General features: G+C 64.8%; 49 protein-coding genes (2 of these 49 cut by a window edge). 21 read left to right on the forward strand and 28 right to left on the reverse strand.

From position 1 onward, the window contains the following. From gdhA to CCOS865_RS24930, 3 genes are all read right to left on the reverse strand, one after another. Positions 1-44 carry the 5' portion of an NADP-specific glutamate dehydrogenase gene (gene gdhA / locus CCOS865_RS24920; protein ID WP_119145878.1) on the reverse strand. The gene continues 1297 nt to the left of window position 1, outside the view, so the window shows 44 of its 1341 coding nt (coding positions 1-44); its start codon is at positions 42-44; the stop codon falls past the left edge of the window. Between the two features lie 221 nt (positions 45-265). Next, positions 266-1933, reverse strand: coding sequence for an energy-dependent translational throttle protein EttA (gene ettA, locus CCOS865_RS24925; RefSeq protein ID WP_119145880.1), 1668 nt, complete (start codon positions 1931-1933; stop codon positions 266-268). A 173-nt stretch (positions 1934-2106) separates the two neighbouring features. Beyond that, entirely contained in the window at positions 2107-2517 is a 411-nt protein-coding gene (locus CCOS865_RS24930) for a hypothetical protein (protein WP_119145981.1), read from the reverse strand. A gap of 247 nt (positions 2518-2764) precedes the next feature. On the opposite strand from CCOS865_RS24930, the gene CCOS865_RS24935 reads away from it, so the two are divergent. Both CCOS865_RS24935 and glyA read left to right on the forward strand, forming a co-directional pair. Beyond that, positions 2765-6595, forward strand: coding sequence for a sensor domain-containing protein (locus CCOS865_RS24935; RefSeq protein WP_119145882.1), 3831 nt, complete (start codon positions 2765-2767; stop codon positions 6593-6595). A 196-nt stretch (positions 6596-6791) separates the two neighbouring features. After that, positions 6792-8045: a serine hydroxymethyltransferase gene (gene glyA / locus CCOS865_RS24940; RefSeq protein ID WP_119145884.1), complete on the forward strand. Its 1254-nt coding sequence runs from the start codon at positions 6792-6794 to the stop codon at positions 8043-8045. A gap of 66 nt (positions 8046-8111) precedes the next feature. Here the strand turns inward: glyA and yjiA are convergent, their stop codons facing one another. From yjiA to CCOS865_RS24955, 3 genes are all read right to left on the reverse strand, one after another. Next, positions 8112-9089 (reverse strand): GTPase, encoded by a 978-nt coding sequence (gene yjiA, locus CCOS865_RS24945; protein WP_119145886.1) that lies wholly within the window; start codon positions 9087-9089, stop codon positions 8112-8114. Positions 9090-9167: 78 nt separating this feature from the next. Next, on the reverse strand, positions 9168-9365 hold the full coding sequence (locus tag CCOS865_RS24950) for a YbdD/YjiX family protein (RefSeq protein ID WP_119145888.1): 198 nt from the start codon (positions 9363-9365) through the stop codon (positions 9168-9170). Positions 9366-9382: 17 nt separating this feature from the next. Further along, positions 9383-11449 carry a carbon starvation CstA family protein gene (locus tag CCOS865_RS24955; protein WP_119145890.1) on the reverse strand — a complete coding sequence of 689 codons (2067 nt, stop codon included), beginning with the start codon at positions 11447-11449 and terminating at the stop codon, positions 9383-9385. A 165-nt stretch (positions 11450-11614) separates the two neighbouring features. Here CCOS865_RS24955 and CCOS865_RS24960 point away from each other — a divergent pair, with 165 nt between their 5' ends. Both CCOS865_RS24960 and CCOS865_RS24965 read left to right on the forward strand, forming a co-directional pair. Further along, entirely contained in the window at positions 11615-11983 is a 369-nt protein-coding gene (locus tag CCOS865_RS24960; RefSeq protein WP_119145892.1) for a PilZ domain-containing protein, read from the forward strand. 261 nt (positions 11984-12244) lie between these two features. Further along, positions 12245-13762 carry a nucleobase:cation symporter-2 family protein gene (locus tag CCOS865_RS24965; RefSeq protein ID WP_119145894.1) on the forward strand — a complete coding sequence of 506 codons (1518 nt, stop codon included), beginning with the start codon at positions 12245-12247 and terminating at the stop codon, positions 13760-13762. A gap of 75 nt (positions 13763-13837) precedes the next feature. Here CCOS865_RS24965 and radA read toward each other — a convergent pair whose 3' ends face one another. Continuing rightward, positions 13838-15205, reverse strand: a complete 1368-nt coding sequence (radA, locus tag CCOS865_RS24970; protein ID WP_119145896.1) for a DNA repair protein RadA — start codon at positions 15203-15205, stop codon at positions 13838-13840. Between the two features lie 177 nt (positions 15206-15382). Between radA and mscL the strand changes: the two genes are divergently transcribed. After that, entirely contained in the window at positions 15383-15802 is a 420-nt protein-coding gene (gene mscL, locus CCOS865_RS24975; RefSeq protein WP_119145898.1) for a large-conductance mechanosensitive channel protein MscL, read from the forward strand. Positions 15803-15901: 99 nt separating this feature from the next. Here the strand turns inward: mscL and CCOS865_RS24980 are convergent, their stop codons facing one another. Beyond that, positions 15902-16678, reverse strand: a complete 777-nt coding sequence (locus CCOS865_RS24980; protein WP_119145900.1) for a ferredoxin--NADP reductase — start codon at positions 16676-16678, stop codon at positions 15902-15904. A gap of 198 nt (positions 16679-16876) precedes the next feature. On the opposite strand from CCOS865_RS24980, the gene CCOS865_RS24985 reads away from it, so the two are divergent. Continuing rightward, on the forward strand, positions 16877-17581 hold the full coding sequence (locus tag CCOS865_RS24985; RefSeq protein ID WP_119145902.1) for an autoinducer binding domain-containing protein: 705 nt from the start codon (positions 16877-16879) through the stop codon (positions 17579-17581). 96 nt (positions 17582-17677) lie between these two features. After that, positions 17678-18802 carry a methyltransferase gene (locus tag CCOS865_RS24990; protein WP_119145903.1) on the forward strand — a complete coding sequence of 375 codons (1125 nt, stop codon included), beginning with the start codon at positions 17678-17680 and terminating at the stop codon, positions 18800-18802. A gap of 124 nt (positions 18803-18926) precedes the next feature. Here CCOS865_RS24990 and CCOS865_RS24995 read toward each other — a convergent pair whose 3' ends face one another. The 3 genes from CCOS865_RS24995 to CCOS865_RS25005 are packed head-to-tail and all read right to left on the reverse strand — an operon-like array spanning position 18927 to position 21546. Further along, positions 18927-19079, reverse strand: a complete 153-nt coding sequence (locus CCOS865_RS24995) for a DUF2474 domain-containing protein (protein WP_119145906.1) — start codon at positions 19077-19079, stop codon at positions 18927-18929. Positions 19080-19092: 13 nt separating this feature from the next. Continuing rightward, on the reverse strand, positions 19093-20100 hold the full coding sequence (cydB, locus tag CCOS865_RS25000) for a cytochrome d ubiquinol oxidase subunit II (protein ID WP_119145908.1): 1008 nt from the start codon (positions 20098-20100) through the stop codon (positions 19093-19095). A gap of 3 nt (positions 20101-20103) precedes the next feature. Beyond that, on the reverse strand, positions 20104-21546 hold the full coding sequence (locus CCOS865_RS25005) for a cytochrome ubiquinol oxidase subunit I (RefSeq protein WP_119145910.1): 1443 nt from the start codon (positions 21544-21546) through the stop codon (positions 20104-20106). 345 nt (positions 21547-21891) lie between these two features. On the opposite strand from CCOS865_RS25005, the gene CCOS865_RS25010 reads away from it, so the two are divergent. After that, positions 21892-23121, forward strand: a complete 1230-nt coding sequence (locus CCOS865_RS25010) for an MFS transporter (RefSeq protein ID WP_119145912.1) — start codon at positions 21892-21894, stop codon at positions 23119-23121. Between the two features lie 15 nt (positions 23122-23136). Here the strand turns inward: CCOS865_RS25010 and CCOS865_RS25015 are convergent, their stop codons facing one another. Next, positions 23137-23628: a GNAT family N-acetyltransferase gene (locus tag CCOS865_RS25015; RefSeq protein ID WP_244216176.1), complete on the reverse strand. Its 492-nt coding sequence runs from the start codon at positions 23626-23628 to the stop codon at positions 23137-23139. Positions 23629-23815: 187 nt separating this feature from the next. Here CCOS865_RS25015 and CCOS865_RS25020 point away from each other — a divergent pair, with 187 nt between their 5' ends. Beyond that, positions 23816-25111, forward strand: coding sequence for an NCS2 family permease (locus CCOS865_RS25020; protein ID WP_119145914.1), 1296 nt, complete (start codon positions 23816-23818; stop codon positions 25109-25111). Continuing rightward, on the forward strand, positions 25108-26193 hold the full coding sequence (trmA, locus tag CCOS865_RS25025; RefSeq protein WP_119145916.1) for a tRNA (uridine(54)-C5)-methyltransferase TrmA: 1086 nt from the start codon (positions 25108-25110) through the stop codon (positions 26191-26193). The genes CCOS865_RS25020 and trmA overlap by 4 nt, the downstream gene beginning before the upstream one ends. Positions 26194-26341: 148 nt before the next feature. On the opposite strand, the gene pcaG is transcribed toward trmA, so the two are convergent. Then, positions 26342-26947 (reverse strand): protocatechuate 3,4-dioxygenase subunit alpha, encoded by a 606-nt coding sequence (pcaG, locus tag CCOS865_RS25030; RefSeq protein ID WP_119145918.1) that lies wholly within the window; start codon positions 26945-26947, stop codon positions 26342-26344. 11 nt (positions 26948-26958) lie between these two features. Beyond that, positions 26959-27678 (reverse strand): protocatechuate 3,4-dioxygenase subunit beta, encoded by a 720-nt coding sequence (gene pcaH / locus CCOS865_RS25035; RefSeq protein WP_119145920.1) that lies wholly within the window; start codon positions 27676-27678, stop codon positions 26959-26961. Positions 27679-27878: 200 nt separating this feature from the next. Between pcaH and ypfJ the strand changes: the two genes are divergently transcribed. Beyond that, positions 27879-28766, forward strand: coding sequence for a KPN_02809 family neutral zinc metallopeptidase (gene ypfJ / locus CCOS865_RS25040; protein WP_119145922.1), 888 nt, complete (start codon positions 27879-27881; stop codon positions 28764-28766). Between the two features lie 196 nt (positions 28767-28962). Further along, positions 28963-30882 carry a methyl-accepting chemotaxis protein gene (locus CCOS865_RS25045; RefSeq protein ID WP_119145924.1) on the forward strand — a complete coding sequence of 640 codons (1920 nt, stop codon included), beginning with the start codon at positions 28963-28965 and terminating at the stop codon, positions 30880-30882. Between the two features lie 129 nt (positions 30883-31011). On the opposite strand, the gene ggt is transcribed toward CCOS865_RS25045, so the two are convergent. The 3 genes from ggt to mdaB form a co-directional block, all read right to left on the reverse strand. Further along, on the reverse strand, positions 31012-32679 hold the full coding sequence (gene ggt, locus CCOS865_RS25050) for a gamma-glutamyltransferase (RefSeq protein ID WP_119145926.1): 1668 nt from the start codon (positions 32677-32679) through the stop codon (positions 31012-31014). 118 nt (positions 32680-32797) lie between these two features. Further along, entirely contained in the window at positions 32798-33694 is an 897-nt protein-coding gene (locus CCOS865_RS25055) for a LysR family transcriptional regulator (protein WP_119145929.1), read from the reverse strand. Between the two features lie 76 nt (positions 33695-33770). Continuing rightward, on the reverse strand, positions 33771-34361 hold the full coding sequence (gene mdaB / locus CCOS865_RS25060) for an NADPH:quinone oxidoreductase MdaB (protein ID WP_119145931.1): 591 nt from the start codon (positions 34359-34361) through the stop codon (positions 33771-33773). 181 nt (positions 34362-34542) lie between these two features. On the opposite strand from mdaB, the gene CCOS865_RS25065 reads away from it, so the two are divergent. Next, positions 34543-34857 carry a putative quinol monooxygenase gene (locus tag CCOS865_RS25065; protein ID WP_119145933.1) on the forward strand — a complete coding sequence of 105 codons (315 nt, stop codon included), beginning with the start codon at positions 34543-34545 and terminating at the stop codon, positions 34855-34857. On the opposite strand, the gene CCOS865_RS25070 is transcribed toward CCOS865_RS25065, so the two are convergent. Genes CCOS865_RS25070 through CCOS865_RS25080 form a run of 3 tightly spaced genes read right to left on the reverse strand, consistent with a single transcriptional unit; the run spans position 34847 to position 36303 of the window. Further along, positions 34847-35611 carry a sulfite exporter TauE/SafE family protein gene (locus CCOS865_RS25070; protein ID WP_119145935.1) on the reverse strand — a complete coding sequence of 255 codons (765 nt, stop codon included), beginning with the start codon at positions 35609-35611 and terminating at the stop codon, positions 34847-34849. The genes CCOS865_RS25065 and CCOS865_RS25070 overlap by 11 nt on opposite strands. Positions 35612-35661: 50 nt before the next feature. Next, positions 35662-36069 carry a type II toxin-antitoxin system HicB family antitoxin gene (locus CCOS865_RS25075; protein WP_119145937.1) on the reverse strand — a complete coding sequence of 136 codons (408 nt, stop codon included), beginning with the start codon at positions 36067-36069 and terminating at the stop codon, positions 35662-35664. A gap of 54 nt (positions 36070-36123) precedes the next feature. Beyond that, complete coding sequence (locus CCOS865_RS25080; protein WP_119145939.1) at positions 36124-36303, reverse strand: type II toxin-antitoxin system HicA family toxin; 180 nt, start codon at positions 36301-36303, stop codon at positions 36124-36126. A gap of 223 nt (positions 36304-36526) precedes the next feature. On the opposite strand from CCOS865_RS25080, the gene CCOS865_RS25085 reads away from it, so the two are divergent. The 7 genes from CCOS865_RS25085 to CCOS865_RS25115 all read left to right on the forward strand — a co-directional run bounded on the left by CCOS865_RS25085 (position 36527) and on the right by CCOS865_RS25115 (position 42691). Continuing rightward, a complete protein-coding gene (locus CCOS865_RS25085; protein WP_119145941.1) occupies positions 36527-37132 on the forward strand; it encodes a CDP-alcohol phosphatidyltransferase family protein in 606 nt (201 codons plus the stop codon). A gap of 30 nt (positions 37133-37162) precedes the next feature. After that, the gene (locus tag CCOS865_RS25090; protein WP_119145943.1) at positions 37163-38917 is read left to right on the forward strand and encodes a bifunctional alpha/beta hydrolase/class I SAM-dependent methyltransferase; all 1755 of its coding nucleotides are present in this window, start codon (positions 37163-37165) and stop codon (positions 38915-38917) included. Next, the gene (locus CCOS865_RS25095; RefSeq protein ID WP_119145945.1) at positions 38917-40242 is read left to right on the forward strand and encodes a phosphatase PAP2/dual specificity phosphatase family protein; all 1326 of its coding nucleotides are present in this window, start codon (positions 38917-38919) and stop codon (positions 40240-40242) included. The genes CCOS865_RS25090 and CCOS865_RS25095 overlap by 1 nt, the downstream gene beginning before the upstream one ends. Next, positions 40239-40670, forward strand: coding sequence for a hypothetical protein (locus CCOS865_RS25100; RefSeq protein ID WP_119145947.1), 432 nt, complete (start codon positions 40239-40241; stop codon positions 40668-40670). The genes CCOS865_RS25095 and CCOS865_RS25100 overlap by 4 nt, the downstream gene beginning before the upstream one ends. 10 nt (positions 40671-40680) lie before the next feature. Then, the gene (locus CCOS865_RS25105; protein WP_119145949.1) at positions 40681-41304 is read left to right on the forward strand and encodes a lysophospholipid acyltransferase family protein; all 624 of its coding nucleotides are present in this window, start codon (positions 40681-40683) and stop codon (positions 41302-41304) included. Between the two features lies 1 nt (position 41305). After that, on the forward strand, positions 41306-42238 hold the full coding sequence (locus CCOS865_RS25110) for a phosphatidate cytidylyltransferase (protein WP_119145951.1): 933 nt from the start codon (positions 41306-41308) through the stop codon (positions 42236-42238). A 108-nt stretch (positions 42239-42346) separates the two neighbouring features. Beyond that, entirely contained in the window at positions 42347-42691 is a 345-nt protein-coding gene (locus CCOS865_RS25115) for a cupin domain-containing protein (protein ID WP_119145953.1), read from the forward strand. A 112-nt stretch (positions 42692-42803) separates the two neighbouring features. On the opposite strand, the gene mmsB is transcribed toward CCOS865_RS25115, so the two are convergent. Both mmsB and CCOS865_RS25125 read right to left on the reverse strand, forming a co-directional pair. Then, the gene (gene mmsB / locus CCOS865_RS25120) at positions 42804-43691 is read right to left on the reverse strand and encodes a 3-hydroxyisobutyrate dehydrogenase (protein WP_119145955.1); all 888 of its coding nucleotides are present in this window, start codon (positions 43689-43691) and stop codon (positions 42804-42806) included. A gap of 11 nt (positions 43692-43702) precedes the next feature. Continuing rightward, complete coding sequence (locus CCOS865_RS25125; protein ID WP_119145957.1) at positions 43703-45229, reverse strand: CoA-acylating methylmalonate-semialdehyde dehydrogenase; 1527 nt, start codon at positions 45227-45229, stop codon at positions 43703-43705. A 121-nt stretch (positions 45230-45350) separates the two neighbouring features. Here CCOS865_RS25125 and CCOS865_RS25130 point away from each other — a divergent pair, with 121 nt between their 5' ends. Beyond that, positions 45351-46301, forward strand: a complete 951-nt coding sequence (locus CCOS865_RS25130; RefSeq protein WP_119145959.1) for a LysR family transcriptional regulator — start codon at positions 45351-45353, stop codon at positions 46299-46301. Between the two features lie 11 nt (positions 46302-46312). On the opposite strand, the gene yfiB is transcribed toward CCOS865_RS25130, so the two are convergent. The 6 genes from yfiB to recC form a co-directional block, all read right to left on the reverse strand. Beyond that, a complete protein-coding gene (gene yfiB, locus CCOS865_RS25135) occupies positions 46313-46792 on the reverse strand; it encodes an outer membrane lipoprotein YfiB (protein ID WP_119145986.1) in 480 nt (159 codons plus the stop codon). A 32-nt stretch (positions 46793-46824) separates the two neighbouring features. Next, on the reverse strand, positions 46825-48087 hold the full coding sequence (gene dgcN, locus CCOS865_RS25140; protein WP_119145961.1) for a diguanylate cyclase DgcN/YfiN: 1263 nt from the start codon (positions 48085-48087) through the stop codon (positions 46825-46827). After that, the gene (yfiR, locus tag CCOS865_RS25145) at positions 48084-48656 is read right to left on the reverse strand and encodes a regulatory sequestration protein YfiR (RefSeq protein ID WP_119145963.1); all 573 of its coding nucleotides are present in this window, start codon (positions 48654-48656) and stop codon (positions 48084-48086) included. Before yfiR ends, dgcN begins: the two co-directional genes overlap by 4 nt. Positions 48657-48749: 93 nt before the next feature. After that, on the reverse strand, positions 48750-50825 hold the full coding sequence (gene recD, locus CCOS865_RS25150) for an exodeoxyribonuclease V subunit alpha (protein WP_119145965.1): 2076 nt from the start codon (positions 50823-50825) through the stop codon (positions 48750-48752). Beyond that, on the reverse strand, positions 50822-54499 hold the full coding sequence (gene recB / locus CCOS865_RS25155) for an exodeoxyribonuclease V subunit beta (RefSeq protein WP_119145967.1): 3678 nt from the start codon (positions 54497-54499) through the stop codon (positions 50822-50824). Before recB ends, recD begins: the two co-directional genes overlap by 4 nt. Beyond that, positions 54496-57177, reverse strand: the 3' portion of a protein-coding gene (gene recC / locus CCOS865_RS25160; RefSeq protein WP_119145969.1) for an exodeoxyribonuclease V subunit gamma. Its footprint extends 798 nt past the window's final position; the window shows 2682 of its 3480 coding nt (coding positions 799-3480); its start codon lies beyond the right edge, outside the window — the gene reads right to left on this strand; the stop codon is at positions 54496-54498. Before recC ends, recB begins: the two co-directional genes overlap by 4 nt.

Below are 57177 nucleotides of genomic sequence, written 5' to 3' on the forward strand. Positions count from 1 at the left end.
CGTTGCTTCAGACGCGCGAGGAAATCGTCGACAGATTCGATCATGGACATCTCACCAAGAGAGGATTGGACTTATTGGTTTTTTTCCGACTCTATCAAGAACCGCTCGCACTGGAACAGGGCGAAATGTCGTTTTTTTGAAATTATTTGGTGCGTTTTATATAAGTGTATACAACTTTAGCCAGGTATCCGCAGGAACCATTGAATCAGCAGGCACAAAAATGGGGCCCCGAAGGGCCCCATTTTTGTGCAGCTAGCGGCGCGTGTTACTGCGCCAGCTTCTTGTGGCGTACCCGATGCGGCTGGGCAGCGGCGTCGCCGAGACGCTTCTTGCGGTCGGCTTCGTACTCGGTGTAGTTGCCCTCGAAGAACAGCACGTTCGAGTCGTCCTCGTAGGCCAGGATGTGCGTGGCCACACGGTCCAGGAACCACCGATCGTGAGAAATCACGATAGCGGCGCCCGGGAAGTCCAGCAGGGCTTCCTCCAGCGAACGCAGGGTTTCGACGTCGAGGTCGTTGGACGGTTCGTCGAGCAGCAGGACGTTGCCGCCCTCCTTCAGGGTCAGGGCCAGGTGCAGACGGCCACGCTCACCACCGGAGAGGTCCTTGACGAACTTCTGCTGGTCGCCGCCCTTGAAGTTGAAGCGGCCGACATAGGTGCGCGCCGGGATCTCGTAGTTGCCGATGCGGATCTGGTCGGAGCCGTCGGAGATCTGCTGGAACACCGACTTGCCGCCGTCGAGGTCTTCGCGGCTCTGGTCGACGCAGGCCAGCTGCACGGTTTCACCGATTTCGATGCTGCCCGAATCCGGCTGTTCCTTGCCCATCAGCATGCGGAACAGGGTCGACTTACCGGCACCGTTACCGCCGATCACGCCGACGATGGCGCCTTTGGGCATGGCGAACGAGAGGTTCTCGATCAACACGCGGTCGCCGTAGCTCTTGCTGACGTTCTTGAACTCGATGACCTTGTCGCCCAGGCGCGGACCGGCCGGGATGTAGATCTCGTTGGTCTCGCTGCGCTTCTGGAATTCCTGCGACTGCATTTCCTCGAAGCGCGCCAGACGGGCCTTGGACTTGGACTGGCGGGCCTTGGCGCCTTTGCGCACCCACTCCAGCTCTTCCTTCATGGCCTTCTCGTGGGCGCTCTGCTGCTTGGACTCTTGCGCCAGACGATCGGACTTGGCTTCCAGCCAGCCCGAATAGTTACCTTCGTACGGAATACCGGCGCCGCGGTCCAGCTCGAGGATCCAGCCGGCGACGTTGTCGAGGAAGTAACGGTCGTGGGTAATCGCTACCACGGTGCCCGGGAAGTCGTGCAGGAAGCGCTCCAGCCAGGCCACCGAATCAGCATCCAGGTGGTTGGTCGGTTCGTCCAGCAGGAGCATGTCGGGGGCCGACAGCAGCAGGCGGCACAGTGCCACGCGGCGCTTCTCGCCACCCGACAGGTGCTCGACCTTGGCGTCCCAGGCCGGCAGGCGCAGGGCGTCGGCGGCGACTTCCAGCTGACGCTCGAGGTTGTGGCCGTCAGAGGCCTGCAGGATCGACTCGAGCTTGGCCTGTTCGGCGGCCAGCTTGTCGAAGTCGGCATCCGGCTCGGCGTAGGCGGCGTAGACCTCGTCCAGGCGGGCCTGGGCGTCCTTGATCACGCTGACCGCTTCCTCGACCACTTCACGCACGGTCTTGGTCGGGTCCAGCTGCGGTTCCTGCGGCAGGTAGCCGACATTCAGCTCCGGCATCGGCCGGGCTTCGCCGTCGAACTCTTTGTCGACGCCGGCCATGATTTTCAGCAAGGTCGACTTGCCCGAGCCGTTGAGGCCGAGCACGCCGATTTTGGCGCCAGGGAAGAACGACAAGGAAATGTTCTTCAGGATTTCCCGCTTCGGCGGCACGACCTTGCTCAGCCGATGCATGGTGTAGACGTATTGAGCCAAAACCAAGCCCTCTATCAGATAGGTAAAGACATCGACGTACGACCTGGCTGATGCCAGGGGGATGTGTTTACGGGGTGTTATTGAACAAAGTCGACCATTCTACGCCAAGTCGTGGCGTTATACAGATGGCCGGATGGCCGACCGGATCGATGCCGGTCGGCGGTATGACAGGTTCAAACGTGCTGCTGTCTGGCCTTCTTGCCACGCGGCAGGCGGCTCTGGCCGGCCTGCTCGGCCAGGCGCGCGGCCCAGGCGGCCTTGGCATTGTAGCCAGTGGCAGGCGCAGGATTGGCCGCCGGCTGGGTGGTGACAGCCGCGCTTGGCGCAGGCGTGTGCACAGCCTTCACGGCCGGCTTGGCGACAGGCGCAGTAGCAGTAGCAACCACAGGCGCGGCGGCGGCCTTCGCCGACTTGCGCAGCTCGGCCAGCGATGGGCTCTTGCGCACGGGGGCAGCGTCCGGCTTGACCAGCGAACGCTGGCAGGACTTGCAGGATACGTCATCGGTCACGGCAGTGCTGACCAGGGTCTGACTGCTGCGCCCGCAGGCGGAATCGAGGCCATTGGTGGAATAGTGGGTAACCAAACCGTACATCTCCAGAAGCGTTGACAGTGAAGCGGCGCGCATTCTCGCACAGGTTGCAGGGGCTTGCCGAACCGCACCCGACGGGCAAGACACCCGGTCGCGGCAAGCGGCGCTGGCACTTCGCCATATTTGCAGGCATGCTAGCCGGCTTCGTGTGTCCAGCCTTATAGTGCGCGCCGTCCCAGGCACAGGCACGGCCCATGCATGTTCCACCCCTGCCATCGCCGCCCAATTGCAGGACCGACGCTTGACCAATCTCAACCAACTGCCCGCGTTGCGCCCCGCTCCCACTTCGGGATCCGCCTCCCTGCGCGGCTCTCTGAAGGGCGCGCTGGCCTTGCTTGCGCTGGTTTTGCTGGGTTTGCTGGTGTGGCAGCTGTTCGCCCAGTTCCGCCATACCCAGGCCGACCTGCGCCAGCACAGCGTGGTGGCCAGTGCCGAACTTGCCGACCACCTCAACCTGAACATGGCGCTCAAGGCCCAGCAGGCGCTGAACCTGGTCCAGCCCTACGTCAAAGTGCCGACGCCCGAAGCCCTGCCTTCGCTGCTCGCCCACTTGCAGGCGCGCCTGCCTGGCCTGCGTCACATCGCCTGGCTAGACAGCCAGGGGCAGGTGCTGGGCGACAGCCTCGACGGCAGCCCCGACCGCCAGTTGATTGACGAGTTGTTGCAACTCAACCAGGGCAACGGCTACTTCTTCGCCAACGCCGCCGACAACAGCCTGGTCTACCTGCTGTTGCGCCAACCCAGCGAACAAGGCCGCGGCTATTGGCTGCTGCGCCTGTCCAGCGACTACTACCAGGCGCTCACCGTGCACCTGGACAGCCCCGGCCATCCGCTCTGGCTGCTGGAAAACAGCCGCAGCGGCGCGGTCCTGGAACGCCACGGGCCGGTGGCCGTGAGTGACGAGCCGCTGCACAGCGTGATGCTCGCCTTCATCGACAACAGCCCCTGGCAGTTGCGCGGCCTGTACGATGCCGGCCAGGCCCGCCAACAGCTGCTGCCGGCCCTGATCGGCAAGTGCCTGCTGGTGCTGATCTGCGCGCTGCTGCCGGTCCTCGCGCTGATCAACATGCGCCGCCGTCACCGCGCGCTGCAGGAAGACCGCCGGCGCTACCAGGAAATCTTCGAGGGCACCGGCGTTGCCCTGTGCGTGCTCGACCTGTCGAGCCTGCCCGGCCAGCTCGACCGCTATCACCTGCGCAACCATGCTGCCCTCAAGCAGAGCCTGGCGCTGGACCCTAACCTGCGCCGCTCGCTGCTGCAGGAACTGAAAATTACCGAGATCAATCAGGTCGCCCGCCAGCTGCTCAACGTGCAGTCCAACGAAGGCGCCTGGCAGCGCCTGATCGAAGGCACCGGGCATGGCCGCGAGAGTGTCGGCATGCAGTTGATCGACGCCCTGATCGAACAACGCACGCTGCTCGAACTGGAAGTGCGCCTGCCGGCGCCGCTGGGCGGTGAACTGCACCTGTGGCTGATGGCGCGCCTGCCGCTGCAGCGCCGCGACTACCAGGCGGTGATCCTGAGCATCAGCGACATCACCAGCCGCAAGCAGGTCGAGTTGTCGCTGCTCGAGCGCGAGAGCTTCTGGTCGGACGTGGTCCGAACCGTGCCCGACCAGTTGTATGTGCAGGACGTCGCCAGCCAACGGATGATCTTCAGCAACCGCCACCTCGGCCAGACCCTGGGCTACGACCGGGCAGAACTGGCACAGATGGGCGATCGCTTCTGGGAGCTGCTGCTGCACCCCGAGGACGCCGCGCATTACCGCGACCTGCGCCAGCTCCAGCGCGACAGCGGCCACAGCCAGGCGCTGCACTGCCAGCTGCGCTTCCGCCACCGTGACGGCCGCTGGCGCTGCTACGAGATCCGCGAACAGGTGCTGACCCGCGACGCTGAAGGCCAGGTCACGCGGATCATCGGCGTCGGCAAGGACGTCACGGTGCAGATCGAGGCCAGCGAGTCGTTGCGCGACAGCGAGCAGCGCTACCGCATGCTCGCCGAGAGCATCAGCGACGTGATCTTCTCCACCGACAGCCAGTTGCAGCTCAATTACGTCAGCCCCTCGGTGCTGGCGGTACTCGGCTACCAGGCCGAGTGGATCTTCGAACATGGCTGGCAATCGATCGTCGCCAACCCGAGCCAGTTGACCGGCGTCTACAGCCTGATGGACCGCGTCAGCAAGGTGCTCGGCGACCGCGAACAGCTGGCGCAACTGCGCAGCCAGCTGCCGACCCAGCTGTTCCTGTTCGACTGCCTGCGCGCCGATGGCCGCAAGATCCCCATCGAACTGCGCCTGGTGCTGGTCTGGGACGAGCACGAGCGCTTCGAAGGCGTACTCGGCGTGGGCCGCGACATCAGCCAGCAACGCCGCGCAGAAAAAGACCTGCGCATGGCCGCGACGGTGTTCGAGCACTCGACCTCGGCGATCCTCATCACCGACCCGGCCGGTTACATCGTCCAGGCCAACGAAGCCTTCAGCCGGGTCAGCGGCTACGCGGTCAATGAAGTGCTCGACCAGTTGCCCGGCATGCTCACCGTCGAAGAGCAGCAGGACGCGCACCTGCGCTATGTGCTCAAGCAATTGCACCAGCGCGGCAGCTGGGAAGGTGAAGTCTGGCTCAAGCGCCGCGACGGCGAGCACTACCCGGCCTGGGTCGGTATCACCGCAGTGCTCGACGACGAAGGCGACCTGGCCAGCTACGTGTGTTTCTTCACCGACATCAGCGAGCGCAAGGCCAGCGAACAGCGGATCCACCGCCTGGCCTACTATGATGCCCTGACCCACCTGCCCAACCGCACCTTGTTCCAGGACCGCCTGTACACCGCCCTGCAGCAGGCGGAACGGCAGAAGTCGTGGGTGGTGCTGATGTTCCTCGACCTCGACCGCTTCAAGCCGATCAACGACTCGCTCGGTCATGCGGCGGGCGACCGCATGCTCAAGGACATGGCCCAGCGCCTGCTGGACTGCGTCGATGACGACGACACAGTGGCGCGCATGGGCGGCGACGAGTTCACCCTGCTGCTGCAACCGCGGGCCAGCCGCGAGCTGGCGCTGAACCGCGCCATTCATGTGGCCGAAAGCATCCTCGCGAGCCTGGTGCGGCCGTTCGTCCTGGAAAACCGCGAGTTCTTCGTCACCGCCAGTATCGGCATCGCCCTCAGCCCGCAGGACGGCAGCGAACTCAGCCAGTTGATGAAGAACGCCGACACGGCGATGTACCACGCCAAGGAGCGCGGCAAGAACAACTTCCAGTTCTACCAGACCGAGATGAACGCCAGCGCCCTGGAGCGCCTGGAGCTGGAGAGCGACCTGCGTCACGCCCTCGAGCAGAACGAGTTCATCCTCTACTACCAACCGCAGTTCAGCGGCGACGGCAAGCGCCTGACCGGCGCCGAAGCGCTGCTGCGCTGGCGCCATCCGCGGCGCGGCCTGGTGCCGCCGGGCGACTTCATCCCGGTGATCGAAGAGCTCGGCCTGGTGGTCGATGTCGGTGACTGGGTGCTGCGCGAGGCCAGCCGTCAGCTCAAGGCCTGGCACCAGGCCAAGGTACGCGTGCCCAAGGTTTCGGTGAACATCTCGGCGCGGCAGTTCTCCGATGGCCAGCTGGGCACGCGGATCGCCACCATCCTCGAAGAGACCGGCCTGCCGCCGGCGTGCCTGGAGCTGGAACTGACCGAGAGTATCCTGATGCGCGAGGTCAACGAGGCCATGCAGATCCTCGACAGCCTGAAGAACCTCGGCCTGAGCATCGCGGTCGACGACTTCGGCACCGGCTACTCATCGCTCAACTACCTCAAGCAGTTCCCGATCGACGTGCTGAAGATCGACCGTACCTTCGTCGACGGCCTGCCCGAAGGCGAACAGGATGCGCAGATCGCCCGCGCCATCATCGCCATGGCTCACAGCCTCAACCTGGCGGTGATCGCCGAGGGCGTCGAGACCCACGAACAGCTTGAGTTCCTCCGCGAGCACGGCTGTGACGAGGTCCAGGGTTACCTGTTCGGCCGGCCGATGCCGGCCAATCAGTTCGAGGCGCAGTTCAGCAACGAGACCTTGTTCATGTTCCAGTGACTGGGTCGCCTGGGCAGCTGCCAGGGGCCTGAAAAAACGGACCTGAAAGTCAACTCGAAACCCGGCCCAGCCCAGGCCGGGCGCGGCATGCCACATGAGCCCCATTGGTCCGCGACATGACGCCACTTCATATGCCATGTACGGATCAATCGGTTAGAATGCCCACCCAATTAAGCCCCGATCCTTGAGGACCGCCATGTTCAGCCGTGATTTGACCATTGCCAAGTACGACGCCGATCTGTTTGCCGCCATGGAGCAAGAAGCTCAGCGTCAGGAAGAGCATATCGAGCTGATCGCTTCGGAAAACTACACAAGCCCCGCCGTCATGGAAGCCCAGGGTTCGGTACTGACCAACAAGTACGCCGAAGGCTACCCAGGCAAGCGCTACTACGGCGGCTGCGAATACGTCGACGTGGTCGAGCAACTGGCCATCGACCGCGCCAAGGAGCTGTTCGGCGCCGACTACGCCAACGTCCAGCCGCACGCCGGTTCCCAGGCCAACGCTGCTGTCTACCTGGCCCTGCTGTCGGCCGGTGACACCATCCTGGGCATGAGCCTGGCCCACGGCGGTCACCTGACCCACGGCGCCAGCGTCAGCTCGTCGGGCAAGCTGTACAACGCCATCCAGTACGGCATCGACGCCAACGGCCTGATCGACTACGACGAAGTCGAGCGCCTGGCCCTCGAGCACAAGCCGAAGATGGTCGTTGCCGGTTTCTCCGCCTACTCGCAGGTACTGGACTTCGCCCGCTTCCGTGAAATCGCCGACAAGGTCGGTGCCTACCTGTTCGTCGACATGGCCCACGTAGCTGGCCTGGTCGCCGCTGGCGTGTACCCGAACCCGGTGCCGTTTGCCGACGTGGTCACCACCACCACGCACAAGACCCTGCGCGGTCCACGCGGTGGCCTGATCCTCGCACGTGCCAACGCCGACATCGAGAAGAAGCTCAACTCGGCGGTCTTCCCGGGCGCCCAAGGCGGCCCGCTGGAGCACGTCATCGCCGCCAAGGCGATCTGCTTCAAGGAAGCCCTGCAGCCTGAGTTCAAGGCCTACCAGCAGCAAGTGGTGGAGAACGCCCAGGCCATGGCCGAAGTGTTCATCGCACGCGGTTTCGACGTGGTCTCCGGCGGTACCCAGAACCACCTGTTCCTGCTCTCGCTGATCAAGCAGGACATCTCCGGCAAAGACGCCGACGCTGCCCTGGGCAAAGCGTTCATCACCGTCAACAAGAACTCGGTACCGAACGATCCACGTTCGCCGTTCGTTACCTCGGGCCTGCGTTTCGGCACTCCAGCCGTCACCACCCGTGGTTTCAAGGCTGCCGAGTGCCGCGAGCTGGCGGGCTGGATCTGCGACATCCTCGCCGACCTGAACAACGAAGCGGTGATCGACGCCGTTCGCGAGAAGGTCAAGGCCATCTGCAAGCAGCTGCCGGTGTACGGCAACTGAGTGGCAATCGCCTGATGTAAAAAAGCCCGGCCATTGTGCCGGGCTTTTTCATGCCTGGGTGTCAGGTCAATTGCCGCTCAACGCCTCGAATCCCTGCCGAATCTTTTCCTCGGGCAGTTCATCACCGATGAACACCAGCACACTCTCGCGCGCCTCGCCGTCCTTCCACTCGGCATCCCAATCGAAGCCATACAGCTTGAGCACGCCCTGGAACACCAGGCGGCGATCGTCGCCGGCAATGTTCAGCACGCCCTTGTAGCGCAGCAGCTGCTTGCCATGGCTTTCCAGCAGCTCATTCATGAAGTCGCTGAGGGTATCGATATCCAACGCCGCCTCGGTGCGCAGCACCAGGGTCGAGATACGGTCCGGGGTAGCCGGTTTGAGCACCGGGCGCAGGGTCGGCCTGAGGCCTACACCCAGGTCGGTGTTTAGGTTGAAACCGCGCACGTCGAGCAACTCGGCGAGATCGATACGCCCCTGCTCGACCACGCGGATCCCCGCACGCCCATTGATCCGCGCCAGCCGCTCGCTCAGCGCCTGGACCGCGGCAGGCTCGACCAGGTCGGTCTTGCTCAGCAGCAGCCGGTCGGCAAAGCCCACCTGGGCCTGGGCGATCGCCTGGGTCAGGTGCACCTCGGCATGCGCCGCATCGACCAGGGTGATGATGCCGTCGAGCAGGTAACGCTCACGCAGCTCCTCGTCGATGAAGAAGGTCTGCGCCACCGGCGCCGGGTCGGCCAGGCCGGTGCACTCGATCACCAGCCGGTCAAAGGCGATCTCGCCAGCATCGAGGCGCTCGAGCAGCAGGTACAGGGCCTTGGTCAGGTCGGTGTGAATGGTGCAGCAGACGCAGCCGTTGGCCAGGGTCATGACCTGCACCGGCTCGTCGCCGAGCAGCTGGCTGTCGATGCCGGCTTCGCTGAATTCGTTTTCGATCACGGCCAGCTTCAGGCCATGCTCGGCCTTGAGCATGTGCTTGAGCAAGGTGGTCTTGCCGGCACCGAGAAAGCCGGTCAGGACGGTTACGGGAATGGGCGCTTGCACGCAAAAATCTCCTCAAGCCAGAAATGAAAGTGGGAGCCCGGCTGCCCGGGCTCCCACAGGTTCACGCTTGCCGCAGGTTCAACAGCACTTGGGCCCGGACTTGCCACCGTAACGGGCTTCCTGGCGCTCTCGGAAGAACTCCTCGTAGCTCATCACCGGCTTGTCCGGATGCTTGCCCTGCATGTGCTCGACATAGTTGTCATAGTCGGGCATGCCGACCATCAGGCGGGCTGCCTGCCCCAGGTACTTACCCAGTCGACCCAGGTCGTTGAACATGGCTGCAATCCTCTCGTTTACGCGTCAGGCAGTGCCTGGAACGGGGTTTCCTTGTCGCTGCGGTCCTTGCGGCCCAAGGCGCCGTAGCCGACCTTGACCGCGAACAGCAAGATGCTGAACACCACCAGCAGGAACAGGATGGTCAGGCCAGCGTTGGTGTAAGCGTTGTAGATCACGTGCTGCATCTGGCCGATGTCCTTGGCCGGTGCCAGCACCTGACCGGCGTCCAGGGCCACGCTGTACTTGTTGGCCAGGGCCAGGAAGCCGACAGCCGGGTTCGGGTCGAACAGCTTGATGAAGCCGGCCGTGGTGGTGCAGATCAGCAGCCACACCGCCGGCACCAGGGTGACCCACATGTAGCGCTGGCGCTTCATCTTGATCAGGACCACGGTGCCGAGCATCAGGGCGATACCGGCGAGCATCTGGTTGGAGATGCCGAACAGCGGCCACAAGGTGTTGATGCCACCCAGCGGGTCGATCACGCCCTGGTACAACAGGTAACCCCACAGCGCCACGCAGCCCGCGGTGGCCAACAGGTTGGCACCCCACGACTCGGTACGTTTGAGCGCCGGGACAAAGCTGCCGAGCAGGTCCTGCAGCATGAAGCGCCCGGCACGGGTACCGGCGTCGACCGCAGTGAGGATGAACAGCGCCTCGAACAGGATCGCGAAGTGGTACCAGAAGGCCATGGTGTTTTCACCCGGCAGTACCTGGTGAAGGATCTGCGCGATACCCACCGCCAACGTCGGCGCACCCCCGGCACGGGCCAGCACGGTGTGCTCGCCGATGTCGCGGGCGACCGCTTCGAGTTGCTCGGGGGTAATCAGGAAGCCCCAGCTGCTGACCGTCGCCGCTACCGAAACCACATCGGAGCCGACCACGGCGGCCGGGCTGTTCATGGCGAAGTACACGCCAGGCTCGATCACCGAAGCGGCGACCATCGCCATGATCGCGACAAACGACTCCATCAGCATGCCGCCGTAGCCGATGTAACGGGCGTTGGTTTCGTTGTCGAGCAGCTTGGGCGTGGTCCCCGAAGAGATCAGCGCATGGAAGCCCGACACCGCACCACAGGCGATGGTGATGAACAGGAACGGGAACAGCGTGCCTTTCCAGACCGGGCCGGTGCCGTCGGTGAACTGGGTCAGGGCCGGCATCTTCAGCTCAGGCGCGAGCACCAGGATACCGATGGCCAGGGCCACGATGGTGCCGATCTTGAGGAAGGTCGAGAGGTAGTCGCGCGGCGCCAGCACCAGCCACACCGGCAGTACCGCGGCGACAAAGCCGTAACCGACCAGCATCCAGGTGATCTGCACGCCGGTGAAGGTGAACGCCGGGCCCCAGACCGGATCCGCCGCGACCAGGCCACCGGCCCAGATCGACAGCAGCAGCAGGACCACGCCGATGATCGAGATCTCGCCAATCCGCCCCGGGCGGATGTAGCGCATATAGATGCCCATGAACATCGCGATCGGGATGGTCGCCATCACCGTGAACATGCCCCACGGGCTCTCGGCCAGGGCTTTGACCACGATCAGCGCCAGCACCGCGAGGATGATGATCATGATCAGGAAGCAGCCGAACAGGGCGATGGTCCCAGGGATACGGCCCATTTCTTCGCGGACCATGTCGCCCAGCGAACGGCCGTTACGGCGGGTGGACATGAACAGGACCATGAAGTCCTGGACGGCACCGGCCAGCACCACACCGGCGATCAGCCACAGGGTACCGGGCAGATAGCCCATCTGCGCCGCGAGCACCGGACCGACCAGCGGCCCCGCGCCGGCGATGGCCGCGAAGTGGTGACCGAAGAGGATGTGCTTGTTGGTCGGGACGTAGTCCAGACCGTCGTTGTTGAGTACCGCGGGCGTGGCCCGACGGGGGTCCAGTTGCATCACCTTGGTGGCGATGAACAGGCTGTAGTAGCGATAGGCGACCAGGTAGATGGCCACTGCCGCGACCACGATCCACAAGGCGTTGATGGCCTCGCCGCGACGCAGGGCAACCACACCCAGCGCACCCGCGCCCAGGAGTGCCACCACTAACCACGGAAGGTGGCGTAGCAGGCTATTATTGTTGTTCATGGTTTACTTCCAGCTGGTGGATTGGAAAGACCGCCCATCGAGTCTAGGGCCAGTCAAGGCGCATTGCCACACTTGCTTTGGTCTAGAGCCTTTGCTGCCCGATTGCATGCGTTGATACGGCTGCCCTTTCAACTATAGTCAGGTTGTCTTGCGGAGGGTTTTCCCATGAGCGGTCACGACGAACGCCGGCGCTTCCAGCGCATCTATTTCGACGCCCCCACTGACCTGCGCCAGGGCGACCGGAGCTGGCCAGTGCAACTCCTTGATGTATCGCTCAAGGGTCTGCTGGTCCAGCGCCCCGTGCAGTGGGACGCCGACATGACCCAGGACTTCGATGCGGTCATCCACCTCAACGACAAGACTACCCAGGTGCGCATGCAGGTCGAGCTGCGCCACGAAGAACCCGACCGCCTCGGCTTCGCCTGCCTGTTCATCGACATCGATTCGATCAGCCATCTGCACCGTTTGGTGGAATTGAACGTGGCCGACAGCACTGAAATGATGCGTGAACTGCGACAACTCATCGAAGATTGATATCTCTTAGCTAGCTAAGGTTCTTCCCGCCATTTGTTTCTTGTCTACCCAGACAGCTTCTAACGGGGCGTCTGGAGACTTGTACACATCTATCTAATACCGCCTCTGCCGAGTTGGAACGCATTCTGCATTCAGTAAACGCGCTGTTTGCGGGCACCCTTGTGCGCGCTCTGATCAAAATATTGTATACAATTCTTGTGGCCATCCTTTGTAGGAAGTGTCTACAGTAGCCGCACAACAATAAACAGAGAGCCTGCTCCAATGACTACGTCCCCTAGCACGTCTCCCGCCCAACGTCCCGAGGACGAAAACCTCGGTCTGGGTGCCAACCTGGCTTATGGTCTGCAGCATGTGCTGACCATGTACGGAGGAATTGTCGCGGTACCCCTGATCCTGGGGCAGGCCGCGGGCCTGAATCCGGCGGAGATTGGCCTGCTGATCGCCGCCTCGCTGTTCGCCGGTGGCCTGGCGACGCTGCTGCAGACCCTCGGCCTGCCGTTCTTCGGCTGTCAGTTGCCGCTGGTCCAGGGTGTGTCGTTCGCAGGCGTTGCGACCATGGGCGCGATCCTCAGCAGTGAAGGCGGCGGCGGCCTGCAAGGCGTGCTTGGCGCAGTCATGGCGGCCTCGCTGATCGGCTTTCTGATTACCCCGGTGTTCTCGCGGATCACCAAGTTCTTCCCGCCACTGGTGACCGGGATCGTCATCACCACCATCGGCCTGACCCTGATGCCGGTCGCCGCGCGCTGGGTGATGGGCGGCAACAGCGCTTCGCCGGAGTTCGGCAGCATGGCCAACATCGGCCTGGCCGCGGCGACCTTCGCCATCGTCCTGCTGCTGAGCAAGCTGGGCAGTGCGGCGATCTCGCGGCTGTCGATCCTGCTGGCCATGGTGTTCGGCACCCTGCTCGCCTGGTCGCTGGGCATGGCCGACTTCGGCAAGGTCACCGAAGGTCCGATGTTCGCCTTCCCCACGCCGTTCCACTTCGGCATGCCGACCTTCCACATCGCCGCGATCCTGTCGATGTGCATCGTGATCATGGTGACGTTGGTGGAAACCTCGGCCGACATCCTCGCGGTGGGCGACATCATCGACACCAAGGTCGACTCCAAACGCCTGGGCGACGGCCTGCGCGCCGACATGGCCTCGAGCATCCTGGCGCCGATCTTCGGCTCCTTCACCCAGAGCGCCTTCGCCCAGAACGTCGGGCTGGTGGCCGTTACCGGGGTCAAGAGCCGCTACGTGGTAGCCACCGGCGGTGTCATCCTGGTGGTCCTCGGCCTGCTGCCGGTGATGGGCCGGGTGATTGCCGCGGTGCCGACGCCGGTCCTCGGTGGTGCCGGTATCGTGCTGTTCGGCACGGTGGCCGCCAGCGGTATCCGCACCCTGTCGAAGGTCAGCTACAAGAACAACGTCAACCTGATCATCGTCGCCGCCTCGCTGGGCTTCGGCATGATCCCGATCGCCGCGCCGAACTTCTATCATCAGTTCCCGAACTGGTTCGAGACCATTTTCCACTCGGGCATCAGCTCGGCGGCGATCATGGCGATTCTGCTGAACCTGATCTTCAACCACTTCACCACCGGCAACTCGGACCAGCAGTCGGTGTTTGCCGCGGCCTATGAACGCACCATCCAGTATTCGGACATCTCCGCCCTGCGCGATGGTGACTACTTCAAGGATGGCAAGCTGTTCGATGCCGAGGGCAATGAAGTGCCGTTGCTGGAGGTCGACGAACATGGCAACGAGGCGCCCCGGCGCAAGGCGGTCGCGGAGCACTGATCAGCTGTTGAAGTGATCGTGGGGGGCAGCCGATGCGCATCATCGGCTGCCCCTTTTTTTCATGGGGCGCTATTTTTACTCGAACAACGCATCCAAGGCCTGTTCCAGGCGGGTCACAGCGATGACCTGGAGCCCAGGCGGTGACTCCTTCGGCGCATTGCCCTTGGGCACGATGGCGCGCTTGAAGCCATGCTTGGCGGCCTCCTTGAGGCGCTCCTGACCACTGGGCACCGGGCGCACCTCACCGGACAACCCGATCTCGCCGAACACCAGCAGGCCGTGCGCCAATGGCCGGTTGCGCAGGCTCGACATCACCGCCGCCAGCAACGCCAGGTCGGAAGCGGTCTCGAGCACCTTGACCCCGCCGACCACGTTGAGGAACACGTCCTGGTCATGGGTGGGGATGCCGCCATGCCGGTGCAGCACGGCCAGCAGCATGGCCAGGCGGTTCTGGTCCAGGCCCAGGGTGACCCGCCGAGGGTTGGCCAGGTGACTGTCGTCGACCAGCGCCTGAACCTCGACCAGCATCGGCCGAGTGCCTTCCCAGGTGGCCATGACCACGCTGCCGGGGACTTCTTCCTGGGCGCGGTTGAGGAAGATCGCCGAGGGGTTGGAGACTTCTTTCAGGCCGCGGTCGGTCATGCCGAACACGCCCAGCTCGTTGACCGCGCCGAACCGGTTCTTCACCGCACGCAGCAGGCGCAGGCGGCCATCGGATTCGCCTTCGAAATACAACACGGTATCGACCATGTGCTCGAGTACCCGCGGCCCCGCCAGCGAGCCTTCCTTGGTCACGTGGCCGACCAGGAAGATCGCCGTACCGCTCTGCTTGGCATAGCGCACCAGCAGCGCCGCGCTCTCGCGCACCTGGGCGACGCCACCCGGCGCCGACTGCAGCTGTTCGGTGAAGATAGTCTGGATCGAGTCGATGACCATCACCCGCGGCTTCTCTATACGGGCGGTGGCGATGATGGTCTCGATGCAGGTTTCGGTCATCACCTTGAGCTGGTCCTGGGGCAGCCCCAGGCGCCGCGAGCGCATGGCCACCTGCTGCTGCGACTCTTCGCCGGTGACGTACAACGCCGGCATGCTGGTGGCGATGTTGCACAGGGTCTGCAGGAGGATGGTCGACTTGCCGATACCGGGGTCGCCGCCGATCAGCACCACCGAGCCGTCCACCAGGCCACCGCCCAATACCCGATCAAGCTCGGTGCTGCTGGTGGTGAAGCGGGGGATTTCCTCGACGCTGACTTCGGCCAGGGTCTTGATCTGCGCCTGCTGGCCGGTCCAGCCGGCACGCCCGCTGGGTGCCGCCGCACCACCGCTTTCGATCATGCTCTCGACCAGGGTGTTCCAGGCACCGCACTCACCGCACTGGCCGGCCCATTTGGGAAAGGTCGCGCCGCACTCGGTGCAGCTATACAAGCGCTTGGCCTTGGCCATGGGGGGCAGTCTCCTGGAAAAAGCAGCCATGATAGCCGAGCGCAGGGTGTCGCGAGGGCCGCTGGATGCGACAAAACTATTCGATCTAACCGCAGTCACTATCTGCACGCATCACGCATGAAGCGTTCAAGTGGCTTACACTGCGATTACTTATCCATTTGTTACAAGGAACAGACCATGGGCATGATCAGTGAATTCAAGGCGTTTGCGGTCAAGGGCAATGTCGTCGACATGGCCGTTGGTATCATCATCGGTGCCGCCTTCGGCAAGATCGTCTCGTCGTTTGTCGGCGACGTCGTGATGCCCCCGCTGGGCCTGCTGATCGGCGGCGTGGACTTCAGTGACCTGGCCATCACCCTCAAGGCCGGCGAAGGCGACATTCCGGCAGTGATGCTGGCGTATGGCAAGTTCATCCAGACGGTGATCGACTTCGTCATCGTCGCCTTTGCCATCTTCATGGGGGTCAAGGTGATCAACCGGCTCAAGCGTGAAGAGGCTGTGGCGCCGAGCGTGCCGCCAGCACCGACCCCACAGGAAACGCTGCTGACGGAAATTCGTGACCTGCTGAAAACACAGAATCAGAACCGCCTGCCCTGAACGCAGCGCAAAGCTTCTAGCTACAAGCGGCAAGATAAAGCGGGGCCTACGCTGAGCTGCTTTTCTTGTCGCTTGCAACTTGCCGCTCGCAGCTGCGCGTCACCAGTAGTTTTCGACCGCGACCTGCCCCGGGCGCTTGCTCAGGTTCAACTGCAGGTCGCGCGCCTTGAGCACCTTGCGCGTGTCATCGATCATCTGCGGATTGCCGCAGAGCATGATCCGCGAGTGCTCCGGCGTTAACGCCAGCCCAGCCGCGCGCTCCAGCTCACCGCTTTCGATCAGCGTGGTGATCCGTGCATTCAGCGCGCCGGGGTACGCCTCGCGGGTGACCACCGGGATGAACTGCAACTTGCCGGCGAACTCCGCCAGGTAGTCGCGCTGCTCGAGCCCGGCGATCTCGTCCAGGTACGCCAGCTCGTTGGCCTCGCGTACCGAGTACACCAGTTTGATCGCGTCAAAGCGCTCCCAGGCCTCGAAGTCCTGCAGGATCGACATGAACGGTGCGATACCGGTGCCGGTCGCCAGCAGCCACAGGTCTCGACCGTCGGTGAACCGGTCCAGGGTCAGGTAGCCAAACGCCTGGCGATCGATCAGCAGGCTGTCGCCCTTGCCCAGACGACTCAGTTCGCTGGTGAACTCGCCCCCCGGTACCACGATCGAGAAGAAGTCCAGGTGCTCGTCATGCGGAGCGCTGACCATCGAGTACGCCCGCCAGACCACGCTGCCATCGGCCTTGGTCACGCCCAGGCGGGCGAACTGGCCTGAACGGAAGCGAAACCCGGGGTCGCGGGTAACCCGCAGCGAGAACAGGTTGGGCGTCAACGGCTGCACGTCGAGCAGGGTTTGGCGGGTGAATTTGTCAGCGCTGGCAGTCATGACCGGCTCCATAAATCAGGTGCGCCCATTTTCGCCGAAAGCGACGTGGATGAACACCGACGGTTTGCAGGGAAAAGACGCGGTCATGCTGAGAACTGGACCGCTATAGCGAAAAAAACCTACCGATCTCTAGGATATTTCCTACAATCAGGCGGGCACATATGCTATTGGATCCAGTGTCATCCACGGAGCGGTCTCATGCCACAATGGAATTCAGAACAGCTGCAGATGCTGTTGGCCGAACGCGAGCCAACGCAGCTGTTCCAACGCGCATTGACGCTCGTGGAAGACCTCGGGATGAGCTACCTGGGCATCACTCTGCACCTGCAGATCGCTGCCAGCCGGCCGCATATCATCCTGTACAACAACTACCCGCCTGCGTGGAACGCGCGCTACGCAGACATCGATGTGTTCAAAAAGGACCCGGTCGTCAGCCGATGCCACAGTACAACGCTGCCGGTGCTGTGGACCGATGAGTTGTTTCGCGAGGTGCCGCAGTTCCGCGACGCGGCGTGCAGCCACGGTTTACGCCATGGCTGGACACAGTCAGTGCATGATCAGCGGCACAACGAGACCCAGCTGAGCGTGGCCCGACCTTGGGGCCCTGTCGACATAGGCGAGTTCTACGAACAAAGCCCACGGGTACTCTGGCTCTGCAACAGCCTGCACGCGCTGCTCACGGAGCACCACCTGGCGAGCCTGGCGCCGGTGCCGAAACTCAGCGGGCGTGAACTGGAAGTGCTCAAATGGTCGGCCGATGGCAAGACGGCTGAAGCAATCGGCCGCATCCTGACGCTGTCGACCAGCACCATCAACTTCCATATCCGCAGCCTGATCGCCAAGACCAACGCTGCGAACAAGGCCGGCGCCATCGCCATCGCCAAGAGCTGCGGCCTGATCTGACGCTTGGCCCCACCGCCCGCGCAAAGCCCTGTAGAATCCCGCCCCTGAAGCTCGTCGTGGTCTGCGGCGGGCAGATTCGTACCCGAGCCCCATGCCATGCCCCTGCTGACCAGCCCCTTTGCCGAACTTGACCTGATCCGCCAACCGGAGCAGGCCGACGACCCCTTGCAAGCGTTCGACGCTGCCGACCAGTACCTGCTCGAGCACCTGGCCAGCCAAGGGCTGCCCAGTGACTGTCGGGTGTTGGTCCTCAATGACAGTTTTGGCGCCCTGGCGGCCAGCCTCTGCGCTGACCTGCAGGTGGTCAGCAGTGGCGATTCGCACCTGGCCCGGCTGGCCCTGGAGAAGAACCTGGCGCGCAATGAGCGGCCGTTCGACAGCGTGCCGTTCGTGCCGGCCAACGAAGCCTGGCAAGGGCCGTTCGACCTCGTGCTGGTGCGCGTTCCGAAAACCCTGGCGTTGCTCGAAGAGCAGTTGATCCGCCTGCAAGGCCACCTGGCGCCCGGCGCCCAGGTCATCGCCGCCGCGATGATCAAGCACCTGCCACGCGCGGCCGGTGACCTGCTGGAAAAGTACATCGGCCCGGTGCAGGCTTCGCTGGCGCAGAAAAAAGCCCGGCTGCTGACCGCCAGCTTGGAAGAGCGCCCACGGGTCAGCTCGCCCTACCCCACCCGCTACCAGCTGGATGCGCCGGCGCTGGAGCTGGTCAACCACGCCAATGTGTTCTGCCGCGAAGGCCTGGACATCGGTACCCGGGCGTTTCTCCCGCACTTGCCTCGTGATCTCGGCCAGGCGCGGGTAGCCGACCTTGGCTGCGGCAACGGCGTGCTGGCGATAGCCTGTGCGCTGCTCAACCCTGAAGCGCAGTTCACCCTGGTGGACGAGTCGTACATGGCGGTGCAGTCTGCGCTGGAAAACTGGCAGGCGGCGTTGGGCGATCGGCCGGTAGAGGTGCGTGCGGCGGATGGCCTGGCCGGGCAGGAAAAACAATCGCTGGACGTGGTGCTGTGCAACCCGCCGTTCCACCAGCAGCAGGTGGTCGGCGACTTCCTGGCCTGGCGGATGTTCCAGCAGGCGCGTGATGCGCTGGTAGTGGGCGGGGCGCTGTATATCGTCGGCAACCGCCACCTGGGGTATCACAGCAAGCTGGCGCGGTTGTTCCGCGGCGTCGAGCAGGTGGCGGCGACGCCGAAGTTCGTGGTGCTCAAGGCGCGTAAATAGCCCAGCATGCCGCTGGGGCTGCTTCTCAGCCCATCGCAGGCAAGCCAGCGCCTACGGGACGGCGCTGTCCTGTAGGAGCTGGCTTGTCTGCGATGGGCCGCAAGGCGGCCCCAGCTTTTGCAGATCAGTGCGTACTCAACCCCGCCGCGCTCATGAACAGGCGCATCAACCAGGCCGCCACTCCGAGCGTCGCCACGCTGGCGGCCCAGATCAGCACCAGCCAGCCCAGCCGCTGCCACAGCGGCTTCTTCTCTTCGATACCCGGCTTACTGGCCATGCCGCGACCCTCCTCAGTGGTAGCCATCGTCGTGGGTCACCTTGCCGCGGAACACGTAATAGCTCCAGAACGTGTAGCCAAGGATGAACGGCAGGATGAACAGCGTGCCCACCAGCATGAAGCCCTGGCTCTGCGGCGGGGCCGCGGCCTCCCAGATGGAGATCGACGGCGGGATGATGTTCGGCCAGATGCTGATACCCAACCCGCTGTACCCCAGGAAGATCAGCACCAGGGTCAACAGGAACGGCGTGTAGTTGGCGTTACGTGCCACCGCCTTGAGCAGCCCGTAGAACGTCACCAGCACCAGGATCGGTACCGGCATGAACCAGATCAGGTTGGGCATGCTGAACCAGCGCTCGGCAATCTGCGGATAGGCCAGCGGCGTCCACAGACTGACGATGCCGATCACCACCAGCAGCACCAGCGCCAGCGGCCGGGCCAGGTCGTGCATCTGCTTCTGCAGCGGGCCTTCGGTCTTCATGATCAGCCAGGTGCAGCCGAGCAAGGTGTAGGCAACGATCAGGCCCAACCCGGAGTACAGGCTGAACGGCGTCAGCCAGTCCAGCGAGCCGCCGGCGTAGTGGCGGTCGACCACCTTGAAGCCCTCGATGAACGCCCCCAGCGCCACGCCCTGGAAGAACGTCGCCACCAGCGAGCCGCCAATGAACGCCTTGTCCCACAGGTGGCGCTTGTCGTCCTTGGCCTTGAAGCGGAACTCGAACGCCACGCCGCGGAAGATCAACCCCACCAGCATCAGGATCAGCGGCAGGTAGAGCGCCTCCAGCACCACCGCGTAGGCCATCGGGAAGGCGCCGAACAACCCCGCGCCGCCCAGCACCAGCCAGGTTTCGTTGCCGTCCCAGACGGGGGCGACGGTGTTCATCATGACATCGCGGTCGCCCTTGGCCTTGACGAAGGGGAAGAGCATGCCGATGCCCAGGTCGAAGCCGTCCATGACCACATACATCATGACGCCGAAGATGATGATCACGGCCCAGATCAGCGGAAGATCGATACCCATGGCTCAGGCCTCCTTGTTCAGGCTGACGGCGTCGGTATTGGCGTCAGCGCTGTCGTCAGCGGCCGACAACGGTCGCGCCGGCGTGCGCTGCTGGCCAGGGCCGCCCGGAGGCTGGCTGTCGCCCTCGCCGGTGTGCGGGCCCTTGCGCACCAGGCGCATCATGTAGCCCAGGCCGGTGCCGAACAGGGCGAAGTAGACCACCACGAAGATCACCAGGGTCAGGCTGAGCTGCAGTGTGCTGTGGTTGGAAACGCCCTCCGAGGTGCGCATCAGGCCATACACCACCCACGGCTGTCGGCCGATTTCGGTGGTGAACCAGCCGGCCAGCACCGCGATCAGCCCGGACGGGCCCATCCACAACGCCAGGTAGAGGAACGGCTTGCAGCTGTAGAGCTTGCCCCCTCGGCGCAGCCACAGGCTCCACAGGCCGACGAAGATCATCAGGAACCCAAGGCCGACCATTACCCGGAACGACCAGAACACAATGGTCGAGTTGGGCCGGTCTGCCGCCGGAAACTCCTTCAAGGCCGGCACCTGCTTGTCCAGGCTGTGGGTCAGGATCAGGCTGCCCAGCGCCGGGATCTCCAGCTTGTAGCGGGTGGTCTCGGCCTGCATGTCGGGGATGCCGAACAGGATCAGCGGGGTCGGCTCGCCGGGCACGTTTTCCCAGTGGCCTTCGATGGCGGCGATTTTCGCCGGCTGGTGCTTCAAGGTGTTGAGGCCGTGGAAGTCGCCGATCACCGCCTGCACCGGGGCGACGATCAGGGCCATCCACATGGCCATCGAGAGCATCTTGCGCACGGCCGGATTGTCCCGCCCGCGCAGCAGGTGCCAGGCGGCCGAGGCGCCGACGAAGAACGCCGTGGCGACAAAGGCGGCGGTGGCCATGTGCATCAATCGATAGGGGAACGACGGGTTGAAGATGATCATCAGCCAATCGGCCGGGACCACGCGGCCGTCGATGATTTCATGGCCCTGGGGCGTCTGCATCCAGCTGTTGGAGGCCAGAATCCAGAAGGTCGAGACCAACGTGCCCAGCGCCACCATCAACGTGGAGAAGAAGTGCAGCCCTCGGCCGACGCGGTTCCAGCCAAACAGCATGACCCCGAGGAAACCCGCCTCGAGGAAGAAGGCCGTGAGGACTTCGTAGGTGAGCAAGGGGCCGGTCACCGCCCCGGCGAAGTCCGAGAAACGGCTCCAGTTGGTCCCGAACTGATAGGCCATGACCAGGCCCGAGACCACGCCCATGCCGAAGTTGACGGCAAAGATCTTCGACCAGAAGTGGTAGAGGTCACGGTACACATCGTTGTGGGTCTTCAGCCACAGGCCTTCGAGGACTGCCAGATAGCTCGCCAGGCCAATGGTGATGGCCGGGAACAGGATGTGAAACGACACGGTAAAGGCAAACTGGATTCGGGCGAGCTCTAGGGCTTCTAAGCCGAACATGGTGCTTCCTCTTCAGAGAATCCGGCGTCCGGGCGTGTGGCCCTGGTGCCCACTGCCCCCACGGTTATCGAGTGCGGCGCGTTGGAATTGTTCTGTTCGATCGCAGGGAATCAGGCCTGGTGGCCAAACCGTTGCTTTTGGAACGATTGATCCAAATCAACGGTTGTTTTCAAGCATAGTCCCGAATGCGCACGCCAGGCGTGTGGTTGAATGCCGCGTGACCGCTTGCCTCACCCGCTTTACCCCAGTGTGAAAAGGTGCTCACTTCGCGCCATAGCAACCATTTGTTACAAACAGGTGGTACGCTCAGCTCCCCCCAGGATCGCCGAGGCTGCAGGTTTCACGATGTCCGACTCCGCCCCGCAGTTGTTACGTCACCACCGTCCCTTTCTCGCCTTCTGGCTGGCCCGGGTGTTTACCGCCAGCGGCTTCCAGATGCTCACCGTGGCCATCGGCTGGCAGCTCTATCAGCTGACCGGCAACGTGCTCGACCTGGGCCTGGTCGGCCTGGTCGAGTTCGCCCCACGGGTGCTGTTCATGCTGCACACCGGGCATGTCGCCGACCGCTATGACCGGCGCAAGGTGGCCGCCCTGTGCCAGAGCCTGCAAGCCTTGATCGCCGTGGCCCTGGTCGTTGGCAGCGCCAGCGACAGCGTCAGCCGCGAGATGATCTTCATCCTGGCGTTCCTGCTCGGTGCCACCCGCTCGTTCGAAATGCCCGCGACCCAGGCGTTGCTGCCCAACGTGGTGCCGCCAGGGCTGTTCCCGCGAGCAGTGGCGGCGTCGGCGTCGGCGACCCAGGCCGCGACCATCGTGGCCCCGGCAATCGGTGGCTTGCTCTATGCGTTCGGCAGCATCTGGGTGTACGGCCCGACCGTGGCGCTGTACGTGATCGCCTGCGCGCTGACGCTGAGCCTGGATGCCCGCCAGCAAGTGCCGCAACGCGGCCGCGCCAGCCTCGAGTCGCTGCTGGCCGGGATCCGCTTCATCCGCAGCCGGCCGGACATCCTCGGCGCCATCTCGCTGGACTTGTTCGCCGTGCTGCTCGGCGGCGCCACCGCGCTGCTGCCGGTGTTCGCCAAGGACATCCTGCTCACCGGTGCCTGGGGCCTGGGCCTGCTGCGGTCGGCACCGGCGGTCGGCGCGTTGCTGATGTCGGTGTGGCTGGCGCGCTTCCCGTTCGAACGCAAAGTGGGCCGGACCATGTTTACCGCGGTGGGGGTGTTCGGCGTGGCGACCATCGCCTTTGGCCTGTCGACCTCGTTCTGGTTCTCGCTGGCGGTGCTGGTGGTGCTGGGCGCGGCCGACATGATCAGCATGGTCATCCGCAGCTCGTTCGTGCAGCTGGAGACGCCGGACGAGATGCGCGGGCGGGTGAGCGCGGTCAACGGCTTGTTCATTGGTGCTTCGAACCAGCTCGGCGAGTTCGAGTCGGGGGTGACGGCGCACTGGTTCGGTACGGTGCCGGCCGTCGTCCTCGGTGGCGTCGGTACCCTGGTGGTGACCGGGGTGTGGATAAAACTGTTCCCCACGCTGGCGGGTCGCGATCAACTGCACAGCAAGCCGGGCGGCTGATCGTCGGGGGGCCGCCTACAAGGTCAGCGTCAGGCAGCACTCGTAGCCGCTGCGGGCGCGGTAACCCTCACCGGTGTCCTGCCAGCCAGTCGCCTGGTAGAACGCCAGGCCGGCGTGGTTTGCCCGGTCCACCGACAACTGAAGGCGGCAGACGTCTGGCCACATGGCCTGGACCAGGCCCGGCAGCGCCTGCAGGCAAGCTCGCCCCACGCCGCGGCCTTGAAACCGATGGTCGACCTGCAAGGCCGTGATCGTCGCCGCGTCAGCCGCCGCCCAGGCGGGCAGGAACGCACCACACTGAAGCAACAGGAACGCCCGTGGCACGTCGTCGAGCAACAGCGCCACGGCGCGCCGCTGGTCGCTGTTGCAGCTCAGCAGCAGGTACAGGGCACTGGCCACGTCGCCGGCATACTGCAGCTGCTCGGGCAGCAGCTGGATAGCGCTCAGTTGAGCGCGCTGGGCCGGGTTCAGGTCTCGGTAGTCAATCAGTTGCACAGCAGTGCTCACAGGATGGCCGCCTACGGCGTGCGGCGCAGAATCTGCAGTGTATCGCGACATTGATTACCGCTCACCGAGCATGCTGGTATGATGCGCGGCTTTTTTCAGCCCCACATAAACACGGCATCCGGTACGGTCTGTGCTTTGCTGATGGGGTCGATACATTCACGGCGCCGGGGGCGCCAGGGGAGCGGGCATGCTGGAAAGGCTGTTTCAACTAAAAGCACACAACACCAATGTGCGCACCGAGATACTCGCGGGCGTCACCACCTTCCTGGCCATGGCCTACATCCTGTTCGTCAACCCGAGCATCCTCGGCGAGACCGGCATGGACAAGGGCGCGATCTTCGTCGCCACCTGCCTGGCAGCAGCCATCGGCTCGGCGACCATGGGCCTGATCGCCAACTACCCGATCGCCCTGGCGCCGGGCATGGGCCTCAACGCCTTCTTCACCTACACCGTGGTCCTGCACATGGGCCACACCTGGCAGGTCGCGCTGGGCGCGGTGTTCCTGTCGGCGGTGCTGTTCTTCCTGCTGTCGATCTTCCGTATCCGCGAATGGATCGTGAACAGCATTCCGCTGCCGCTGCGCTCGGCGATTGCCGCCGGCATCGGTTTGTTCCTGGCGTTGATCGCCCTGCATAACGCTGGCATCGTCGTCGATAACCCGGCCACCCTGGTCGGCCTTGGCGACCTCAAGAACCCGGCGCCGGTGCTGGCCACCCTGGGCTTCTTCCTGATCGTCGCCCTCGAGGCGATGAAAGTCCGTGGCGCGGTGCTGATCGGCATCCTCGCGGTGACCGTGGCCTCGATCGTGATGGGCGTGACGCCGTTCGCCGGGGTGGTGTCGATGCCGCCGTCGCTGGCGCCGACCTTCCTCCAGCTGGACATCGCCGGGGCGCTCGACGTGGGCCTGGTCAGCGTGATCTTCGCCTTCCTGTTCGTCGACCTGTTCGACAACTCCGGCACCCTCATCGGCGTCGCCAAGCGCGCCGGCCTGATGGGCAAGGACGGCCACATGCCGAAGATGGGCCGTGCGCTGATCGCCGACAGTACCGCCGCCATGGCCGGCTCGCTGCTGGGCACCTCGACCACCACCAGCTACATCGAGTCGGCCGCCGGCGTCAGCGCCGGTGGCCGCACCGGCCTGACCGCCATCGTGGTCGCGGTGCTGTTCCTCCTGGCATTGTTCTTCGCACCGCTGGCCAGCAGCGTACCGGCCTTCGCCACCGCGCCAGCGTTGCTGTTCGTCGCCGTACTGATGGCCTCGGGCCTGGCTGAAATCAACTGGGACGACGTCACCGAAGCGGCGCCGGTGGTGGTGACCGCCCTGGCCATGCCGCTGACCTACTCGATCGCCAACGGCATCGCCTTCGGCTTTATCGCCTGGACCGCCATCAAGCTGCTCTCGGGCCGCCGCCAGGACCTCAACCCGGCGCTGGTGATCCTCTCCATTCTGTTCGTCATCAAGCTGGGCTGGTTCAACGCATGAGTGCTGTCTTCGATCCGTCTGCCTACCAAAGCCTGCTGGCGCCCAAAGTCGAGCGCCTGCGCGACCTGCTGGCGCCGTTCGATGCGCCGCAGCCGGCGGTATTCGACTCGCCGCGCGAGCATTATCGGCTGCGCGCCGAGTTCCGCCTGTGGCGCGAGGAGGGCCAGCGCCATTACGCGATGTTCGCCCCCGGCGAGAAGCACAAGGCGATCCTGATCGACGACTTCCCGATCGCCAGCGAGCGCATCAATGTGCTGATGCCGCGCCTGAAAGCCGCCTGGCAGGCCAGCGAAGCACTCAGCAACCGGCTGTTCCAGGTGGAGTTCCTCACCACCCTGGCGGGCGATGCGATGGTCACCCTGTGCTACCACCGCCCACTCGATGAAGCCTGGGAGAGCGCCGCACGGCAACTGGCCGAAGACCTCGGTGTGAGCCTGATCGGCCGCTCCAAGGGCAAGCGTCTGGTGATTGGCCGCGACTATGCGGTAGAGAAACTCGACGTCGCCGGGCGCACCTTCAGCTACCGCCAACCCGAGGGCGCCTTCACCCAGCCCAACGGCATGGTCAACCAGAAGATGCTCAACTGGGCCTTCGAGGCCATCGGCGAACGCGACGATGACCTGCTCGAGCTGTACTGCGGCAACGGCAACTTCACTCTGCCGCTGGCCACCCGCGTGCGTCAGGTGCTGGCCACCGAGATCAGCAAGACCTCGGTCAACGCCGCGCTGCACAACCTCGACGAGAACGGCGTGGACAACGTGCGCCTGGTACGCCTGTCGGCCGAAGAGCTGACCCAGGCGCTGAACGAGGTTCGCCCGTTCCGTCGCCTCGAAGGCATCGACCTGAAAAGCTACGATTTCGGCACGGTGTTCGTCGACCCGCCGCGCGCCGGCATGGACCCGGACACGTGCGAGCTGACCCGACGCTTCGAGCGCATCCTGTACATCTCGTGCAACCCGGAAACCCTGGCGGCCAACATCGCCCAGCTGCACGACACCCACCGGATCGAACGCTGCGCATTGTTCGACCAGTTCCCCTACACCCATCACATGGAAAGCGGGGTGTTGCTGGTCCGCCGCTGACCCGTCTGGGTCAGACAAAAAAACAGGGCCTTCGCGGCGTTCTTTTCGCGGGTAAACCCGCTCCCACAGGGTCCGATGGAGATCCTGTGGGAGCGGGTTCACCCGCGAAAAGAACGCCTCGAAAGGCCCTGTTTTCGTTTACCTCAGATCAGAAGTCGAAGAACACCGTCTCGCCTTCGCCCTGAATACGCATGTCGAAGCGATACGCCGTCTTGCCGTCCACTTCGCAGCGCTTGGCAATCAACGTCTCGCGGCGTTGCGGCTGCTCGATCAGGTTGAGCACCGGGCACTTGGCGTTGGCCTCGGCCTCGTCATCGAAGTACAGCCGCGTGTGCAGCTGGATGTTGATGCCCCGGGCGAACAGGCTGATGTTGATGTGCGGCGCCATCGGCACGCCCGCGGCGTTGTTCACCACACCCGGCTTGACCGTGTGCAGGGTCCAGTCACCGGAGTCGAAGGTGGTGGCGGTGCGACCAAAGCTGTTGAAGGCGTTTTCCAGGTTGTAGTCATCCTGGTACTCGCCGTTGGCGTCGGCCTGCCAGATTTCCAGGAACGAGTCGCGCACCAGGTGGCCGTTACCGTCGTAGACCTGGCCCAGCAACAGGATGTGCTCGCCGGCGGCTTCAGGGCGGGCCAGGCGGTTCCAGATTTCCTGGTCACGGGTCGGGTTGCCGGCCGCTTCCAGGGCCAGGCCGATGTGGACGTAGGGGCCGGCGGTCTGCGAGGGGGTTTCCGGCAGCAGTTCGATTGGCATGACGGCGCTCCTCAGCGGTTTTCGAAGTGGGTCTGGCGCTGGCCGCGCAGGACGATATCAAAGCGGTAGGCCAGGCAGTCCATCGGGTTGGCGTTGCTCATGTCGAGCTTGGCGATCAACTGCTGTACCGCTTGCGGGTTGGCGATCGACTTGACGATCGGGCACAGCGGGATCAGCGGGTCACCCTCGAAGTACAGCTGGGTGATCAGCTTGGTCGAGATCGACGGGCCACTGACCGAGAAGTGGATGTGCGCCGGACGCCAGTCGTTGGGGCCGTTGCGCCATGGGTACGGGCCTGGCTTGATGGTGCGGAAGCTGTAGTAGCCGTCGCTGTCGGTCAGGGCACGACCGACGCCACCGAAGTTCGGGTCCAGCGGGGCCAGGTAGCGGTCGTTCTTGTGCCGGTAGCGGCCACCGGCATTGGCCTGCCACATTTCCACCAGGGTGTTCGGCACAGGCTTGCCGTACTGGTCGATGACGCGGCCGGCAACGATGATGCGCTCGCCGATCGGCAGGCCACCGTTGTCGAAGTTCAGCAGCAGGTCGTTGTCGTGCTGACCAAAGCGCAAGTGGGTGAAGTCCGGACCGGTGCTCTCGCTGATCGACTGCGGAATGCTCACCAGCGCCTGGCGCGGCGAGCGGGCAATCGAGGTCTTGTAGTCAGGGGTAAAGGCTTTCGGGTGCCAGTTGCGATCACGGATCACGAAGCGGCTGTTGTCCTGAGCGGGCATGCCGTTTTCCTCTTATTGGAATGTTCAAACGCCTGGGCGTGGCAGGCGGACTTACAGTTTCCGACAGGTCGGGCGTGATGAATACTGAAATCAGCGGTCTCAGGCATAACCGTTTGGTTATGCCTGTTTGCATCGGCTTACAGAGCGGTCGTCACTGAACTAACCTTTGTCTTCATGTTTCAAGGTCTGGAGAGCACATCATGGAATGGCGAAAAGGCCGACGTAGCGACAATGTCGTCGATGCCCGTGGCGGGGGCGGTGGTGGGGGTGGCATGCGCTTCGGCGGTGGCAAGGGCCTTGGGCTCGGCGCCATTCTGGTGATCGTCGGCATTGGTTGGCTGACCGGCCAGGACCCGATGCAGATCCTCGGCCAGCTCGCCGGCCAGATGGAACAGCAGCAAACCGCCCCGGCCGGCATCGAAAGCAAGGCGCCGCCCGCCAACGACGAGCAGGCCGCGTTCGTCGCCTCGATCCTCGGTGACACCGAAGACACCTGGAAGGCGCTGTTCGCCCAGGCCGGCAAGCAGTACCGCGATCCCAAGCTGGTGCTGTTCAGCGGCCAGGTCAGTTCCGCCTGCGGCTTTGCCTCGTCGGCGGTCGGGCCGTTCTACTGCCCGGGCGACCAGCGGGTGTACCTGGACATGAGCTTCTTCCGCGAAATGGAAACCCGCTTCGCCGCTGCCGGCGACTTCGCCCAGGCCTATGTGATCGCCCACGAGATCGGCCACCACGTGCAGACCCTGCTCGGGGTGTCTGAACAGGTCCAGGCCGCCCGCCAGCGCGGCCAGAAAATGGAAGGCGACAATGGCTTGCTGGTGCGCCAGGAGCTGCAGGCCGACTGCTTCGCCGGGGTCTGGGCCTATCAGGCACAGAAGCGCCTGAACTGGCTGGAGCCGGGCGACATCGAGGAGGCCTTGAATGCCGCCAATGCGATTGGCGATGACCGCCTGCAGCAGCAAGGCCAGGGCCGCGTGGTCCCGGACTCGTTCACCCATGGCACCTCGGCGCAGCGGGTGCGCTGGTTCAAGGCCGGGTTCGGCAATGGCGATGTGAACCGCTGCGATACCTTCAACGCACGCACCCTGTGAACCTCTCGGGGCCGCCTTGCGGCCCTGGCGTTTGCTGAAAAAACGCCGTTTATCATACGGTTACAAATCTCCAGAAAAAGCGTTTCAGCTCACGGCCAACTGGCCGATAACTCCTGCACGAATCAGCGGGCACTCAGGAAGAATAACGCCCAGCGATTGCGATCAAGTGAGCGAAATCAATTTCTGGAGAGCGTGCATGAACAGCTGGTTTGCCAACATCAGCGTCAACCTCAAACTGGGCCTGGGCTTCGGCCTGGTCCTGCTTCTGACCGGCCTGCTGGCCCTGACCGGCTGGACCAGCCTGGGCAGCCTGATCGACCGCAGCAACTGGATGGGCGACATCGGTCAGCTCAACAACGACCTGACCAACCTGCGCGTGGCGCGCCTGCAGTACATGCTGGCCAACGGCGACGACAGCGCCGCCGCCAACACCCAGGCCAAGCTGGATGCCTTCAGTGCCCAGCAGCAGCATTTGGCGAGCACCTTCAAGAGCCCGGACAACGTCAAGCTGCTCAATGAGCTCGGTGGCATCATCAGCGACTACAAACAGTCGCTGACCAAGATGCGTGCGGGCTACAAGACCACCCTGGCCAACCGCGAGAACATGAACGTGACCGCCGCCAGGGCCGACGAGATCCTCGACGCGATCAGCCGCGACGTGCTCGCCCAGGCCGAGGTCGACAGCGTGCGCCTGACCCAGTACCAGGCCATCAGCAAAGCCCGCCAGCAACTGCTCCAGGTGCGCGTCGACGTGCGCGGCTACATTGCCGACAACAGTGCCACCAGCGAGCAGGCCGCATTGCGTCAGCTCGATGCCGCACTGCTCGAAGTCGACAACCTCAAGCGTCAGTTGCCCAACGAAAGCGCGCGCCTGCAGCAGTTCGACCAGAGCGTGCAGGCCTACCGTGACGCTGTGCGGGCGTTCCGCGATGCGACGGCAGCGATCGCCGTGGCCCGTGCCGAGATGACCGTGCAAGGCGCCGACATCGTCAAGCGCAGCGACGCGCTGTACAAGATCCAGATCGAGCGCCGCGACATCGAAAGCGCCCAGGCGCGCAGCCTGCAGATGATCTCTACCCTGCTGGCACTGCTGGTCGGCGTGTTTGCCGCGGTGATCATCACCCGCCAGATCACCCGCCCGCTGCGCGAGACCATGACCGCCGTCGAACGCATCGCCGCCGGCGACCTCACCCACGACCTGCGCGTCACCCGTCGCGACGAGCTGGGGGTGCTGCAACAGAGCATTGGCCGCATGGGCACGACTCTGCGTGAGCTGATCAGTGGTATTCGTGACGGCGTCACGCAGATCGCCAGCGCGGCTGAAGAGCTGTCGGCGGTCACCGAGCAGACCAGCGCCGGTGCCAACAGCCAGAAGGTCGAGACTGACCAGGTGGCGACCGCGATGCACGAGATGGCCGCGACCGTTCAGGAAGTGGCGCGTAATGCCGAGCAAGCCTCGCATGCCGCGACCGGCGCCGACGACGAAGCGCGTGCGGGTGATCGGGTGGTCGGTGAGGCGATCAGCCAGATCGAGCGCCTGGCCGAGGAAGTCCAGCGTTCGACCGAAGCGATGAACCTGCTGCAGCAGGAAAGCCAGAAGATCGGCAGCGTCATGGACGTGATCAAGTCGGTGGCCGAGCAGACCAACCTGCTGGCGCTGAACGCCGCCATCGAAGCGGCCCGGGCCGGTGAAGCCGGGCGTGGTTTCGCCGTGGTTGCCGACGAAGTGCGCGGCCTGGCCCAGCGCACGCAGAAGTCCACCGAAGAGATCGAAGTGCTGGTCGCCGGCCTGCAGCACGGCACCCAGCAGGTGGCCAATGCCATGCTCGGCAGCAGCAGCCTGACCCAGAGCAGCGTCGAACTGGCGCGCAAGGCCGGTGGCTCGCTGGAGAACATCACCCGGACGGTGTCGAACATCCAGTCGATGAACCAGCAGATTGCGGCGGCGGCGGAGCAGCAGAGCGCCGTGGCTGAAGAGATCAGCCGGAGCATTCTGAATGTGCGGGATGTGTCCGAACAGACCGCGGCGGCCAGTGACGAGACCGCGGCGTCCAGCGTGGAGCTGGCGCGGCTGGGTGGTCATCTGCAGATGCTGGTCAGCCAGTTCCGCGTCTGACCCGAACAGGCAGCGTTCTTTTCGCGGGTAAACCCGCTCCCACAGGGTTATCCGCTGACCCTGTAGGAGCGGGTTTACCCGCGAATGCGTCAGCCCAGGCAACACAGACTGGGCTGACACTCGAGCACGCTACTTGACCACTCTGCCCTCACCGCGCCCACGCGGGTCCGAGGCCGTTTCGATCTTGTCACCGGTCACCCGGATCGCCTGGATATCGCCCATCTCCCAGCCCTGATCCTCGAGCACATAGCCCATCTTCTTCAGCTCATCGGCCACCGCACCGGTCAACGGCGCATAGCTGTCGAAGTAGATCGTGTCCTTGGGCAGCAACTGGTGATGCACACGCTGCGCCGCCACCGCCTTGGCCAACGGCATGTCGTAGTCGTACAGGTTGTTCATCACCTGGAAGATCGAGGTGAAGATCCGCGAGCCACCCGGCGTACCGAGCACCAGGGTCACCTTGCCGTCACGGGTGACCAGGCTCGGGCTCATCGACGAGAGCATGCGCTTGCCCGGCGCGATGGCGTTGGCGTCACCGCCGATCACGCCAAAGGCATTGGCCGTGCCTGGCTTGGCGCTGAAGTCGTCCATCTCGTCGTTGAGCAGGAAGCCCGCGCCCTTGACCACCACGCCACTGCCGTAATCGAGGTTGAGGGTATAGGTGTTGCTGACCGCGTTGCCCTGCTTGTCGACGATCGAGAAGTGCGTGGTCTGATGCGGTTCCAGGCCTGGCCGCACCTTGTCAGTGGCGGAGATGGCATCAGGGTTGACCTGCTTGGCGCGCTCGGCCAGATAGTCCTTGGCGACCAGCTTGTCCACCGGCACGTCGGTAAAGGCCGGGTCGCCCAGGTAATCGGCGCGGTCGGCGAACACCCGTTTCTCGATTTCCGCCAGCAGGTGGATGTAGCGCGCCGAGTTCTGCTCGACACCCTTGAAGTCTGCCGCGCGCTGCTCCTTGATGCCCAGCAACTGGGCCAGGGCGACCCCCCCGGAGCTTGGCGGTGGCGCGGTATAGACCACGTTGCCACGCCAGTCGATGGCCATCGGCTGGCGCCACAAGGCCTTGTAGTCCTTGAGGTCGTCCTTGCTGATCAGGCCCTTGTCGGCCTGCATCTGCGCCACCAGCAGGTCGGCGGTCTTGCCCTGGTAGAACTCGCTGCCGCCTTTGTCGGCGATGCGCTCGAGGGTCTGCGCCAGCTCCGGCTGCTTGAACAGCTCGCCCACCTTCATGTTGCCGAAATAGTCGTTGAAGTTGGTCGCGGTCTTGAACATGCCCTGGGCATCGTCGCGGTACTGGTATTGCTTCTGGGCAATCTTGAACCCGCTTTTGGCATAGCCGATGGCGGGGGTCAGCAGCTCGCTCCACGGCAGCTTGCCGAACTTCTGGTGGGCCTCCCACATGCCCATCACCGTACCCGGGACGCCCGCAGCGCGGACGCCGACCAGGCTGAGGTTCTCGATCACCTCGCCTTTTTCGTCCAGGTACATGTTGCGCGTGGCGGCCTTGGGCGCCACTTCGCGGTAGTCGAGGAAGTAGGCTTTACCGTCGACGTAGAGGGTCATGAAGCCGCCGCCGCCGATGTTGCCGGCCTCCGGGTAGGTCACCGCCAGGGTGAAGGCGGTGGCCACTGCGGCATCCACGGCGTTGCCGCCCTTCTTGAGAATATCGGCGGCCACCTGTGCGCCATATTGATCGGGCGCCGCCACCGCGCCGCCTTCGAGGGTGACGGCAAATGCCGACGAACAGCTCAGGATCGCGGCCCCGAGGGCCATGGATTGGAACATGACAAGACGCATGTGCACTTCCTTGGTGTTGTTTTTGTTGATCAGTCATTAAGGCCGAAGCGCTTCGACTAAGCAAACAACCCCGCCAGCGGACGACGCCAATCAGCCAGATCTGTCGCGTTCAGGACACTCAGCAGGCGTAGCCGGCCAGCTTGTGCTGGATGAAATCGAGGAAACACTGGATCCGCAGCGCCAGCTGGGTATTGCGGTAGTAGACGGCGTGGATCGGCTGGCGATAGCCGTTGTTGAGGTCGGCCAGGATCACCTGCAGGCGCCCGGCACGGATATCGTCGTGGGTCATGAAGTGCGACAGGCTGACGATGCCCTCCCCCGCCAGCGCCAGCTGGCGCAGGGTCTCGCCACTGGAGGCGAGCAGGTCGGGGCGAATGCTCCAGCGATCGCCCTCGGCGTGGCGCAATGGCCACTGGTTGAGGGTGCCCGGCTGGCTGAAGCCGAGCAGGCAGTGTTCGGCGAGGTCCTCTACCCGCTGCGGCGTACCCCGCCGTTGCAGGTAGGCAGGGCTTGCGAGGATCTGCACCGGGCTGCAGCCGAGCGAGCGCGCGTGCAGGCTGGAGTCGGCCAGTTCACCGATGCGAATGGCGACATCGGTGCGCTGCTCGAGCAGGTCGATGATCAGGTCGTCGGTGTTCAGCTCCAGCTCGATGCCGGGGTAGCGCTGCCGAAACTCGCCGATCCACGGCACGATGGCGTGCAGCATGAACGGCGCGGCGGCGTTGATCCGCAGCCGCCCGGACGGAGTCTGGCGGTTCATCGTCAGGCGCTCTTCCATCTCGTCCATCTGCTCGAGGATAGTCCGCGAACGCTCGAGGAAGAACCGCCCCTCCTCGGTCAGGTCCATGCGCCGAGTGGTGCGGTTGACCAGCGTGGTGCCGAGCTTGGCTTCCAGGCGCGACAGCGTGCGGCTGACCGCCGACGGCGTCTGGCCCATCTGCTCGGCGGCGGCGGAGATCGACCCGCAGTCGATCACAGTGACGAATACCTGGAGTTCTTCGGAACGGGTTTTCACACGCGGCGCCTGTCGAGGGGGGTGCGTTGATTGTCAGCGCTTGGCGGCCCCGCGAGCAAGGGCCGCTGGCCGCAGATCACTGGGCCCTGGCAAACACCTCGGCCAGGTGCGCTTCATAGGCGGCCACGGTCGCCGCTACGTCCGGGCGCTTCATCACGTCCACGGCCAGGAAGGTCGGCAAGCCGCTCATGCCGAGGAACTGGTTGGCCTTGTGGAACGGGAAGTACACCGCGTCCACGCCTTTGCCTTCGAAGAAGTCGCTTGGGTCGTCGAAGGCCTGCTGCGGCGCGTTCCAGGTCGCCGAGATCATGTAGTGCTTACCCTGGATCAAACCGCCGCTGCCGTATTTCTGCGACGCATCGGAGCGGGTCCGGCCGTCGCTGGCGTAGAGGCTGCCGTGCCCTTCGGTGAACACTTCATCCAGATACTGCTTGACGGTATACGGCGCGCCCATCCACCAGCCCGGCATCTGATAGATGACCACATCGGCCCACAGGTACTTCTGCACCTCCTCCTTGATGTCGTAGCCGCCATCGATAAACGTCTGCTTGACGTCGTAGCCGGCGCGATCGAGGTAGGCAACGGCGGTGTCATGCAGGGTTTCGTTCAGGCGGCCATCGGAATGGGCAAACTGTTTACCGCCATTGAGCAGAAGAATCTTTTTCATGCTGAGCCTCGGGGTGTCTGTGTCGATCCGCAGACGGGGTCGAATGGAATGACGGCAGATTAGGGGCTCGCGAGCGTGGGAAACAGCCGTGATGGGGCAAAATACATTTGCCTTGAATTCACGAATGCTCCATTGATTGTTGCCTTAGAATCGTTTCACCAGACATTCCAGAGGTACACCCATGAGCGAGCAACACGCCTTCATCCTCAAAGCCAAGACCCGCCCAGAAATGGCCGACGCGTTCCATGAGCTGTTCAGCGCCTACGTCGCCTCGAGTCGCGAAGAGCCCGGCTGCATCGAGTACCACATGCTGCGCGACCAGGAAGACCCGAGCCTGTTCGTGTTCTACGAGGTCTGGGCCAGCAAGGCCGCGCTGGACGTGCATTCGGCCCTGCCGCACATGCAACGCTTCTTCGCGCAGCGCATGGACTACCTGGAGCGTGACTTCGACATCCAGCGCATCGACATGCTCAGCCCTTCTTCGGCTAGCCGTTGATCAACAGGTGAGCGCCGAGCAGTGCCAGGCCGATGAAAAAACAGCGCCTGAACAGCTGCGCGCTGATGTGCTGGCGCAGCCACTGACCGGCGAACATGCCTAACAGGGCCGGCGCCAGCATCAGCAGCGAGGCGCCCAAGGCCTGGCCGCCCAGGGCGTCCTGGCCGCTCAGGCCGACCGCCAGGGCCAGGGTCGAGACCGTGAACGACAGGCCCAGCGCCTGGATCATCTCGTCACGCGACAGCCCCAGCCCTTGCAGGTAAGGGACAGCGGGCATCACGAAGACCCCGGTGGCCGCCGTCACCACGCCCGTCACCAGCCCGCACAACGGCCCCAACCATGACTCCCGCCCTGGCGCCACGCGAAAGCCCAGGCCAACCAACCCATACAGGGCATAGACCAGCAGCGCACCGCCCAGCGCATGCGCCGCCCACGGCCCGCTGTCGATCCCCAGCCAGACGCTGCCCAGCAGGGTGCCGACAAAGATCATCAGCAACATCCCCGCCAGCCGTCGCGACAGCGCCAGCAAATGGCCGCCGTTGGCCAGCTGCCAGAGGTTGGTCAGGGTCGAGGGCACGATCAATAGCGCGGCAGCCTGCGCCGGCGGCATGGCCAGGCCCAGCAGGCCCATGGCGATAGTCGGCAGGCCCAGCCCGATCACGCCCTTGACCGTACCGGCCAGGACAAAGGTCAGCACCACCAGCAACGACAAGGCGGGGCCGATGTCTTGATAGAACCCGAGCAAGGTATTCATGAGAACGCTGCGCAACCTCCATGGCGTGTGCGCGGGTATTACGGCGCAAGTCAGTGGGCAGAGGCAAGCTCTCGCAGCGCTGCACTGGCGAGGAAGCCGGAACGTGACGCGTATCGGCGATCGCGCCTGACCTTCTCATCGATGCGCTGCAACAGGTTCTCGGGCAGCGTTGCATTGAACCGAATAGCCTTGCCCAGATAAGGCGTCACATCGAAATCAACCACCGCCCAGATACCGCCCTGGTAGTCGGAATTGGCCAAGTGGACGTCGACTGCCTGAGCTTGGGGCAATTCTTCACCGTCAGTGACCAGGCCTTCGAAATGCAGGGCCAATGCCTCCTGAACATTTTCAAGCGCCTCGTCTACGGTGGCCCCTGCCGAGAAACAGCCCGCAACATCGGGCACGGTCACGCCGTAATCCGAGTCAACGTCTTTGTGAAGCACAACTGGAAACTTCATGGATTTCTCCCTATTTTCGCGCCCGCATCCGCCTGCAAAGCCCGGGTAGAACTACTACAAGCCTGCTTGCTTGAAGATGCTACGGACTGTGCCTCGGGGTAATTCGCTCTTGGGGTGGGGAACCGTCACCCTGCCTCTCTTGTTCGGATGGCGAAACTGATGGTGGCTTCCTTTCACTTCAACTTCATACCAGCCATCCGCCTTGATGAGTTGGATAACATCCCTGCTGCGCATTCGATCTCCCCGAGCAGATGATGTGTATAGTACACACCTGATTTGAGATGAGAAGGCACTAATACACACCACCCACACTAATCTCGACCAGCGGCTCAATCTGTCCGGCATGTAGTACGTCGCTGTTTCACACACCTGAAAAAAGTTGCTTGCCGCCCGCGCGACTCTTTCTCACAATTGCCGGCTGAGCCCTCCCTGAAGCGCACTTCGAAAGGAATTCCACGTGCCCTCGATCTACCAGCTCAAGCCCCGCTTCCAGGCCCTGCTGCGCCCCACCGTCCAGCGCCTGTACGATCGCGGCGTCACGGCCAACCAGGTCACCGTCGCCGCCGCGCTGGTTTCGTTGCTGCTCGGCCTGCTGCTGGCTTGGCTACCCCATGTCACTTGGCTGTTCATCCTGATCCCTCTGTGGATGCTGCTGCGCATGGCGCTCAACGCGGTGGACGGCATGCTCGCGCGCGAATTCGGCCAGCAATCGCGGCTCGGCGCCTACCTCAACGAATTGAGCGACGTGATCGCCGATGCGGCGCTGTACCTGCCCTTCGCCCTGCTCGCCGGGGTATCACCGCCCCTGGTGGTACTCGTGGTGCTGACTGCGCTGGTCAGCGAATACGCTGGGGTGATGGGGCCACTGGCGGGCGCTTCGCGGCGCTATGACGGGCCGATGGGCAAGAGCGACCGCGCCTTCGCTTTCGGCGTGCTGGGCACCGGGGTGGCCTTCGGCCTGCTCAGCGCGGCCTGGATCAACGGCCTGCTGCTGGTGATTCTGCTGCTGTCGCTCTATACCCTCTACAACCGGGTACGCCGAGGGCTGGCCGAAACCCACTGAACCCTTCGCTGCCGGACAAGGACCTCTGCCATGCGCCAAGCGCAATCGCTGCATTTCTCCACCCATGACGGCGTGGAGCTGCACTACCGTTACTGGCCCGCCACCCGCAACGAGCACCAGCCGCGCCGCGCCGTGGTGATGTTCCACCGCGGCCACGAACACGGTGGGCGCCTGGCCCATCTGGTCGACGAGCTGGACATGCCCGGTTATGACTTCTTTGCCTGGGACGCCCGAGGCCACGGCGAATCGCCCGGCGCGCGCGGCGACAGCCCAGGGTTTGCCACCAGCGTGCGCGACGTGCAGACCTTCATCGAGCACATTCAGGCCAGCCACGGCGTGGCCGAAGCGGACATGGTGGTGCTGGCGCAAAGCGTCGGCGCGGTACTGATCGCCACCTGGGCGCACGACTACGCGCCAAAGGTGCGCTGCCTGGTGCTCGCCTCGCCGGCGTTCAAGGTCAAACTCTACGTGCCGTTCGCCCGCCCTGGCCTCAAGCTGATGAAGGCCGTGCGCGGCAACTTCTTCGTCAACAGCTACGTCAAGCCGCGCCTGCTCACCCACGACCCGGAACGGGTGGCCTCGTACGTGGCCGACCCGCTGATCAGCCGGCCGATCTCGGTGACCATGCTGCTTGGCCTGTATGAAGCCGCCGACCGGGTGGTGGCCGATGCCCAGGCGATCCAGGTGCCGACGCAGATGCTGGTCTCCGGCTCGGACTTCGTGGTCGAGCGCGCACCTCAAGAGCAATTCTTCCAGCGCCTGGGCAGTGCCCGCAAAGAGCTGCACGTATTGCCCGGCTTTTTCCACGATACCCTCGGCGAACGTGACCGTGGCCATGCCCTGGCGCGCATCAGCCGCTTCGTCGAGCACTGTTTCGACGCGCCGGTAGCCGCGCCCTCGCTGCTCGACGCCGACAAGGCCGGCGCCAGCTGCGCCGAAGCCGAGAGCCTGGCCGCCCCGCTGCCGCGCAATTCGCTGCGCGACCTGTACTGGCGGGCCACCCGCGCCAGCCTGCGCCTGGGCAAGGGTGTTTCAGAAGGGGTCAAGCTGGGCTTCGACACCGGCTTCGACTCCGGCAGCACGCTCGACTACGTGTACCGCAACCAGGCCACTGGCAAAGGCAAAGTCGGCGAGCTGATCGACCGCAACTACCTCGATGCCATCGGCTGGCGCGGCATCCGCCAGCGCAAACTGCATGTCGAGGAACTGCTGCGCCAGGCGATCGGCCTGTTGCGCGAGCAAGGGCGACCGGTCGACATCGTCGATATCGCCGCCGGCCACGGCCGTTACATCCTCGAGGCCTTGCAGGAGCTGGAACGCCTGCCGGACTCGATCCTGCTGCGCGACTACAGCGAGCTGAACGTGCAGCAAGGCAGCGCGCTGATCGCCGAAAAAGGCCTGGGCGACATCGCCCGCTTCGTCCAGGGCGATGCCTTCGACCGGCAGAGCCTGGCCGCGCTCGACCCACGCCCAACCCTGGCGGTGGTCTCCGGGCTGTACGAGCTGTTCGCCAGCAACCAACTGGTGAGCAACTCCCTGGCCGGCCTGGCCGATGCCGTCGAAGCCGGCGGCTACCTGGTCTACACCGGCCAACCCTGGCACCCGCAACTGGAGATGATCGCCCGCGCCCTGACCAGCCACCGCGGCGGCCAGGCCTGGGTAATGCGCCGACGCAGCCAGGCGGAGATGGACCAGTTGGTGGAAGCCGCGGGGTTCCGCAAGATCACCCAGCGTATCGATGAGTGGGGCATCTTCAGTGTCAGCCTCGCGCAGCGCATCACGTGATGCCGCGTGAAGCGGGGCTGATTCGGCGCGGCGTGCTGTGGCTGTTGCTGCTCGGCCCGTTGTTCTTTCTCAGCTACGGCCTGGCCAACAACCATACGGCGACCCGCGATGATGTCGGCACCTTGGTATTCGCCTGGGAAAGCCAGGTGCCGCTGTGGCCATGGACGATCATCCCGTACTGGTCCATCGACCTGCTCTACGGCCTGTCGTTCCTGCTGCCGCGCACGCGGCGGGAGATGGACCGGCATGCCCTGGCGCTGCTCAGCGCACAGCTGATCTGCGTGGTCTGCTTCCTGCTCTGGCCGCTGCGCTTCACCTTCGAACGCCCGGAGCTGGGCGGTCTGTTCGGCTGGTTGTTCGATGTGCTGATGGGCTTCGACAAGCCGTTCAACCAGGCGCCGTCGTTGCACATTGCGCTGCTGGTGATCATCTGGACGATGTTCGCCCGGCACCTGCGCGGGGGTATCAGCCGCGGGCTGATGCACGGCTGGATGGCGTTGATCGGGCTGTCGGTACTGACCACCTGGCAGCACCACTTCATCGACGTGCCGACCGGCGCGTTGGCCGGTTTGCTGTGCGTCTGGCTGTGGCCGCGCGAAGGCCACGCGCCGCTGCTGGCGATGCGCCTGGCACAGGACCCGAAGCGCTGGCGCCTGGCCGTTTACTACAGCCTCGGTGGCGCACTCTGCGCCGGGCTGGCCTGGGTGACGGGGGGCGCTTGGCTGTGGCTGCTGTGGCCGGCACTGGCGTTGCTGATGGTTGCGCTCAACTATGCGCTGCTTGGCGCCAGCGGTTTTCAGAAAGGTGCGGATGGCCGGCTGTCGATGGCCGCGAGCGTCTTGCTCGCGCCGTATCTGCTCGGCGCCTGGATCAACTCGCGGTGGTGGACGCGCAAGCATCCGCAGGCTGATGAGGTGTGCGACGGGGTGTTTCTCGGGCGCATCCCGGGGCGCGGTGAAGCGTCAGGATTTGCGGCGATCGTCGACTTGTGTGCTGAGCTCCCGTGCCCGTGCGGCCCTGGAAACAGCGATGCCCGCGTCGCGGCGTACGACAGCTACCCAACGCTGGACCTGGTGGTCGCCGAACTGGACTTGCTCCGCCAGGCCGCCAACGCCATCGAAACCCGGAGGCGCAAAGGCCCGGTACTGGTCTGCTGCGCCCTGGGCTTCTCGCGCAGCGCCACTGCGGTCGCCGCCTGGCTGCTGGTCAGCGGGCGCTGCACCCGCGCTGCCGAGGCCGAGGCGCTGATCCGCCTGGCGCGGCCCGGCATCGTGCTGCGCAGCGCCCATCACCAGCGGCTCGGCCAACTGGAGCCGCAGCCATGAACCTGCACCTGGTCGCCACCCTGCTCGGCCGCGGTCGACAATTGGAACGCCTCTCCGACGGCATCAGCCTGATCGCCCTGGCCTACGGCTTGGCACCTTTGCTCGGCGCCCAGCTGCAGCCGCTGGCCAGCGCCCTGTGCGTGCTCCTGCTGATCCTCGGCGCAGTGCACAAGTACTGGGCCATCCGCGTTGCCCTGGATGCCGAACTGTTCAGCCATCTCGCCTGCCGCGCAGACCTGCCCAGCGCCACGCAACAACTCGACCGCGCGCTGTTCGAGCTGAACCTGAAACCCACCGCCAGTGACCCGCGTGACTGGCCAAGCCGCAGCCAGGCCGCGCTCGGCCTGCTGCGTCGGCAGGCGGTGTGCCTGGCCCTGCAAGTCGCGCTGACCCTGACTACGCTGCTGACACTCCCTTTCATCGGATAAGAACCGTGCCATGCTCGCCGCCCTGACCGCCTTCATCATCACCTCCGCCGCTCGCCTGATCACCGGTGCCCGAGCCCTCTGGCTCGGTTGCACGCCCCAACCGGTGCAGCGCCTGTACTTTGCCAACCACAGCAGCCATGGCGACTTCGTCCTGCTCTGGGCCTCGCTGCCGGCGCCGTTGCGGCGCAGGACCCGGCCGGTCGCCGGTGCCGACTACTGGGCCAAGCCGGGCCTGCGCGATTTCATCATTCGCAAGGTCTTCAACGGCGTGTTGATCGACCGCCAGCACAGCGAGGCCCAGCACAACCCGTTGCAGCCGGTGCTGGATGCCCTGGCGGGCGGCGACTCGCTGATCTTCTTCCCCGAGGGCACGCGCAACCTCAGCGACGAGCCGTTGCTGGCGTTCAAGAGCGGCCTGTTCCACCTGGCCGCGGCCAACCCCGGTATCGAAGTGGTGCCGGTATGGATCGCCAACCTCAACCGGGTCATGCCCAAGGGCCGCGCCCTGCCGCTACCGCTGCTGTGCACCTTGAGCTTTGGCGAACCGGTGCGTCTGGGCAGCGACGAAAGCAAGCCTGAATTTCTCGAGCGGGCCCGCCAGGCCCTGCTCGCCCTGGCCCCCAAGGATGCCTGAGATGGACCACAACACCCTTTCCCTGTTCGCCGGCATCGGCGCCCTGCTGCTGCTCGCCAGCGTCATCGGTCGCCTGCTCAAGTGGCGCGCCGGCAGTGCGCCACACGCGGTCATCGACAACCTCAACGCGCGGATCAACGCCTGGTGGGTGATGGTGCTGGTGATCGGCATCGCCTTCCTGTTCGGCAAGTACGGCGTGATCGTGCTGTTCTACTGCGTGTCGTTCTATGCCTTGCGCGAGTTCATGACCCTCACGCCGACCCGCCGCGGCGATTACCCGGCGCTGGTGGCGGCGTTCTACGTCGCGCTGCCGGTGCAGTACCTGCTGATCGCGATGGACTGGTACGGCCTGTTCAGCATCTTCATCCCGGTTTACCTGTTCCTGTTCCTGCCGATCCTGGCCAGCTTCGGCGGCGACACCACGCGGTTTCTCGAACGGGCCTCGAAGGTCCAGTGGGGCCTGATGATCGCGGTCTACTGCCTGTCGTCGGTGCCCGCGCTGATGACCCTCGACATCCCTGGCTTCGAGGGCCGCAACCTGCTGCTGATCGCCTGGCTGATCCTCGTCGTGCAGATCAGCGACGTGCTGCAGTACGTGTGCGGCAAGCTGTTCGGCAAGCGCAAGGTGGCACCCAACCTGTCCCCCTCCAAGACCCTCGAAGGGCTGCTCGGTGGCGTCGCCCTGGCCACGCTGGTCGGCGCCCTGCTGTGCTGGATCACGCCGTTCAACTTCTGGCAGGCGGCGCTGATGGCGTTGACCGTCAACGCCATGGGCTTCTTCGGCGGGCTGGTGATGTCGGCGATCAAGCGCGATCGCGGGGTGAAGGATTGGGGCCACATGATCGAAGGCCATGGCGGCATGCTCGACCGGATGGACTCGGTGTGCTTCGCCGCGCCAGTGTTCTTCCACTTCGTGCGCTATTGGTGGGCGTGAGCTGAGCGATAGCGCGGTCAGGCAGGTGGACGTCGAGCCCAGGCAACTGCCTGTGGGTCGATGGCCCTATGGTGGTGTGTCATCGAGCCATCCAAGAGGAACCCTGCCATGTCCGATTTCATCACCGTCCTGCGCGAAACCTGCCCGGCTCCGGTTGTCGACGCCACCAAGTGGAAGCGCATCGGCGGCGATCCGCACACGGTCAACCTCAACGCCTACCTGTCTGCCGACGGCAGCAAGATCATGGGCACCTGGATCTGCACCCCAGGCAAGTTCGAGGTCAACTATGACAAGTGGGAGTTCTGCCACTTCCTCGACGGCTACTGCATCATCACCCCGGAAGGTGAAGAGCCCAAGCACCTGAAGGCCGGCGATGTGTTCGTCATCGAGCCGGGCATGAAAGGCACCTGGGAAGTGGTCGAGACCGTGCGCAAGTATTTCGTGTTCGCCTGATCGCCGCTGAGCCTGCAAAAAAAAATCGCGTTGCAGAGGCCCCTCCCCCAGGTGCGCAGTTACAGGGGGAAGGGCCTCTGGCCCGCGATCAAGTCGAAGCCCACCTCACGTCTCAATCCTGCTTGCGATAGCCCTCGACGATCGCCGAGAAATCCTTGCCGCCATCGCCGCGCAGGCTCATCGCCTGGTACAGCTGTTGCGCCACCGCGCCGAGGATCACCGGCTGGTGCGCCTGGCGTGCGGCCTCAGTGGCCAGGCCAAGGTCCTTGAGCATCAGCTCGGCACCAAAGCCACCGGTATAGCCGCGCGCGGCCGGCGCGCTGTCGATCACGCCTGGCCACGGGTTGTAGGTATCGGAACTCCAGCAACGCCCGGTCGAGCTGTTGATGATGCCGGCCAGCACCTGGGTGTCGATGCCCAGCGCGTTACCCAGGGCCATGGCCTCGGACACGCCGATCATCGAGATGCCCAGCAGCAGGTTGTTGCAGATCTTGGCGATCTGCCCGGTGCCGACCTCGCCACAATGAACGATGTTGCGCCCCATCTGCTTGAGCACCGGCTCCAGGCTGGCAAACAGCTCGGCGCTGGCGCCGACCATGAACGTCAGGGTGCCGGCAGCTGCGCCGCCAGTGCCACCGGACACCGGCGCATCGCCCATGTCGACGCCCTTGGCAGCGGCAGCCTTGGACACCTCCCGAGCGGTCTGCGGGTCGATGGTGCTGCAATCGACCGTCGGCGTGCCCGCACGGACGCCGGCCAGCACGCCATCGTCATTGAGGTAGACGCTGCGTACATGCGCAGCGGCCGGCAGCATGGTGATCACCAGCTCGCTGTTGGCCGCGGCGTCCTTGGGCGACGCGCTGATCTGCCCGCCGAGTTCGGCGAGCTCGGCCAGCACGGCCTGGTTCAGGTCGAACAGGTTGAGCGTGTGCCCAGCCTTGATCAGGTTGCGGGCCATGGGCGCGCCCATGTTGCCCAGACCGATGAATGCGATGCGCATGGGGTGCCTCCTTAGCGCAGGCTGATGGTGGTGTTGACGCCGTCGTTGACGCTGTCGTCATCGAACCAACGCGCCGTGACCGTCTTGGTCTGAGTGTAGAACTGCACCACCTGCTTGCCGTACGGGCCGAGGTCGCCGAGCTTGGAGCCGCGCGAGCCGGTAAAGCTGAAGTACGGCACCGGCACCGGAATCGGGATGTTGATGCCGACCTGGCCGACGTCGATCTCGCTCTGGAACTTGCGCGCCGCCGCGCCGCTCTGGGTGAACAGGCCAGTGCCGTTGCCGAACGGGTTGCGGTTGACCAGGGCAATGGCCTCATCCAGCGTATCGACCTCGAGGGTGACCAGCACCGGGCCGAAGATTTCCTGGGTGTAGACCTGCATCTCGGTGGTCACCCCGGAGAACAAGGTCGGGCCGACGAAGTTGCCCTGCTCGTAGCCCGGTACGCTCACCTCGCGGCCGTCGAGTTCAAGCGTGGCGCCTTCCCTGATGCCGCTCTCGATCAGGCCCAGCACGCGCTCCTTGGCGCGCTTGGAGACCACCGGGCCGACATCGGTGCCCGGCTCGCAGCCGGCATTGACCTTGAGCTGGCTGGCCGCGGCCTTGATGTCCGGCAGCCATTCGCGGGCCTTGCCGACCAGTACCGCCACCGAGGTGGCCATGCAGCGCTGACCGGCTGCGCCAAAGGCGGCGCCGACCAGGGCGTTGACGGTCTGGGTGCGGTTGGCGTCGGGCAGCACGACGGCGTGGTTCTTGGCGCCCATCATCGACTGCACGCGCTTGCCGTGCTGGCTGGCGAGGTTGTAGACGTGGGTACCGACTTCGGTGGAGCCGACGAACGAGATCGCCTTGATGTCCTTGTGCGTGCAGATGGCATCGACCACCTGCTTGCCGCCGTGCACCACGTTGAGCACACCGGCCGGCACCCCGGCTTGCAGCGCCAGCTCGACCAGCATCACGGTCGACAGTGGGTCCTGCTCGGAGGGTTTGAGGACGAAAGTATTGCCGCAGACGATGGCCATCGGGAACATCCACAGCGGGATCATCGCCGGGAAGTTGAATGGCGTGATGCCGGCACAGACACCGATGGGCTGGCGCAGGGTATAGGTGTCGACGCCGCCGGCGACGTTCTCGGCGAATTCGCCCATCTGCAGGGTGCCGATTGACGCCGCGTGCTCGACCACTTCCAGGCCGCGGAAGATATCGCCCTCGGCATCGGCAATGGTCTTGCCCTGCTCGGCGCTGAGGGTCTGGGCGATGCGCTTGCTGTGCTCACGGATCAGCGCCTGCAGCTTGAGCATGATGCGCATGCGCGCGCCAATCGGGGTGTCGCGCCAGCTGGCGAAGGCACGCTGGGCAGCGGCTACGGCGGCGTCGACTTCCTCGACGGTGGCAAACGGTACCCGCGCCAGCACTTGCTGGGTGGCCGGGTTGACGATATCGCGCCACTCCGTGGTCTTGGATTCGACCCACTGGCCGTCGATCAACAGCTTGACCTGGTCGACCTTGGCCTGGGCAGGATTGTGAGGTGCGTTCATCTGCGCGCTCCTTGGAATTATTGTGGGGACGAGAGTGCCAACTGACGCTGGCTTCTAGGCGCTGATTTCGAGTATAGATGTGCAAACATCCAACAAGAACGCACAAAAAAACCGGATCATCATGCAAAAAGACCTCACCTCCCTGAGTGCGCTGAACTGGGACGATTTGAAGTTCTTCCTTGAAGTGGCGCGCACGCGCAAGGCCAGCAGCGCCGCCAAACGGCTGGGCGTCGACTACACCACGGTGTCGCGGCGGATCAGTTCGCTGGAGGGCGCGCTGGGCACTTTGCTGTTTGAAAAGTCGCGCACCAACGGCTTTGTCCTGACCACCGAGGGCCAGCGTCTGCTGGGCTATGCGGAAGCGATCGAGAGCACCCTGCACATGGCCTGCGAGCAGGTCTCCGGCTCCGGCGTGGCATTGTCGGGGCATGTGCGCATGGGCTGCACCGAAGGCTTTGGCAGCTTCTTCGTCACCCCGCAACTGAGCCATTTCGTCGATGCCTGGCCGGCGATCTCGGTCGACATCCTGCCGTTGCCGCACTTCATCAGCCTGTCCAAGCGCGAAGCCGACATCGTCATCGCCCTCGAGCGCCCCGAACACGGCCCGTATGTGTGCTGCAAGCTGTGTGACTACCGCCTGCGCCTGTATGCGACCCAGGACTACCTCGATCACCACGCGCCGATCCGTAAGGTCAGCGACCTGGCCAACCACCCGTTCATCAGTTACGTCGACGACCTGGCCTTCAGCTCGGAGCTGCTGTACCTGGCCAACCTGATCCCCAATGCCCACGCGCACCTGCGCAGCACCAGCGTGATTGCCCAGTACACGGCGGCGTTGCAGGGGCGTGGTCTGGCGATCCTGCCGTGCTTTCTGGCCGCGCAGGATCCTCGCCTGATCACCGTGTTGCCGGGGGAGGTGGAGATTACCCGGCAGTTCTGGATGTACTGCAGGGAGGACCTGCGCAAGCTCAAGCGGATCACCCTGCTGTGGGATTACATCCGCGAGGTGACCGAAGCCAATGCGCCGCTATTGATGGGCGATTCGCGGGAGATGAGGTTTGCCGAGGACTGACGCTCACGCCGTCAGTTGGAGGCCACCACGATCGACACCCGGCGGTTCTCGGTGCGCCCGGCACTGGTGCGGTTGTCGGCCACCGGCTCGCGGCTGCCCAGCCCGCGGGTGTGAATGTTCTGCGGTTGCATGCCGATGCCGACCAATGCCTTGGACACGCTCTGCGCACGACGTTCCGACAACTGCTGGTTGTAGGCCGCCTTGCCGGACGCATCGGTATGGCCGTCGACCCGCACGCTCGAAATGTCGACACTCAGCAGGGCCTTGCCGATGCGCTCGACGATCGCCTCGCTCTGGCTGTTGAGGGTGTCCAGGTCGCTGCCGAACAGCACCTTGCCAGACAAGTCGAAGCGCCAGCCTTCATCGGTCGGGGCAAACCCCTCGCGCTTGAGCACGGCGATCTGCTCGGCCGTCAGCCCTGACGGTGGCACGCTTTGACAGCCGGCCAACGACAGCAGCGCCAGGGTCACAGCGAGAAGGGTCAAACGCACACGCGAAAACGGGTAAAACACAGTTAACTCCCTTATTGAATATCCGCAGCACCGGATTCCGTATGTGCCACTTGCCAATGGCCACGGCGCTCGCGCTTGGCCTGGTACATCGCCGCATCGGCGGCATTGAGCAACGTGGCCGGGTCGTGGCCATCGTCTGGGTAGTACGCAATGCCGACACTCAGCGAGGTGCTGATGTTGTCGCCATTGGCCAACAGGATCGGCAGCTTCATGCTGGCGATGATCTTTTCGGCAATGCGCTGGGCATCTTCGCGCGAGTTCAGTGGCGTCAGCAGGATGGCGAACTCGTCGCCGCCCAGGCGCGCGACCAGGTCATGCTCACGCAACTGCGCCTGGATCCTGCTGGCGACGCTGATCAACACCTCGTCGCCCACCGCATGCCCGAGGCGGTCATTGATCTGCTTGAAGTGATCGCTGTCGAGGAACAGCAGCGCCAGGTGTTCCCGTTGCCGCTCGGCGCTGCGCAGGCTGCGGCTCAGGCGGCCTTCGAAGAAGGCGCGGTTGGGCAGGCCGGTCAGGCTGTCGTGGCTGGCCTGGTGGGCCAGGCTGGCGTTCTCGCTCTGCAGGTGGCTTTGCCAGGTTTCCAGCTCGTCGAGCAAGGCATTGAAGTCGTTGCCCAACTCATTGAGTTCGGCGATGTGCGTCTCGGGGACACGCCGCTCGAAGCTGCGCTCGCGGCGTGCCGCATGGGCCACTTGGGCGAGGCTGCGCAGCGGGCTGACGATGTCACTGAACAAGCGCCGTGACAGGTGGCTGGCGACCCAGGCACTGAGCAGCGTGCACAGCAGAATCCCGGCCAACCCGCTGAGCAGGAAGCGCAGCAGGCTGCGGCCCTGGCCGATCAGCTCGATGTGGCCGACGTTCTGCTGCTGGTGGATGATCGGCAGGTTGATCGGCTCGACCAGCAAGGTGCTGGCCACCGAGGCTTCCAGTTGCGCGAGCAGGCCTTGCTCGTCACGCGACCATTGGGCGATGACCTGGCCGTCATTATCGAACACCTTGGCATCGGCCACTTCTTCGCTGGCGGCGATCAAGGCCAGCGATTCGGTGGCGGCGGCGCTGTCGTCGAAGACCACCGCAGCTTCGACCGTGTAGCTGATCGAGCGGGCGATCAGGTGCAGGTTCTGGTTGGCATAGACCCGCAGGGCCAGCACACCCAGCAGCGTCACGCTGATCCCCGCCAGGCCAACGGCCAACAAGGCGACGCCGAGGTGACCACGGCCGAGCACGGTGCGCAGGGTGGGCCGTGGGCCGCGCTTGGCTGGGGGCTTCATGGCTGCGCCGCCCGGCGCCGCGACAGCTGCAGCACGCTGGGGTGGATGCGCACGCCGCTGCGCGCGACCGAGTCGAGATTGACCTCGAACGCCACCTGCTCGTCACTCACCCGAAGGCAGAACAGACTGCCCACGGTGCACGGGTCGTCGGCCTCGCTGATGCTCACCAACGGTTGGCCACTGACGGCCTTGAACAGGCGATCACGCTGACCGGGCTCGAGTTTGCCGATATACAGCGCATCGCAGGCACTGGAGGTACGCGGGTCGTCCGCAAGCAGGCGGCGCACCTGCAAGGCCTTGCCAGAATTCTGCTGGGTGCCCTTGATCAGGTCATCGGCGTATTCGGTGGGGCCGATCAGGCACAGGCGCAAGGGCGCCGGCTCGACGGGCCAGCGCGCGTAGCTGAGGATGCCCAGCACTACCTGAGTCACCGCCTTGGCCCGCAGTTGGGCCTGGCCGGCCGTCGCAGCAGTGTCTGCCCAACTGGGCGCGGCGATCAGCGACAGGGCCAGCAGCAGCGTATGCGCACAGCCCGTCAGCCATCGCCAAGGCGAGACAGCCACTACCATGTGGGAAATCTCTCGGAGGCAAGTCAGATGATGCCGCAACGATAGCACACCGCCACTTACTCGCAGAAGTGCTGCCAGCAGGTACGCGGTGTATCAGACCTGCTCGAGCATCAGCCCGGAGATCCGCCGGACTTTGCGCCCCACGGCTTCCTCGAAGATGCCCGCCCGTGGCTCGATCAGGCTGAAGCAGTGCTTGGCCCGGGTAATGCCGGTGTATACCAGCTCCTTGGTCAGCACCGGGTTGAGCGCGTCCGGCAGCACCAGCGTGGTGTGGCTGAACTCCGAGCCCTGGGACTTGTGCACGGTCATGGCAAACACCGTCTCGACCTCGTTGAGCCGGCTCGGCAGCACGAAGCGCACGCCGCCACTGCCGTCGTTGCGCGGGAAGGCCACGCGCAGCAGCGCGTTGCCCTGCTCATCCGGCAGGCGCAAGGCAATGCCGATATCGCCATTCATCAAGCCCAGGCCGTAGTCGTTGCGGGTCACCAGCACCGGCCGACCTTCGTACCACGGCTGCTGGCTGTCGATCAGCCCGGCGTTGTGCAGCACCCGCGTAACCCGCTCGTTCAAGCCAAGCACGCCCCACGGCCCTTTACGCACTGCGCACAGCAACTGGAACGCTTCGAAACTTTGCAGCACCCGACTGGCCCACTGCTCCCAGCGCGGATCACTGGCCGGGGTGGCAGGTTGCGGGCGATGGCTACCCAGCGTTCGCAGGTAGTGACCATAGCCCTGCGGGCCGTCATCCCCGCGGTCCAGGCCGTCGAGCAGCAGCCGGTCAAAGCGGCGATCATGCTCGCCCTGCAACGACAGGCCGTGCACATCGGCGAGCTTCTGTTGCAGCAGCGCACGCGCTTCCAGGGCCTGCTGGCGGTTGACCAGCCGCGCGAGCTGACCGATACCGCTGCCTTCGCCAAAGCGACGCGAGTGACGCAGCATCACCACCTGCTGGGCCAACGGGTTGCGCTGCGCGTCACCGGCCTGCAGGCCACTGCCCGCCAGCGACTGGCCGCCGACCCGCTCCAGCCAGGTCTGGGTCGACGGCGCATAACACCCGTCCTCGGCATCCCGGCACAGGTCGCCGAGTACCGCGCCGGCTTCCACCGACGCCAACTGGTCCTTGTCGCCGAGCAACACCAGGCGCGCACTCGGCGGCAGGGCATCGAGGAGAATGGCCATCATCTCCAGGTCGATCATCGAGGCCTCGTCGATCACCAGCACATCCAGCGGCAACGGGTTGCCCGCATGGTGGCGGAAGTGCCGCGAGCCCGGGCGGCTGCCCAGCAGACGGTGGACGGTGCTGACGTCGGTGGGGATCTGCCCGCGCACCTCGGCACTCACCTGCAGGCGCTCGACCTGCTGGCCGATCGACTCGGTCAGGCGCGCAGCGGCCTTGCCGGTGGGCGCTGCCAGGCGAATGCGCAACGGCCGCCCCTGCTCCACCGCCGGGGCCTGCAACAGGGCCAGCAAACGCACCACGGTGGTGGTCTTGCCGGTGCCTGGGCCGCCGGTGATGATACTGAACCCCGCCCGGGTCGCGAGCGCGCAGGCCAGCTTCTGCCAGTCGACCTGGCCCGCCAGCGCGCCGCCTTCGAACAACTGCGCCAGGCGTGCGCCGAGGTCAGCCGGGATCGACTCGTCGGCGACCAGACGCTGGCGCAAGGCGTGGTCGATCTGCCGCTCGTAGCTCCAGTAGCGGCGCAGGTACAGGCGCAGGCCACTCAGCACCAGCGGTCGGGAAGCCTGGCCCGGCGTGTTGCCGGTCGCCACCAGCGGGCTGGCAGCGAGGCGCTGGCGCCAGGTGTCCTGATCGAGGTTGGCCAACAGTTGCGAGGGCAGCAGCAACGGGCCGGCCAGGGCGTCGCCTTCCGGCGGCAGCGACAGGGCGAAATCGGGCTCTGCCAAGGTCTGGCCGAGGTCCAGGCAGACGTGGCCGTGCCCCAACTGGTGGCTAGCCAGGGCCGCGGCCATCAGCAGCAGCGGATCACTGCCGGGCGCACGCTCTTCGAGAAAGCCGACGAAGGCCCGGTCGAGGGCACGCAACCAGCCGCGCTCGACCCAGCGATCCAGCAGGATCAGCAGGTCGTGGCTGTCGCGCAGCGGCGCCAGGGCCGCCAGCTGTTCGGCGTGCAGCGGTGTGGGCAAGAGATCAGCGAGGCGTCGGCTCATGGCGCGGCTCCGGCAAACAGGTCCTGCTGGTCGGGCGCCCGGACGCCGCGAAACAGCGCGTCGAGGGCTTCGATCAGCGCACGCGGAGGCTTGGCGAAATACACGCCATGGCCGCTACGGCTCGCCCCCCGCAGGAAGATGAACAAGGCACCGCCGACATGGCGGTCGTAGTCGTAATCGGGCAGCCGCGCGCGCAACTGGCGGTGCAGTGCCAGCAGGTACAGCACGTACTGCAGGTCGTAGCGGTGATCGAGGATCGCCTGTTCCATGGCCATGGCGTTGTAGGACTGGGTGTCCGGGCCAAGCCAGTTGGATTTGTAGTCGGTCACGTAATAGCGGCCGTCCAGCTCGAACGCCAGGTCGATGAAACCCTTGAACATGCCATTGAGCTGGCTCGCCTCGGCCGCCGGGCGGGCCGCGCCACCGTGCGTATGCCGCGCCACCAGTTGGTCGAGCTGGAGCACGTCGACCCGGTGGCTGGCGAACCAGAATTCCATCTCGATCTGGTAGTGCTGCAACTGCGCCAGGGTCAGCGCGGGTTGATCCGCCTGGAAAGGCAGTGGTTCGTTCAGCAGGTGCCCCAGCCACTCGCTCAGGCCGGGGATCCAGCCGGCCCAGTCGCGACGGTTGCAGCGCTGGCCAACCGTGCGTTCGATCAATTCGGCAGCAGCGCTGATTTCGCCAAAGCCTTCGCGTCCGGCCCACTCCAGCAAGCCGTGCAGGAAGGTGCCGGGGTTCGGCCCGCGCGGAAAGCGGTGGATGTCGCCGCTTTCGGCAGGAATCTCACGCAGTTGCTGAGCATCGACGCGCTCGTCGTCCATCAGTTGCTGGGCCTGGGAGCTGTCGGCGCCGAGGGTCTGATCGCCCACGCGCAGGGCGCTGTAGGAGGCGATCCACCAGTACTCCGCCGCCGGCCGCCGCGGCTTGCGCGCGGGCAGCAGCTCACGGGCGTCGTGCGGGATCAGGTAACGGCTGTCCTGGGCCTCGGGTACACCGCCACAGGCGATGTCCGCACAGGAGGCCTGGAGGGTCTGCAACCACTCGGCCAATTGGCTGGAGGCCGCCAGTGGCTGACCGCCACCGAGCAGGTAACCGACCGCGGAACGGTGCAACTGCGAGTGCTTCTGGCTGCCGCGCTTGAGGTCGGCAATGCCCAGCCAGCAAGCATACTGGGCGCGGGTCAGGGCGACGTAGAGCAGGCGCAGGTCTTCGGCCAGGCGCTCGTCGTCGGCGCGGGCGATCTGCTCGTCGTCAGGGGTCAGGGTCAGGTGGGCATGGCCCTCGCTGTCATGCCAGGTGAGCGGCAGGCGCTGGCCATCGACCGGCTTGCTGGTACAGATGAACGGCAGGTAGACCAACGGGTATTCAAGGCCCTTTGACTTGTGGATGGTCACTACCTTGACCAGCTGTTCGTCGCTTTCCAGGCGCAGGATCTGCTCTTCGCCCGCCTGACCGGAACCTGCCAGGTTGTCCGCCAGGTGACGAATCAGTGCTTGCTCGCCATCCAGCTCACCCGCGGCCTGTTGCAGCAGTTCGGCCAGGTGCAGCAGGTTGGTCAGCACCCGCTCGCCATCGCTGCGGGCAATCAGCGTGCGCGGCAGTTTGAAGTCATGCAGCAGGCGACGCAGCATAGGCAATACGCCCTGCCGCTGCCAGGTTTCACGGTACTGACGGAAGCGCATGACCCAGTCTTCCCAGACCCGTTCGTCCTGGTTCAGGCGCTCGAGTTCGGCCAGCGATTGATCGAGGGTCAGGCTGGCCAGCGCGGCCTTGAGCAGGCGCTCGGAGTCGGGTTCGGCGCAGGCCTTGAGCCAGGCCAGCAGGTCATGCGCCTCTTGGGCGGCGAACACCGAATCCTTGTCCGAGAGGTAGACACTGCGCACATCGCGGGCGGCCAGCTCGGTGCGGATCAACTGCGCCTCACGGCCGTCGCGCACGAGGATGGCGATGTCCGAGGGCAGGCAGGGGCGCAACGCGCCATCGCCGTTGCGGAACCCTGTCACGCCGCGCTGGCCGCCATTGAGCAGCGCGACGATCTGGCTGGCGCAACTGGCGGCCAGCTGCTGGCGGTACAGGGTGCTGGAAACCGGCTCTTCGCTGTCCAGCCGCCAGCAGTGCAAGGCGGCGCTGGGCTGGCCATCGATCAGCAATTGCTCACCCCGGCCCTTGGCTCGCACTTCGACGAAGGGCAAGGGGTTTTCCTGTGCTTCGCGGAACAGAAACGCGCCACGCCCTGCGCCACGCGCCTCGGCTTGCAGGAACACGCGGTTGACCGCACTGACCATGGCCTGGCTGGAGCGATAGTTGGTGTCCAGGCTGTGCAAGCGGCCGGTGGTGGCGCGACGGGCGCCGAGGTAGGTGAAGATGTCCGCGCCGCGGAAGGCGTAGATCGCCTGCTTGGGGTCACCGATCATGAACAGGCCGGTGTCCGCACGGTTTTCGCTGATCCGGTAGATGCGCTCGAAGATCCCGTACTGGACCGGGTCGGTGTCCTGGAATTCGTCGATCAGGGCCACCGGGAACTGCTCACGAATCAACCCGGCCAAGCGTTCGCCGGACTCTTGGCCGAGCGCGTGTTCGAGGCGCAGGAGCATGTCGTCGAAGCCCATTTCGGCGCGACGGCGTTTTTCCACCTCGAAACGGGCCGAGACCCAGCACGCGGCGTGTTCGAGCAGGCGCACTTCAGGGCTGGGCAGGGCGTTAAGCTGCTGGCGCAGGCTCTCCATGGCGTTCAACGCGGGATGCTCCGGCGGCTCGCCGGACTTCCACGCCTCGGCCATGCCGGCCGGCGTCAGGCGGGTAAAGCCGGTGCCCAGGTCCAGCTCCAGCGCCTGCTCATCGCCGGCCCAGGCGCGCAGCTTGTCGAACCAGGGCTCGAAGTAGCGCGCCTGCATCTTGCGCCCGTCAGCCAGCTTGGCGGCCACGGCATCACGGCAGATCTGCTGCAGCTCATCCGCCCACTGCGCCCAGGGCGCCTTGAGCAGGCGTAGCTGCGCCGTGCGTTCGTCCAGGGTGGCGTCGATCAAGGCCTGCGGCTCGGCAGCGTCCTGCTCGGCGGTGACCCGACCGAACAGCGGGCGGATTCGCGGCAGCAGTGCATCCGGGCTGATCCAGTTACCGCGCACCCAGGCCAGGGCGTCACCGCGCATGCCGTAACAGAAGCGCCGCCAGTAGTCGCGCATGACCTGGCCGAGCAGTTCGCTGTGGTCGGTCTCCAGGCTCTGGGTAAACAGGCTGCCGCTGTCGAAGGCATGCTCACGGAGCATGCGCTGGCACCAGCCGTGAATGGTCGATACCGCCGCTTCGTCCATCCATTGCACAGCGACTTCCAGGCGGCTGGCGCAACGCGGCCAGAGCGTCTCAGGGTAGTCGTCGCGCAACAGTTGCAAGAGCGGGTCGGCCTCTGCCAGTTCACCACGGAAGAACCGCGCGGCCTCTGCCAGGCGCGTGCGGATACGCTCGCGCAGCTCCTTGGTGGCGGCGTCGGTAAAAGTCACCACGAGGATCTGCGGCGGCAGCAGTTCGCGGCCGAACCCCTGCTCGTCGCCGTGACCGAGGATCAGGCGCAGGTACAGGGCGGAGATGGTGAAGGTCTTGCCGGTACCGGCGCTGGCTTCGATGAGCTGGCTGCCATGCAGCGGAAAGCTCAGGGCCAATGGGCGGGCCTGGGTCATGCGGCACTCTCCGGGTTGCCCACGGTCTGCCAGGGTGCGGCGAACAGGGGTCGGTACAGGGTTTCACACCAGCCTTCGAAGGTCTCGTCGGCACTCAGCGCGGCAAAGTCGCGGAACTGTCGGGCCAACGCCAGGGCTTCGCTGCGTTCGCCAAAGCTGTTCTGGCCGTCGCCTTCGTAGGCACGCGCGGCGGCGGCCAGGGCCTTGTCGGCATCGTCCTGGGCGAGCCAGGCGAAGGCGGTCTTGGCCGCGACCGGCAGTGGGGCATTCATGGCCGCTTGGCGCGACACCAGCAGGTCACCGAGCAGATCGGCCGCCTGCGTCTGGGGCAGCGGTGCGAGCAGCAGGGTCAGGTCACTGGCCACCAGCGCACTGTGCAGCGGATAGCCGGCGGCGCAGGCAGCCAGGTGCATGACCCAGGTCGGGATCAACCGATGACGCTTGAGGTTGTTGCGCCCGGCACTGATGGTATTGGGCACCGTGGTGATACTCAGCAGGCTCTGGTCTGGTGCCTGGTAGACCCGCCCCAGCCAGCCTTGCAAGCGGTCACCCGCGCGCTCGAAGTGGATCGGCAACGCCCCTTCGACCGGGGTCGGCCAACGCTCCAGCAATTGCCGATGGCGCTGCAGCAGGTCGGGCAATGGCTGGATCAACTCACTCTGGAGGATCTCGCCAAAGCCGGCCAATGGCAGCAGACCGCAGGCTTGCAAGCGACGCGCCTGGCTGTGCAGGGCCTGCTCAGCGTTCTCCGGGTCGGCCAAGGCGGCGCCCAGCAAATGCTCGCTGAGGCCGTAGCGTTGCAAGGCGTCGAGCACGAAGGGTTCCTCGTCCGGGGTCGGTGCCTCGAGGGCCTCGAAGAACACTTTCAAACGCTGGCTGAAGAAGTGCCGCACCGGATGCCGGAGGAAGTCCTGCAACTGAGTGAGGTTCAGCGGTTCGTCATTGCTGTAGGGTGGCAGGGCTTCATACGCCTGTGCCCCCGACTCGTCCGCCTGGTGCAGGACCTGCCATTCATGGGCGTAGCTGAACAGGCTGCTGCCCTTCTGGAAGTAACGCTGGCTGAACGGCTGCAGCGGGTGTTCCTGGGTCAGCGCATGCAGCAGCTGCTGACCGGCATCTTCGCGCTGCCCTTCGTGCGCACCGGCCAGGCGCCATCCTGTGGCCAGGTGATCGCGCAACTGGCCGACCAGCACCGAGGCCGGCCGCTCACTGTTGTCACGGATGCTGCGGCCGACCCAACTGACGTAGAGCTGGTCGCGCGCCGACAGCAGCGCCTCGAGCAACAGGTAGCGGTCGTCTTCACGGCGCGAACGGTCGCCGGGGCGGTAATCGCTGGCCATCAGGTCAAAGTCGAGCGGTTGCTGAGCACGTGGATAATCGCCGTCGTTCATGCCCAGCAGGCAGACCACCCGGAACGGAATGGCGCGCATGGGCATCAGGGTGCAGAAGTTGACCGAGCCTGCCAGAAAGCGCTGGGACAACTTGCCTTGGTCGAGGCCCGACAGCCACGCCTCACGCACCACCGTCAGGGGCAAGGGGTCGTGCAGGTCGACGGTTTCGCAGGTCTGCTGCCAGCCGTCGCCAAGGTCCTGCAGTTGCATCAGGAGGAATTCGTCATGCTCGCTTTCGGCCAGGAAGAACACGTGCAGCAAGGCGTTCAGGCGCTCGCCCCATTCGCTGGGGCTGGCCGGTTGCGACAGCACCTGGCAAGCCACGTCCAGCGCATCCAGCAACGCCACCAACGGGCCGATCAACGCGGCATCGAGACCGCCGATTTCGTCATAGGGCTCGATGCCATCGCAGCCCTCGCCCATGCCTACCGCATAGCCCAGCAGCATGCGCCGCAAGCCGAACCGCCAGCTGTTCTGCTCGAGCCCCTCTGGCAGGCCCAGGGTCGCACGCTGTTCGGCGCTGAGCCCCCAACGGATACCGGCGCCCTCGATCCAGCGATGCAGTGTCGGCAGGTCGCTTTCCTGGATGGCAAAGCGGGCGCGCAGTGCGGGTACGTCGAGCAGGTCGAGCACCTCGCTGACGGCGAAGCGGCTATCCGGCAGTTTGAGCAGGTGCTCGAGGGCGATCAGCAGCGGGTCGCGACCGCGTTGGCCCTGGTCGGTCAGGGTGAAGGGGATGTAGCGTGGGTCCTGCCGGTCGAGTTGGCCGAACACCGCGCGAATATGCGGGGCATAGCCATCGATCGCGGGCAGCATGACGATGACGTCACGCGGGCGTAGCGTAGGGTCCGCACTGAAGCGGGCGAGCAGTTGGTCGTGGAGGATTTCCACCTCACGCTGCGCGCTGTGGGCGATATGGAAACGCACCGACCGGTCCTTGGCCGGATCCACCGCCGGCCAGACTTCACGCGTCTCCGCCAGCGGGCGCAGTTCGAGGATGTCATCCTGCAGTTGATTGAGCAGGTTGCTCGGCTGACCCTCGCTGAACAGGTCGATGCGGCCATCGCTGAACACGCCCTGATAGCTGCCTGGGTCGTCATAACTGTCGAGCAGGTTGATGTAGTCGCGGCCCTGTTTGCCCCAGGCGGCGAGCAGCGGGTGCGCATGCTGGTGGAGTGATTCGTCGTCCAGCTGCAACGGCATGCCTTGCTTGCGCTGCTGGCGCTTGTACTGGTGCCGGAGCAGGTCCTTGTCGGCAACGATATCGCCCCAATGGTGACGGCAGGG

This window comes from Pseudomonas reidholzensis (assembly GCF_900536025.1).
GTDB classification, from domain to species: domain Bacteria; phylum Pseudomonadota; class Gammaproteobacteria; order Pseudomonadales; family Pseudomonadaceae; genus Aquipseudomonas; species Aquipseudomonas reidholzensis.

What these genes read in the sequence shown, in the direction of transcription:
- glyA (WP_119145884.1), top strand. Translation starts at nt 6,792, where the DNA reads ATGTTCAGCCGTGATTTGACCATTGCCAAGTACGACGCCGATCTGTTT.
- CCOS865_RS24950 (WP_119145888.1), bottom strand. Translation starts at nt 9,365, where the DNA reads ATGTTCAACGACCTGGGTCGACTGGGTAAGTACCTGGGGCAGGCAGCC.
- CCOS865_RS24955 (WP_119145890.1), bottom strand. Translation starts at nt 11,449, where the DNA reads ATGAACAACAATAATAGCCTGCTACGCCACCTTCCGTGGTTAGTGGTG.
- CCOS865_RS24960 (WP_119145892.1), top strand. Translation starts at nt 11,615, where the DNA reads ATGAGCGGTCACGACGAACGCCGGCGCTTCCAGCGCATCTATTTCGAC.
- CCOS865_RS24965 (WP_119145894.1), top strand. Translation starts at nt 12,245, where the DNA reads ATGACTACGTCCCCTAGCACGTCTCCCGCCCAACGTCCCGAGGACGAA.
- radA (WP_119145896.1), bottom strand. Translation starts at nt 15,205, where the DNA reads ATGGCCAAGGCCAAGCGCTTGTATAGCTGCACCGAGTGCGGCGCGACC.
- mscL (WP_119145898.1), top strand. Translation starts at nt 15,383, where the DNA reads ATGGGCATGATCAGTGAATTCAAGGCGTTTGCGGTCAAGGGCAATGTC.
- CCOS865_RS24980 (WP_119145900.1), bottom strand. Translation starts at nt 16,678, where the DNA reads ATGACTGCCAGCGCTGACAAATTCACCCGCCAAACCCTGCTCGACGTG.
- CCOS865_RS24985 (WP_119145902.1), top strand. Translation starts at nt 16,877, where the DNA reads ATGCCACAATGGAATTCAGAACAGCTGCAGATGCTGTTGGCCGAACGC.
- CCOS865_RS24990 (WP_119145903.1), top strand. Translation starts at nt 17,678, where the DNA reads ATGCCCCTGCTGACCAGCCCCTTTGCCGAACTTGACCTGATCCGCCAA.
- CCOS865_RS24995 (WP_119145906.1), bottom strand. Translation starts at nt 19,079, where the DNA reads ATGGCCAGTAAGCCGGGTATCGAAGAGAAGAAGCCGCTGTGGCAGCGG.
- cydB (WP_119145908.1), bottom strand. Translation starts at nt 20,100, where the DNA reads ATGGGTATCGATCTTCCGCTGATCTGGGCCGTGATCATCATCTTCGGC.
- CCOS865_RS25005 (WP_119145910.1), bottom strand. Translation starts at nt 21,546, where the DNA reads ATGTTCGGCTTAGAAGCCCTAGAGCTCGCCCGAATCCAGTTTGCCTTT.
- CCOS865_RS25010 (WP_119145912.1), top strand. Translation starts at nt 21,892, where the DNA reads ATGTCCGACTCCGCCCCGCAGTTGTTACGTCACCACCGTCCCTTTCTC.
- CCOS865_RS25020 (WP_119145914.1), top strand. Translation starts at nt 23,816, where the DNA reads ATGCTGGAAAGGCTGTTTCAACTAAAAGCACACAACACCAATGTGCGC.
- trmA (WP_119145916.1), top strand. Translation starts at nt 25,108, where the DNA reads ATGAGTGCTGTCTTCGATCCGTCTGCCTACCAAAGCCTGCTGGCGCCC.
- pcaG (WP_119145918.1), bottom strand. Translation starts at nt 26,947, where the DNA reads ATGCCAATCGAACTGCTGCCGGAAACCCCCTCGCAGACCGCCGGCCCC.
- pcaH (WP_119145920.1), bottom strand. Translation starts at nt 27,678, where the DNA reads ATGCCCGCTCAGGACAACAGCCGCTTCGTGATCCGTGATCGCAACTGG.
- ypfJ (WP_119145922.1), top strand. Translation starts at nt 27,879, where the DNA reads ATGGAATGGCGAAAAGGCCGACGTAGCGACAATGTCGTCGATGCCCGT.
- CCOS865_RS25045 (WP_119145924.1), top strand. Translation starts at nt 28,963, where the DNA reads ATGAACAGCTGGTTTGCCAACATCAGCGTCAACCTCAAACTGGGCCTG.
- ggt (WP_119145926.1), bottom strand. Translation starts at nt 32,679, where the DNA reads ATGCGTCTTGTCATGTTCCAATCCATGGCCCTCGGGGCCGCGATCCTG.
- mdaB (WP_119145931.1), bottom strand. Translation starts at nt 34,361, where the DNA reads ATGAAAAAGATTCTTCTGCTCAATGGCGGTAAACAGTTTGCCCATTCC.
- CCOS865_RS25065 (WP_119145933.1), top strand. Translation starts at nt 34,543, where the DNA reads ATGAGCGAGCAACACGCCTTCATCCTCAAAGCCAAGACCCGCCCAGAA.
- CCOS865_RS25070 (WP_119145935.1), bottom strand. Translation starts at nt 35,611, where the DNA reads ATGAATACCTTGCTCGGGTTCTATCAAGACATCGGCCCCGCCTTGTCG.
- CCOS865_RS25075 (WP_119145937.1), bottom strand. Translation starts at nt 36,069, where the DNA reads ATGAAGTTTCCAGTTGTGCTTCACAAAGACGTTGACTCGGATTACGGC.
- CCOS865_RS25080 (WP_119145939.1), bottom strand. Translation starts at nt 36,303, where the DNA reads ATGCGCAGCAGGGATGTTATCCAACTCATCAAGGCGGATGGCTGGTAT.
- CCOS865_RS25090 (WP_119145943.1), top strand. Translation starts at nt 37,163, where the DNA reads ATGCGCCAAGCGCAATCGCTGCATTTCTCCACCCATGACGGCGTGGAG.
- CCOS865_RS25095 (WP_119145945.1), top strand. Translation starts at nt 38,917, where the DNA reads ATGCCGCGTGAAGCGGGGCTGATTCGGCGCGGCGTGCTGTGGCTGTTG.
- CCOS865_RS25100 (WP_119145947.1), top strand. Translation starts at nt 40,239, where the DNA reads ATGAACCTGCACCTGGTCGCCACCCTGCTCGGCCGCGGTCGACAATTG.
- CCOS865_RS25105 (WP_119145949.1), top strand. Translation starts at nt 40,681, where the DNA reads ATGCTCGCCGCCCTGACCGCCTTCATCATCACCTCCGCCGCTCGCCTG.
- CCOS865_RS25110 (WP_119145951.1), top strand. Translation starts at nt 41,306, where the DNA reads ATGGACCACAACACCCTTTCCCTGTTCGCCGGCATCGGCGCCCTGCTG.
- CCOS865_RS25115 (WP_119145953.1), top strand. Translation starts at nt 42,347, where the DNA reads ATGTCCGATTTCATCACCGTCCTGCGCGAAACCTGCCCGGCTCCGGTT.
- mmsB (WP_119145955.1), bottom strand. Translation starts at nt 43,691, where the DNA reads ATGCGCATCGCATTCATCGGTCTGGGCAACATGGGCGCGCCCATGGCC.
- CCOS865_RS25125 (WP_119145957.1), bottom strand. Translation starts at nt 45,229, where the DNA reads ATGAACGCACCTCACAATCCTGCCCAGGCCAAGGTCGACCAGGTCAAG.
- CCOS865_RS25130 (WP_119145959.1), top strand. Translation starts at nt 45,351, where the DNA reads ATGCAAAAAGACCTCACCTCCCTGAGTGCGCTGAACTGGGACGATTTG.
- dgcN (WP_119145961.1), bottom strand. Translation starts at nt 48,087, where the DNA reads ATGAAGCCCCCAGCCAAGCGCGGCCCACGGCCCACCCTGCGCACCGTG.
- yfiR (WP_119145963.1), bottom strand. Translation starts at nt 48,656, where the DNA reads ATGGTAGTGGCTGTCTCGCCTTGGCGATGGCTGACGGGCTGTGCGCAT.
- recD (WP_119145965.1), bottom strand. Translation starts at nt 50,825, where the DNA reads ATGAGCCGACGCCTCGCTGATCTCTTGCCCACACCGCTGCACGCCGAA.
- recB (WP_119145967.1), bottom strand. Translation starts at nt 54,499, where the DNA reads ATGACCCAGGCCCGCCCATTGGCCCTGAGCTTTCCGCTGCATGGCAGC.